This window comes from Caulobacter sp. 10L414, assembly GCF_056395525.1.
Map to the genome: position 1 here is coordinate 1 of NZ_JBFTJR010000031.1, position 55,967 is coordinate 55,967.

Annotated in this window: 53 protein-coding genes and 1 tRNA gene (1 of these 54 running past the window's edge); 21 read left to right on the top strand and 33 right to left on the bottom strand. The window is 67.4% G+C overall.

Annotated elements, in window-relative coordinates; genetic code table 11:
• The 3 genes from AC1DCG_RS13770 to AC1DCG_RS13780 form a co-directional block, all read left to right on the top strand.
• On the top strand, nucleotides 1-653 hold a 653-nt coding region (locus AC1DCG_RS13770; RefSeq protein ID WP_477041519.1), incomplete at its 5' end, for a COG4223 family protein.
• Nucleotides 650-2,218: a heme biosynthesis HemY N-terminal domain-containing protein gene (locus tag AC1DCG_RS13775; protein WP_477029393.1), complete on the top strand. Its 1,569-nt coding sequence runs from the start codon at nucleotides 650-652 to the stop codon at nucleotides 2,216-2,218. The genes AC1DCG_RS13770 and AC1DCG_RS13775, both read left to right, overlap by 4 nt.
• Before the next feature lie 40 nt (nucleotides 2,219-2,258).
• Nucleotides 2,259-2,334, top strand: a tRNA-Thr gene (locus tag AC1DCG_RS13780).
• A gap of 238 nt (nucleotides 2,335-2,572) precedes the next feature.
• Here AC1DCG_RS13780 and AC1DCG_RS13785 read toward each other — a convergent pair.
• The 3 genes from AC1DCG_RS13785 to AC1DCG_RS13795 are packed head-to-tail and all read right to left on the bottom strand — an operon-like array spanning nucleotide 2,573 to nucleotide 5,507.
• Complete coding sequence (locus tag AC1DCG_RS13785) at nucleotides 2,573-3,637, bottom strand: CBASS cGAMP-activated phospholipase (protein ID WP_477029392.1); 1,065 nt, start codon at nucleotides 3,635-3,637, stop codon at nucleotides 2,573-2,575.
• Nucleotides 3,634-4,260, bottom strand: a complete 627-nt coding sequence (locus AC1DCG_RS13790; RefSeq protein ID WP_477029391.1) for a type II CBASS E2 protein — start codon at nucleotides 4,258-4,260, stop codon at nucleotides 3,634-3,636. The genes AC1DCG_RS13785 and AC1DCG_RS13790 overlap by 4 nt, the downstream gene beginning before the upstream one ends.
• Nucleotides 4,248-5,507, bottom strand: a complete 1,260-nt coding sequence (locus tag AC1DCG_RS13795; protein WP_477029390.1) for a nucleotidyltransferase domain-containing protein — start codon at nucleotides 5,505-5,507, stop codon at nucleotides 4,248-4,250. Before AC1DCG_RS13795 ends, AC1DCG_RS13790 begins: the two co-directional genes overlap by 13 nt.
• A gap of 145 nt (nucleotides 5,508-5,652) precedes the next feature.
• On the opposite strand from AC1DCG_RS13795, the gene AC1DCG_RS13800 reads away from it, so the two are divergent.
• The 3 genes from AC1DCG_RS13800 to AC1DCG_RS13810 all read left to right on the top strand — a co-directional run bounded on the left by AC1DCG_RS13800 (nucleotide 5,653) and on the right by AC1DCG_RS13810 (nucleotide 8,784).
• Nucleotides 5,653-6,564 carry a helix-turn-helix transcriptional regulator gene (locus AC1DCG_RS13800; protein WP_477029389.1) on the top strand — a complete coding sequence of 304 codons (912 nt, stop codon included), beginning with the start codon at nucleotides 5,653-5,655 and terminating at the stop codon, nucleotides 6,562-6,564.
• A 22-nt stretch (nucleotides 6,565-6,586) separates the two neighbouring features.
• Nucleotides 6,587-7,267, top strand: a complete 681-nt coding sequence (gene halB / locus AC1DCG_RS13805) for an anti-phage Hailong system nucleotidyltransferase HalB (protein WP_477036689.1) — start codon at nucleotides 6,587-6,589, stop codon at nucleotides 7,265-7,267.
• Between the two features lie 197 nt (nucleotides 7,268-7,464).
• Nucleotides 7,465-8,784 carry a GrpB family protein gene (locus AC1DCG_RS13810; RefSeq protein WP_477041520.1) on the top strand — a complete coding sequence of 440 codons (1,320 nt, stop codon included), beginning with the start codon at nucleotides 7,465-7,467 and terminating at the stop codon, nucleotides 8,782-8,784.
• A 176-nt stretch (nucleotides 8,785-8,960) separates the two neighbouring features.
• Here the strand turns inward: AC1DCG_RS13810 and AC1DCG_RS13815 are convergent, their stop codons facing one another.
• A complete protein-coding gene (locus AC1DCG_RS13815; protein WP_476870021.1) occupies nucleotides 8,961-9,206 on the bottom strand; it encodes a helix-turn-helix domain-containing protein in 246 nt (81 codons plus the stop codon).
• 258 nt (nucleotides 9,207-9,464) lie between these two features.
• Between AC1DCG_RS13815 and AC1DCG_RS13820 the strand changes: the two genes are divergently transcribed.
• The 3 genes from AC1DCG_RS13820 (at nucleotide 9,465) to AC1DCG_RS13830 (ending at nucleotide 10,660) form a co-directional block, all read left to right on the top strand.
• The gene (locus AC1DCG_RS13820; RefSeq protein WP_476870022.1) at nucleotides 9,465-9,863 is read left to right on the top strand and encodes a hypothetical protein; all 399 of its coding nucleotides are present in this window, start codon (nucleotides 9,465-9,467) and stop codon (nucleotides 9,861-9,863) included.
• 87 nt (nucleotides 9,864-9,950) lie between these two features.
• The gene (locus AC1DCG_RS13825; protein ID WP_476870023.1) at nucleotides 9,951-10,346 is read left to right on the top strand and encodes a hypothetical protein; all 396 of its coding nucleotides are present in this window, start codon (nucleotides 9,951-9,953) and stop codon (nucleotides 10,344-10,346) included.
• Nucleotides 10,343-10,660, top strand: coding sequence for a hypothetical protein (locus AC1DCG_RS13830; RefSeq protein WP_477029386.1), 318 nt, complete (start codon nucleotides 10,343-10,345; stop codon nucleotides 10,658-10,660). Before AC1DCG_RS13825 ends, AC1DCG_RS13830 begins: the two co-directional genes overlap by 4 nt.
• A 41-nt stretch (nucleotides 10,661-10,701) precedes the next feature.
• On the opposite strand, the gene AC1DCG_RS13835 is transcribed toward AC1DCG_RS13830, so the two are convergent.
• Nucleotides 10,702-11,085 carry a LysR family transcriptional regulator gene (locus tag AC1DCG_RS13835; RefSeq protein ID WP_477029385.1) on the bottom strand — a complete coding sequence of 128 codons (384 nt, stop codon included), beginning with the start codon at nucleotides 11,083-11,085 and terminating at the stop codon, nucleotides 10,702-10,704.
• Nucleotides 11,086-11,370: 285 nt separating this feature from the next.
• Here AC1DCG_RS13835 and AC1DCG_RS13840 point away from each other — a divergent pair, with 285 nt between their 5' ends.
• The 4 genes from AC1DCG_RS13840 to AC1DCG_RS13855 all read left to right on the top strand — a co-directional run bounded on the left by AC1DCG_RS13840 (nucleotide 11,371) and on the right by AC1DCG_RS13855 (nucleotide 15,933).
• Nucleotides 11,371-12,558: an AAA family ATPase gene (locus AC1DCG_RS13840; protein ID WP_477029384.1), complete on the top strand. Its 1,188-nt coding sequence runs from the start codon at nucleotides 11,371-11,373 to the stop codon at nucleotides 12,556-12,558.
• 308 nt (nucleotides 12,559-12,866) lie between these two features.
• Complete coding sequence (locus tag AC1DCG_RS13845) at nucleotides 12,867-14,018, top strand: tyrosine-type recombinase/integrase (RefSeq protein WP_477029383.1); 1,152 nt, start codon at nucleotides 12,867-12,869, stop codon at nucleotides 14,016-14,018.
• A gap of 256 nt (nucleotides 14,019-14,274) precedes the next feature.
• Entirely contained in the window at nucleotides 14,275-14,880 is a 606-nt protein-coding gene (locus AC1DCG_RS13850) for a trypsin-like peptidase domain-containing protein (RefSeq protein WP_477029382.1), read from the top strand.
• A gap of 591 nt (nucleotides 14,881-15,471) precedes the next feature.
• A complete protein-coding gene (locus tag AC1DCG_RS13855; protein ID WP_477029381.1) occupies nucleotides 15,472-15,933 on the top strand; it encodes a surface-adhesin E family protein in 462 nt (153 codons plus the stop codon).
• A gap of 50 nt (nucleotides 15,934-15,983) precedes the next feature.
• On the opposite strand, the gene AC1DCG_RS13860 is transcribed toward AC1DCG_RS13855, so the two are convergent.
• The 8 genes from AC1DCG_RS13860 to sdhC all read right to left on the bottom strand — a co-directional run bounded on the left by AC1DCG_RS13860 (nucleotide 15,984) and on the right by sdhC (nucleotide 22,005).
• A complete protein-coding gene (locus tag AC1DCG_RS13860) occupies nucleotides 15,984-16,307 on the bottom strand; it encodes a hypothetical protein (protein WP_477029380.1) in 324 nt (107 codons plus the stop codon).
• A 101-nt stretch (nucleotides 16,308-16,408) separates the two neighbouring features.
• Nucleotides 16,409-16,729, bottom strand: a complete 321-nt coding sequence (locus AC1DCG_RS13865) for a 2Fe-2S iron-sulfur cluster-binding protein (RefSeq protein ID WP_101713977.1) — start codon at nucleotides 16,727-16,729, stop codon at nucleotides 16,409-16,411.
• Between the two features lie 26 nt (nucleotides 16,730-16,755).
• Nucleotides 16,756-17,985: an FAD-dependent oxidoreductase gene (locus AC1DCG_RS13870; protein WP_165261838.1), complete on the bottom strand. Its 1,230-nt coding sequence runs from the start codon at nucleotides 17,983-17,985 to the stop codon at nucleotides 16,756-16,758.
• 74 nt (nucleotides 17,986-18,059) lie between these two features.
• A complete protein-coding gene (locus tag AC1DCG_RS13875) occupies nucleotides 18,060-18,497 on the bottom strand; it encodes a hypothetical protein (protein WP_477029379.1) in 438 nt (145 codons plus the stop codon).
• 116 nt (nucleotides 18,498-18,613) lie between these two features.
• A complete protein-coding gene (locus tag AC1DCG_RS13880) occupies nucleotides 18,614-19,396 on the bottom strand; it encodes a succinate dehydrogenase iron-sulfur subunit (RefSeq protein ID WP_101713980.1) in 783 nt (260 codons plus the stop codon).
• A 10-nt stretch (nucleotides 19,397-19,406) separates the two neighbouring features.
• The gene (sdhA, locus tag AC1DCG_RS13885) at nucleotides 19,407-21,194 is read right to left on the bottom strand and encodes a succinate dehydrogenase flavoprotein subunit (protein ID WP_477041521.1); all 1,788 of its coding nucleotides are present in this window, start codon (nucleotides 21,192-21,194) and stop codon (nucleotides 19,407-19,409) included.
• Complete coding sequence (gene sdhD / locus AC1DCG_RS13890; protein ID WP_165261832.1) at nucleotides 21,194-21,595, bottom strand: succinate dehydrogenase, hydrophobic membrane anchor protein; 402 nt, start codon at nucleotides 21,593-21,595, stop codon at nucleotides 21,194-21,196. The genes sdhA and sdhD overlap by 1 nt, the downstream gene beginning before the upstream one ends.
• A gap of 2 nt (nucleotides 21,596-21,597) precedes the next feature.
• Nucleotides 21,598-22,005 carry a succinate dehydrogenase, cytochrome b556 subunit gene (gene sdhC / locus AC1DCG_RS13895; protein WP_477029377.1) on the bottom strand — a complete coding sequence of 136 codons (408 nt, stop codon included), beginning with the start codon at nucleotides 22,003-22,005 and terminating at the stop codon, nucleotides 21,598-21,600.
• Between the two features lie 180 nt (nucleotides 22,006-22,185).
• On the opposite strand from sdhC, the gene AC1DCG_RS13900 reads away from it, so the two are divergent.
• On the top strand, nucleotides 22,186-23,619 hold the full coding sequence (locus AC1DCG_RS13900; protein ID WP_477029376.1) for a sensor histidine kinase: 1,434 nt from the start codon (nucleotides 22,186-22,188) through the stop codon (nucleotides 23,617-23,619).
• Nucleotides 23,620-23,795: 176 nt separating this feature from the next.
• Here AC1DCG_RS13900 and zapE read toward each other — a convergent pair whose 3' ends face one another.
• From zapE to AC1DCG_RS13935, 7 genes are all read right to left on the bottom strand, one after another.
• The gene (gene zapE, locus AC1DCG_RS13905; protein ID WP_477029375.1) at nucleotides 23,796-24,914 is read right to left on the bottom strand and encodes a cell division protein ZapE; all 1,119 of its coding nucleotides are present in this window, start codon (nucleotides 24,912-24,914) and stop codon (nucleotides 23,796-23,798) included.
• A 55-nt stretch (nucleotides 24,915-24,969) separates the two neighbouring features.
• A complete protein-coding gene (locus AC1DCG_RS13910) occupies nucleotides 24,970-25,449 on the bottom strand; it encodes a hypothetical protein (protein ID WP_477029374.1) in 480 nt (159 codons plus the stop codon).
• Nucleotides 25,450-25,555: 106 nt separating this feature from the next.
• Nucleotides 25,556-26,077, bottom strand: a complete 522-nt coding sequence (gene def, locus AC1DCG_RS13915) for a peptide deformylase (RefSeq protein ID WP_165261822.1) — start codon at nucleotides 26,075-26,077, stop codon at nucleotides 25,556-25,558.
• Between the two features lie 8 nt (nucleotides 26,078-26,085).
• Nucleotides 26,086-27,384 carry a DNA recombination protein RmuC gene (locus AC1DCG_RS13920; protein WP_477029373.1) on the bottom strand — a complete coding sequence of 433 codons (1,299 nt, stop codon included), beginning with the start codon at nucleotides 27,382-27,384 and terminating at the stop codon, nucleotides 26,086-26,088.
• A 56-nt stretch (nucleotides 27,385-27,440) separates the two neighbouring features.
• On the bottom strand, nucleotides 27,441-27,857 hold the full coding sequence (locus tag AC1DCG_RS13925) for a DUF5990 family protein (protein ID WP_477029372.1): 417 nt from the start codon (nucleotides 27,855-27,857) through the stop codon (nucleotides 27,441-27,443).
• Nucleotides 27,858-28,067: 210 nt separating this feature from the next.
• Nucleotides 28,068-30,422, bottom strand: a complete 2,355-nt coding sequence (locus AC1DCG_RS13930) for a glucan 1,4-alpha-glucosidase (protein WP_477029371.1) — start codon at nucleotides 30,420-30,422, stop codon at nucleotides 28,068-28,070.
• A gap of 8 nt (nucleotides 30,423-30,430) precedes the next feature.
• Complete coding sequence (locus tag AC1DCG_RS13935) at nucleotides 30,431-31,963, bottom strand: MFS transporter (protein ID WP_477029370.1); 1,533 nt, start codon at nucleotides 31,961-31,963, stop codon at nucleotides 30,431-30,433.
• A 429-nt stretch (nucleotides 31,964-32,392) separates the two neighbouring features.
• On the opposite strand from AC1DCG_RS13935, the gene AC1DCG_RS13940 reads away from it, so the two are divergent.
• Entirely contained in the window at nucleotides 32,393-32,857 is a 465-nt protein-coding gene (locus AC1DCG_RS13940) for an RrF2 family transcriptional regulator (RefSeq protein ID WP_101718648.1), read from the top strand.
• Entirely contained in the window at nucleotides 32,847-33,740 is an 894-nt protein-coding gene (locus AC1DCG_RS13945; protein WP_477029369.1) for an NAD(P)/FAD-dependent oxidoreductase, read from the top strand. The genes AC1DCG_RS13940 and AC1DCG_RS13945 overlap by 11 nt, the downstream gene beginning before the upstream one ends.
• 140 nt (nucleotides 33,741-33,880) lie before the next feature.
• Here the strand turns inward: AC1DCG_RS13945 and AC1DCG_RS13950 are convergent, their stop codons facing one another.
• Complete coding sequence (locus tag AC1DCG_RS13950; protein WP_477029368.1) at nucleotides 33,881-35,914, bottom strand: glycoside hydrolase family 97 protein; 2,034 nt, start codon at nucleotides 35,912-35,914, stop codon at nucleotides 33,881-33,883.
• A gap of 101 nt (nucleotides 35,915-36,015) precedes the next feature.
• Between AC1DCG_RS13950 and AC1DCG_RS13955 the strand changes: the two genes are divergently transcribed.
• Nucleotides 36,016-37,053, top strand: coding sequence for a LacI family DNA-binding transcriptional regulator (locus tag AC1DCG_RS13955; protein ID WP_477029367.1), 1,038 nt, complete (start codon nucleotides 36,016-36,018; stop codon nucleotides 37,051-37,053).
• A gap of 179 nt (nucleotides 37,054-37,232) precedes the next feature.
• Here the strand turns inward: AC1DCG_RS13955 and AC1DCG_RS13960 are convergent, their stop codons facing one another.
• Together AC1DCG_RS13960 and AC1DCG_RS13965 are read right to left on the bottom strand one after the other, a co-directional pair.
• Nucleotides 37,233-38,861 carry an alpha-amylase family glycosyl hydrolase gene (locus tag AC1DCG_RS13960; RefSeq protein WP_477029366.1) on the bottom strand — a complete coding sequence of 543 codons (1,629 nt, stop codon included), beginning with the start codon at nucleotides 38,859-38,861 and terminating at the stop codon, nucleotides 37,233-37,235.
• Entirely contained in the window at nucleotides 38,858-40,687 is a 1,830-nt protein-coding gene (locus AC1DCG_RS13965; protein WP_477041522.1) for an alpha-amylase family glycosyl hydrolase, read from the bottom strand. Before AC1DCG_RS13965 ends, AC1DCG_RS13960 begins: the two co-directional genes overlap by 4 nt.
• 304 nt (nucleotides 40,688-40,991) lie before the next feature.
• On the opposite strand from AC1DCG_RS13965, the gene AC1DCG_RS13970 reads away from it, so the two are divergent.
• Nucleotides 40,992-43,760 (top strand): TonB-dependent receptor, encoded by a 2,769-nt coding sequence (locus AC1DCG_RS13970; RefSeq protein ID WP_477029364.1) that lies wholly within the window; start codon nucleotides 40,992-40,994, stop codon nucleotides 43,758-43,760.
• A gap of 84 nt (nucleotides 43,761-43,844) precedes the next feature.
• The gene (locus AC1DCG_RS13975; protein ID WP_477029363.1) at nucleotides 43,845-45,362 is read left to right on the top strand and encodes a tryptophan halogenase family protein; all 1,518 of its coding nucleotides are present in this window, start codon (nucleotides 43,845-43,847) and stop codon (nucleotides 45,360-45,362) included.
• A 64-nt stretch (nucleotides 45,363-45,426) separates the two neighbouring features.
• Here AC1DCG_RS13975 and AC1DCG_RS13980 read toward each other — a convergent pair whose 3' ends face one another.
• From AC1DCG_RS13980 to AC1DCG_RS14025, 10 genes are all read right to left on the bottom strand, one after another.
• Complete coding sequence (locus AC1DCG_RS13980; protein WP_165261798.1) at nucleotides 45,427-46,413, bottom strand: type II secretion system F family protein; 987 nt, start codon at nucleotides 46,411-46,413, stop codon at nucleotides 45,427-45,429.
• Nucleotides 46,414-46,425: 12 nt separating this feature from the next.
• Entirely contained in the window at nucleotides 46,426-47,403 is a 978-nt protein-coding gene (locus AC1DCG_RS13985) for a type II secretion system F family protein (protein ID WP_165261796.1), read from the bottom strand.
• 9 nt (nucleotides 47,404-47,412) lie between these two features.
• Nucleotides 47,413-48,909: a CpaF family protein gene (locus tag AC1DCG_RS13990; RefSeq protein ID WP_477041523.1), complete on the bottom strand. Its 1,497-nt coding sequence runs from the start codon at nucleotides 48,907-48,909 to the stop codon at nucleotides 47,413-47,415.
• 6 nt (nucleotides 48,910-48,915) lie between these two features.
• Nucleotides 48,916-50,457 (bottom strand): CpaE/TadZ family protein, encoded by a 1,542-nt coding sequence (locus tag AC1DCG_RS13995; RefSeq protein WP_477029361.1) that lies wholly within the window; start codon nucleotides 50,455-50,457, stop codon nucleotides 48,916-48,918.
• Nucleotides 50,454-51,149, bottom strand: a complete 696-nt coding sequence (locus AC1DCG_RS14000) for a CpaD family pilus assembly protein (RefSeq protein ID WP_477029360.1) — start codon at nucleotides 51,147-51,149, stop codon at nucleotides 50,454-50,456. The genes AC1DCG_RS13995 and AC1DCG_RS14000 overlap by 4 nt, the downstream gene beginning before the upstream one ends.
• Nucleotides 51,150-51,160: 11 nt before the next feature.
• The gene (locus AC1DCG_RS14005) at nucleotides 51,161-52,888 is read right to left on the bottom strand and encodes a type II and III secretion system protein family protein (protein WP_477029359.1); all 1,728 of its coding nucleotides are present in this window, start codon (nucleotides 52,886-52,888) and stop codon (nucleotides 51,161-51,163) included.
• Entirely contained in the window at nucleotides 52,885-53,775 is an 891-nt protein-coding gene (gene cpaB / locus AC1DCG_RS14010) for a Flp pilus assembly protein CpaB (RefSeq protein ID WP_477041524.1), read from the bottom strand. Before cpaB ends, AC1DCG_RS14005 begins: the two co-directional genes overlap by 4 nt.
• A 206-nt stretch (nucleotides 53,776-53,981) precedes the next feature.
• Complete coding sequence (locus tag AC1DCG_RS14015) at nucleotides 53,982-54,494, bottom strand: A24 family peptidase (protein ID WP_477029358.1); 513 nt, start codon at nucleotides 54,492-54,494, stop codon at nucleotides 53,982-53,984.
• 169 nt (nucleotides 54,495-54,663) lie between these two features.
• Nucleotides 54,664-54,840 carry a Flp family type IVb pilin gene (locus AC1DCG_RS14020; protein ID WP_165261782.1) on the bottom strand — a complete coding sequence of 59 codons (177 nt, stop codon included), beginning with the start codon at nucleotides 54,838-54,840 and terminating at the stop codon, nucleotides 54,664-54,666.
• A 28-nt stretch (nucleotides 54,841-54,868) separates the two neighbouring features.
• Complete coding sequence (locus AC1DCG_RS14025) at nucleotides 54,869-55,042, bottom strand: Flp family type IVb pilin (RefSeq protein WP_165261780.1); 174 nt, start codon at nucleotides 55,040-55,042, stop codon at nucleotides 54,869-54,871.
• 313 nt (nucleotides 55,043-55,355) lie between these two features.
• Here AC1DCG_RS14025 and AC1DCG_RS14030 point away from each other — a divergent pair, with 313 nt between their 5' ends.
• Entirely contained in the window at nucleotides 55,356-55,787 is a 432-nt protein-coding gene (locus AC1DCG_RS14030; protein WP_165261778.1) for a pilus assembly protein N-terminal domain-containing protein, read from the top strand.
• Between the two features lie 107 nt (nucleotides 55,788-55,894).
• Nucleotides 55,895-55,967: the start of a TadE/TadG family type IV pilus assembly protein gene (locus AC1DCG_RS14035; RefSeq protein ID WP_477029357.1), read on the top strand. 506 nt of this gene lie beyond the right edge of the window; 73 of the gene's 579 nt are visible here — the first part of the coding sequence; it begins with the start codon at nucleotides 55,895-55,897; its stop codon lies off the right edge, out of view.

Here is a 55,967-nt window from a genome sequence, read left to right on the forward strand (position 1 = left end):
GCGTGGTCGCCGCCCCGCCGGCGCCCTCGCCCTCCGCCGAGGTCGACCGGCTGGAGGCGCGCATCGCCCTGCTCGAATCGGGCCAGCGCCGCACGCTGGACGCCGCCGGCGCGGCCCTGGCCGCCGCCAGCCTGGCCCAGGCGGCCCAGGGCGGAGAGCCCTTCGCCGACGCCGTCGCCGCGCTCGAACGCGTTCTGCCGCCGTCGTCGGAGGTGCGCGCGCTGGAACGCCTGGCCCGCCAGGGCGCGCCCACGCTCGCGGGCCTGGCCGCCGGCTTCGACGACCTGGCCGGCCGCGCCTCGGTGGCCGCCCACGAGCCCGGCCCCGACGCCGGCGCCCTGGCCAAGCTGCAGCACGCCCTCTCGCGCGTCGTCACCATCCGCCAGGTCGGCTCGACCGCCGGAAACGGCCCCGACGCCRTGCTGGCCCGCGCCCAGGCCCGGCTCGACGCCGGCGACCTGACCGGCGCCCTGCGCGCCCTCGACGCCCTGCCGCCCGGCGCCCGTCCCGTGCTGGCCGCCTGGCGGGCCGAGGCCGAGCGCCGCGCCGAGATCGACCGCCTGGTCGCCGCCGTCCGCGACGAGGCCCTGGCCGGCCTGATGCAGGTCTCGCGCGCCCAGGACAACGCCCGGCTGGCCGGAGCGCCCGAATGATCCGCGCCCTCCTCGCCCTCGTCCTGATCGCGGTCATCGCCGTCATCGTCGTCTCGCTGACCGGCGAGCCGGGCGCGGCCAGCCTGGAATGGCTGGGCTGGCGGGTCGAGATGACGGCCGCCGCCGCCGCCCTCCTGACCCTCCTGCTGGCCCTGGCCGCCGCCGCCCTGTGGCGCGGCCTGCTGTGGATCATCGAGGCCCCCCGCCGCGCCGCCCGCGCCCGCGCCGAAGCCCGCCGCAAGCAGGCGACCGAGGCCCTGTCGCGCGGCTTTCTCGCCGTGGCCGCCGGCGACGGTTCCGAAGCCCGTCGCCTGGCCCAGAAGGCCGCCGACCTGACCGACGACGCTCCGGCCCTCGTCCGTGTGCTGGCCGCCCAGGCCGCCGAGGCCGCCGGCGACACCGTCGCCGCCCGCCAGGCCTGGAACGCGATGCTGGGCTTTCCCGAGATGCGCCTGGCCGGCCTGCGCGGCCTGATGCAGCTGGCCTTGGCCGAAGGCGACCGCCAACTGGCCCTGCGCCACGCCGAGACCGCCTATGGTCTGGCCCGCTCGGCCCTGTGGGCCTGGCGCGCCCTCTTGGAAGCCCGCCTGGAGGCCGGCGACTGGGCCGCGGCCCTGCAGCTGGTCCAAGGCGGCCAGGAACGCAAGATCGTCTCGCCGCTGGTGGCCGAACGCGCCCGCGCCGCGCTGCTGGCCGCCTCGGCGGCGAACCTGGAGGACAGCGACGATCCCAAGGCGCTCGACCAGGCCCTCGACTTCGCCCTGCAGTCGGTGAAGCTGAAGCCCGACTTCGCCCCCGGCGTGGTCATGGCCGCCCGCCTGCTGGCCGCCGACGGCAAGGCCGCCAAGGCCGGAACCCTGATCGAGGCCGCCTGGAAAGGCGCGCCGCATCCGGCCCTGTGGCTGGCCTATCGCGACCTGAAGACCAGCGAGACGCCCAAGGCCCGCGCCGCCCGCCTTTCCGCCCTCGCCCAGCTCAAGCCCGAGGCCCGCGAGAGCCGCCTTCTCAAGGTCGAAAGCGCCCTGATCGCCGGCGACACCGTCGCCGCCCGCGCCGCCGCCCGCCTGCTGCCCGAAGAGGCCGCGCCCACGGCCCGCCTGGCCGGCCTGATGGCCCGCGTCGCCTTCGCCTGCGGCGAGCCCGACGAGGCCCGCGCCTGGGTCGCCCGGGGCGTGGCCGCCCCGCAGGAGCCCGACTGGAGCGATCTGGACCCCGAGGGCCAGGCCTTCGCCTACGGCCGCGAGGACTGGGCGCGCCTGGCCGCCAGCTACGCCGAGACCGGCGAGCTGATCCACCCGCGCTTCGAGCGCCGCGAGCGCACGATGAGCGACCTGCCGCAGCTGCCCTCGGCCTACGCCCAGTCGACCCTGGCCGAATCCACCGCCTTCGTGCACGCCGCCGAGACCGGCGGAGCGCTGATCCCGTTCCTCGACCACCCGGCCCTCGACGACCCCGGCGAGCTCGATGATCCGCCCTCGCCCGACGCCCCCGGCCCCGCTCCGGCGCCCCGACGCAACACAAGCGCACGACGGCGCTTGGCAAGCGGCTCGCGCCCCGCTAAATAGGCCGCTCCTCGCGCCCGGCGATTCTGCCGAAGCGCCGTGGGCCGCCTTAGCTCAGCCGGTAGAGCGGCGCATTCGTAATGCGTAGGTCAGGTGTTCGAGTCACCTAGGCGGCACCACCACTTCCAGCAGGACAACGAGTTCGACCCTACCGGAAGGGCCTTAAACCCGGTCGCGGTTTGGGGTCCTAGTGGGTGTGGCTTTGGCGAGGATGGGCGTTTGCCAGCGGCCGTCCATGACTCCTAGGCGACCTTCGGAAATTCAGCATCTCGACGGCGGCGCGAACATCTCCGCTCCGGGTCGACAGGCCCATGCAAGTGCGGGCCAGCCCGCCGGATCAGGCCTCCCGCGCGCGGCCTACACCGTGCGCTTGGGACAGGGAACGAAGGGGTCGACGACATCCTGAAGGAATGTCGCCTGGACGTGGTGGCCTGACCCCTCGGCCAGACTGCGGGCAACAGACGGGAGTTCAGCCAGCGAACGCGCCACGTCGTCCAGGGCGATCGGTCTGTCTGACTCAGGCGGATCGATCCGCAAGACGTTGTTCTTACCCACCAGCAAATAGGCCTGACCCAAAGCATTCTTCGACTGCGCGCGCGCAGCCGCCTCGAAGGCGCGCATGAAGGCCCAATGCGAGATGCCGCCCTGACGCGCGCGCTTGTTGACTGTGAATGCCTTCTCGCCTGTCCCGATCGTCAGGATCCTGATGTTTTCGCGAGGGATGTCATAGCAGGCCAGCGCATCGACGAGGGCGTTCATGACCGGGTTATTGGCCCAGACGCCGCCGTCAATCATGACGTGGCCAGCGTTGTCGACCGCGGGGTAGAAGGCCGGCGCGGCCGTCGTGTGGAGCGCAATGTCCGCGAAGCGCTTGTAGCGGTCGAGCTGATAGTCGGGATGGTGAGGGCTTTTATAGAGGAAGGGCTCGCCAAAAAGACCCTCAAAGCTTGGAATGACGACCCGGTTCGCCGCAGCTCCGAGGAGCTTTTCTCCGAAGACCGCCTCAAGTTCGGCTTTGAGCACCGACTGGTCATGCTTTGGCCTAAACACCCAGCGCGCCGCGCGCAGCCATTTCGGCCAGCCCTTCAGCTGCGGAAAGATGCGCCCACCCCGTTCGGTGTAGATCGCCAGGGCCTCTTGCGCCGACATGCCGTGGGCGAGAGCGAGCGCGATGATACCGCCCGTCGACGTTCCGGCGATCATGTCGAAGTGGCGCGCGACCGAGCCGCCGCCCAGGAAGCGCTTCTCGATTTCGGCGAGGTAGGCGGCCGGGAACACGCCTTTGATCCCGCCCCCATCGATCGACAAGATACGGAAAAGGCGATCCTTCGGCCAAGGCAGTTTCACGCGGGCCTGCTGGATCGTTCCCTCTGACCGGCGGTCGGGCGACCGGACAAGCGTGGCCTTTGGAGAAGTACTCATGCTGCGAGCGCCATGGCGGACTGCGCTGCCGTCGAGAGACGCTCGCACCACAGCAGTTGGTTGATAAGGACGTCTTGGGACGCGCCATTGAGCAGGTTGGAACGGCGGTCGTTCGCCTTTCGCGTGATCAATGGCAGGGTCGCATCGCGCTCCACTTCGGCGGGGGGCACCAACTGGTCATGCGACGCGCCGCCTCCGTGCCAGATCCCCGTGGCGTGCCAAGCCTCGTAGAAGCGCAACCAGCTGGCGGTCCACACCATGATGGTATCGGCGATCGGTTGATCCCGCGACCAGCCGTCGGCGCGGGGATCGAACAGGCACAGGACGTCGTGTTCGCTTTCACCGGTTGTGTAAATGTGCGGGATCGGCATTTCCGGCGCATCGGCGCGCCGCTGCAGCGGCGGACTGATGACGGTCACTTCTGGAAACCACGCTATCGCAAAATCGAAGAGGTCGGTCTCCCGCTTCCGCCTCGTGTAGACGATTTGAATTTCGTAGACCTGCGACAGGCCCTGGATCGTACCGCGCCAGATACCCAACCGGTTTCCGGCCATGACGGTCCTGAACGTTGGCCAGGAATGACGGATCAGCTGATCCTGCTCGCGGATCGTTAACGGCGCCACGACGCGATGCCGCCGAAGTAGTCAGTGCGAGGCTCGGCTCGACCGAGCGACGGCGACAGGATCGCGGGGCTCGCAGGCACGATCAGGCGGCCGGTGCCGGGCGTATAACGGCTCTGGCCCAGCTCCTTGTCGCGACCCATCCGCTGGGCGAAATCCAGGACGGCCGACTTGGCCGCTTGCTCGCCGAAGAGATCGGCCAGGATCGCCTGACGCTGGGCAAGGGTGGGGGCACCGTTCACATAGAACGTCAGCTGCGCGACGTAGTGGTCTAGATCGCGGACCCAGATGCCCTGGTTGTAGAGATCGCCCGGCCAGCGGTCAGTCAGGACGTCGGTCGAGCAGACCGGGTTCACGGCGTGATAGAGCCGGCCCGCATCATGAGCCGTACGGAATTGGTCGCGGATGTAGGTCACGTGCGAAAGCAACGCCGCAGCGAAGCCGCTCCGCTGGACCTTGTGCTCGGCGATCATTTTGGCGAGCACGACGCTGGGCGGACAGCGACCCTCGCGTTCGTTATAGCGCAGGTTCCGGAAGCGCTTGGTGAGCTGGAGGCTGAGCAAGGCGCGCGACGTTTCATGCGGCTTCATCTGAACGGGCAGCGGCTCCGTCTCTGCCCGCGCCAGGGCTTTTCGCATCTCGTTGAGCTGATAGTCGGCGAACGCCACGCCGAAGAGCACTTCTGGCGGCGTCTCGTACTTGAACCACTGCGCGAAGCCGTAGGGGTTGCCGATCACGCGATAGCCGGGGACCAGCGGCGTTTCGGCGCGATGGTGGAAGATAACGCTCTCGCGGTCCGGGCGGCCGAGCAACTGCACGACCGGGGTCAGATCGACGTGCATCTTGTCGCTGTAGGTGACCTGAACGCACCGGGTACAGCGCGTCGTCACGTCATAGTAGCGCGAGCCCTTCTCTCCGCGAACCGCCTCGAAGAGAGTGTCGAGCACCCACTTCGGATCGCTGTCGGGCGAAACGTTGAGGCTGAGGATCGCGTCGACGTCATATTCGTCGTTGGACGCGCGGTTGGCGACGACCGAGCCCGTGGCAATCCCGCCCTGGGCATAGACCCGGTCGACTTTGCCGCGTAGCGGACTGCCTTCGCGTTCAACGTGCTTGGCCAGGGTGTTGTACCGCTGACCGGCAATTTCGTACGACGACGGGGGCAGCTGCACGCGTGCGGCGACGTCGGCCAAAAGAACGTCGGCCTCGGTGAGGATGTGGTTTGAGTAGTCTCGGATGGGCGCGTTCATGTTCGGTCTTTCCTGATGGGCGTGGGCCGCTACTGGCCCGATCCCGGCGGTTTGACCCGCGAGCCGAACAAGTCGATAAACTATAGCAACATGGACAAAACCCGTCAAGAAACTGCACGGGTCGAATCAAGAAACTGGATGCGTTATGCCAAACGAAGACGTGGAGCAGCTCCGATGGGGCGTGCGAAGGCGGCTGGAATTCATTGATTTCCGGCTGTTCTGGGAGGGGCGCTTCAATCGGAAGGCGCTCGCCGACGGCTTCGGAATTTCAAACCAGCAAGCCTCGGCCGACATTGCTCAGTACGAAGCCCTAGCTCCCGGTAACCTAGTCTACGACGCCGGCCTGAAGGCCTACGTCCGGAGGGAGACCTACGAGCCTCGCTTCATCGGCCATTCCACAGACCGGTTCTTGCTGCAGCTCGCGGCGATCGAATCGAACTGGATGCGCCAGGAGGACACTTGGTTCGACGCCTTGCCGCCGGCCGAGGTTATCACGCTGGCTACGCGCACCACCGATCCCCAACATCTCCTTCGGGTCCTGGACGCGATCCGCGAGAAGAAGGAGCTGACGCTCGAGTACCACTCCCTGACAGGTTCGACATCGCCGGCCCGGACGATTGCCCCGCACGCGTTGGCCCACAGCCGTGGACGTTGGTATGCGCGGTCTTGGTCGCGAGAGCACAACGACTTCCGCGACTACAGCCTTAACCGCATCAACAAGGTGACGGGCCTTAGCGCCTCGCCGGTGGATCCCAAGCTCGATTTCGAGTGGGCCCACTCGATCAATCTCGTCCTTACCCCAAACCCACTGCTCGAACCCGAGCAGCAGCAGGCGATCGCGACTGAGTACGCGATGGCTGATGGAGAACTGAAGATACCTACGCGCCTTAGCTTGAGCTTCTACTTAATGCGAGAGCACAACCTTGATGTCGAGGAAGGCGTTCTCCCCCCCGTGAAGCAGCAGCTGGTGTTGAAGAACCGCGTTGAGGTGGAGCAGGCTCGCGCAGCCGCGCGCCAGATGTCGAAGGAGGCGTTGTCGCGCGCAATGGAAGCATGACGACGTCCTTCGGCGACATGCGATGACCATCTCGGCCGTCGCGCTATTTGGCAGTCGAGCCCGCGGGGACGGCGAGGAAAGCTCCGACGTCGATCTGCTCCTAGTGACTTCCGAAGACACGCCACGTCATGTGGCGATGGGCAACCTGTCGCTCTCGCTCTATCCGCAAGCCGATCTCTTCAATCGCGCACGGAAAGGTGACCTGTTCGTCTGCCACTTGGCGCTGGAAGCCAAGGTGATCCACGACCCGGAAGGCCTGCTTCCGGCGTTAAAGGACACGCTGAAGCTTCGCTCGTCCTACAACACCGAAATCGCGGCCGCGTCCGACCTCGGGTGGCTGCTCGCTCGCTTTGCACGCGCCTTACCAGATTTCGAACTCGTCAATAGACGCATTGCCTGGTGTGTGCGGACGATCCTGATCGCGCGCTCGGCCGAGGCAGGCAAGCCGGTGTTTTCCGCGGCTCATCTCGCATCCTTCGCTGGCGCTTTCGGGATCGGCGAGCTGATCAATCAGAAGAACAGTCATTCGCCCCCCTCGCTCGCTACTACCGATCAACTGCGCAGCTTTCTGCGGGGCTGGGGTCAGGCCGATCCTGCACCCAGCGCCTCCGAGCCATCGGACTATTGGCCCGCCTTCAGACACAGCGACAACCAAGTGGCCCTTGCCACCCTGAAGGGGCGAAGCCGAAATCCGGACTACTGAAGGTGCGCCTCTGATGGTCCTTCCCGTCCGGCGACACTAGCGCAAACCGATGCGGAGGAGAGCTTGACCTTGAGTTGCGCAAAGGTGGCTGCGCACGCTAACCGTGGAGCTCGGTAGGCTGCGCCTGGCCCAGATTGCCAGATCGAGTTTTCGCCAGCGACATTGCCAACAAGCCGTTGGCGAAAGGCCAAGGGAAAATGACCATTCAACTACAAGCTTGGTCCGGAAAATGGGCGGGGGAATATAAGAACGCTTTATTTGAGCTCAGATCGACGCTTGGCCCCGGCGTTGCGGTGGAGCATGTCGGAAGCACCGCAATCGACGGCATTGACTCCAAGCCAGTTGTTGATGTGCTGATTGGGCTTGCAAGCGGCGACGCGGTTTCACCAACGTGCGAGAAATTAAGGCTTGCGGGCTGGCGTCCAGGGGTCCCTAGCGGCGACGTCTCTGCGTTTCTAGAACGAGACGCGACCGCCGACCTGCCCGCCTTAAACGCCCATATCACCGTTCAAGGCGATCAGGCTTGGAGCGACTTGTTGGCATTTCGCTATTGGCTTCAAGTCCATCCATCGGAAGCTCWAGCCTATCAGGCCCTCAAGCGAAAGGCGGCGGTCGCTCATTGCGATGACCTTAACGCCTATACTGAAATGAAGGGGCCGTTCGTGCGTGAGGTCTTGGCTGCTGTCGGATTGGTGAATGACACACTGACACAGCAGAGGGATGCGCTCGGGAGATCTATAGCGCTGCGTTGTCTAAGCATCGCCCTACAACTGATCATTGCCACCGCCGCCATGGTTTCCGTACTTACTAACGATTCTGACACACTTGTTGTACTCGGCGGGCTGACATTGCTACTCATCGGCAGCTGGCTTTGGAGCGACTGGGCTTGTCGTAAGCATCGGGGGGATGGAGAGCAGGCGCGTCGCCTGATCCAGATAGAGTATGGTTTGGGTCACCGGGTCGCGGAACGCAGCTTCATAACGGCGTCCTTTTCACCTCGCTCAGCATCAATCAAGCCCGTCACTATCGATCAGAATTTCGCCACGCGTGCAGCCCCTGGAATGCGCCGCCTAGCCGAAATGATCGACGAATCGGCGTTTTTCTCCGCAGCGACGCAAAAGAAAAGCGCTGTCATTACTGTATTTTTTCTCGTCATTGCTGCTGTAAGTGCGTTCTTAGGATTTCTTTTTCTTGGACCGCACCTGGATCAGAGCGTCCTAAGCACGACAATTCGCGCCTTCATGGCGCTCGCTGTCTTCATGATGTCAGCCGATGTGGTTGGCGCCCTCGTGGCCCACCACCAAGCCTGCTCATCAATGGAGGCAATCCGTATGCGTATTTCAGCCGCACGTGGACGTCAATTTCCGGTAGGCGACGTCCTTCAGGCAATGGCTGACTACAACGCTTCAGTAGAGGGAGCTCCACCGCCATTGCCCTTCATCTACGAAGTTATCGAGCGCGAGCTGTTGAAGAAATGGAAAATTCACAAGACTCACGTGGGAATTGGCGAAATTTGAAGAGGTGCGTTTGTTATCTGAATCATGACGGCACAACCCGACTGAGAGCTGCCGTTTCGCTCAGAAGGGGCAGGTTGCCGGAATGACGCCAAATGCCCGCATCTTGGAGTGGGGTCAGCGTCAACTCTTGGCGCAGCTACGACTGCCAAGGCTATCAAGTCGCCATAAGCAGCGCCTCAGCGCCGCTTCCCATCGACAAATTCCCTAAGTAGCCCCGGCGGGTCGCGGCCAAGCGCCTCTGCGACCTGGCAGAACTCGATCACGTCGATCCGACGCTCCCCTCGCTCGACCTTCGACACGAAGCTTTGAGGACGCCCCAGGCGGGCGGCTAGCTCGACCTGCGTGAGGTTGGCGGCCTTACGTGCCGCGACGAGGAATTGAATGAACTCCTGATGCCGCTGCGTGAAGACGGATGACGGCAATGAGCGCCCCTGAGAGGTGAGGCGCTTCCGTTAAATCCGATCTTGGGATATCCCAGAACGGGTTATTTTGAGGCGTACAAGCTTCCGCACTTGCCCGCTAAGGCCAACACGCACCCCAACTATCAAGGCAAGAGAAGCAACCGCCAGCACACCGAACGCGCAAAACCGAGCATCTTATATGATGAAGAACATAGTTCTCATCGAGATCGGTAAAAATGATTTAGCCAGAGGAAATCTATGTCTCGAAATGCTGTCAGATTGACGCTATCCGCCATCGCCGTTTTCTACGTCGTCGTAGGCGGACTTTGGGCGACAAACTACTTTCCACTCAAAGATCACTACAAGCAGCATGATATCAGGAGGAGCATCGTGCTGTCGTCCAAGGACCTCAACTGGAGCGAGGACCCAGAATACAAGAAGGCGGACGAGTCCGTGACCGCCTACGCCCTGACCCACCCAAGCCTGGACGTGATCGAAAGCCGGATTGTCCTCTACGAGACAATTTTGCTGTGGGGCACGGTCGCCCTGGCGGTTGGTGGCGCTGTCTTGCTGCTGACGCGGGGCAAGCCCAAGGCAAGAAGTCGATTGCTTCTGGGGACGCCGCCTAGCCTTTCAGCAAGAAACCATAACACGAACAATTATCTAGCTGGCGCTTAGCCCTCGCGGCGAGATCCGCCAACCACATCCCGAGCCCTCGCGACCACCGTCGCGGGGGCTTTTTCTTTGCCCAGAAAGGAGAGCGCCATGCTTTCGCTCACCGATCGCGACGCGGTGACCGCCGCCCTGACCGACCCCACCCTAGATCCAACCTTGCGCGCGCTTATTGGCCTTCGCGTCTGGCAGGTCGATACAGACCGCCAACAGCCCCTCGGCGACATTCTCCAGATCGTCGTTGTCCAACCCGGCGACACGTCCGAGGCCATACACGAAGCCGTCGGCTATCCGATAACGTGGGACCAGGCTGAACAGCCAGGGTTCGAGTGGATCAACGACCACGGCTCATGGTTTGAGATCGCCTACATCCTGACCGACGAGTTCGGCATGTTGGTGTTCGTGGCGGATGATCCAGGCACGAACTTCTGCCTGCGCTTCAATTGCCTCGCCTACTGCGACCGCCCCACCAAGGATCGGGACGCATGACCAACAAGATCCTTGCCTTGCTCGTCCTGGGCGCGGCCTTGGCGGTCCTCAAGGCAGCGGCGATCGTGCTGGTGATGGCGCTGCTGCTGTCGCTGCTTTTCGCCTTCATTGAGCGGCCTGGCGACACGTTGGCGCTCCTCGCCTGCCTGGGCCTGCTCGGGCTGGTCGGAGCACACCCCTTGGTCGTCATCATCACCATCGGCGTTGTCGGGGTCGCGTCGGCGGCGGCGAGCCTAATACCGAGGGCACACTCCCACGCCCCTCCTGAGCGACGGCCGCAAACAACACCCCAACTCACCACGACTTCGAGATGAAGGTGGGCGGCCTGACGAGCTTAGGCCGCTCACACTTTTCATCAGACCTGGTCGTCTTCCGACGTTTCAGCCTGGAGGCGTCCCTTCAGATCCTTGATGGAGAAGCTCGGCGGCGGGCTGCGGGGCGGCGCCTTGGGGGTATGGGCTTCAACCGGCACTCCCTCCGGCCCACGGGCGTCTTTCAGCAACTCAAGGACCTGCTTGGCCACCGGGAGGAACATTTCCCCGCAGGGGAAAAGCCCCGCGGGCACACCATCATCCAACAGCCATCCCCTACCAAGCCAATGCTCAAGTTTCTGGATGTGTTTGGTGACCGTCCCTTGATGGATTCCCATCTCTTCGGCGGCGGCGGTGCGCTTGCCGGTCTCGGCGACTTTCACAAACGCCTCCAGCCAAACCAGTCGCAACTCCCCGAACTCGGCCATCGCCCCCCTCCTTGGCAGCCCAGGCGGATCCCTGGAGGCATCTGGATACCTCGAACGGACGCCGCGCGACTATTCCATTTTGGCAAGGTCCTACTGAAAGCGCCTTCGCTTAATGCCACTCATATTGGCAACCTAAACCGCTTTTACTTCAGCAAAAACTGCGCTGAAACAGAGATGTCAGACAGACAAACCCGCCATCAAGCGGCCACCAACTCGATACCGTTACACCTATCGCGACTTATAGACACAACATCAACTCGCCAATGTCAGGGATTTGCTGAGATCATGCCAGAATCTGTAACCAATACACAGAAGATTGACCCAAGGACACTCAAAGTCCCCACACGTATAAATGCTCAGGAGGAATCCCGCACCACTCAGACCGAGATCGGAAAGCCATCGCTCGAACCTGAATTGGCAGCCGAGCGCACCGATGGTCCACGCAAGCCAGCAAAGAGCAGTCCCTTTCGCCGGTACAGCTTGCTGGGCAAAGCGGACGAGATCGAAGCCAGCGCGGCGGAAGCCAAGCCCCTGCTCGGCAAGTTCGTGCTGCGGGGGCAGGCGACGATGATCTACGCAGAGCCCAATACCGGCAAGACTTTGATTACGCTAAAGCTTTGCCTGGACGCGATCGAGCGAGGCAAGATTGATCCCGACCACCTCTATTACATCAACGCCGACGACAGCAGTCATGGGCTCGCCGGTAAAGCGAAGCTTTTGGAGGAAGCTGGAGCGCACATGCTGGCCCCAGGGTGGCGAGGCTTTCGGACCGGTCAACTCGTCGAGCTTCTTGTCCAGGCGGTCGAGGAGCGCTCAGCACGCGGCACCTGCATCATCATCGACACGCTGAAGAAGTTCACCGACCTGATGGATAAGAAGCGGTCGAGTGAGTTCGCCCAGATCTGTCGCCAGTATGTCATGGCGGGCGGCACGATCCTCGCCCTCGGCCACACCACAAAAAGGCCGAACGCCGACGGGACGCCACAATACCAAGGCACCACCGACATCCTGGAAGACTTCGACGCCGTCTATGTCGCCCAGCCGATGACGCCAAAGGCCGGCGGAGAAAGCCGGGTTGTGAAGTTCAGCAGAAAGAAGGCCCGCGCCGATAGCCCCGAGACGGTCGCCTACGCTTACAGCGTCGAGCCCGGCATCAGCTACGACGCGAAGCTGGCCTCGGCGCTCCCGATCCCTGCCGACGAGTTGGCCGACTACGAACCCGAGCACGAGGAGGTCAGCGATCCCCTTGTGATGGACGCGATTGTCCAACTCATCCAGGGAGGCTTTACGAACGGGAAAATGGCGTTGGCGAAGGCGGCCGGCGAAAAATGCGGCATCTCTAAGCGGGCGGCAGTCGAGGTTCTAGAACGCTACACGGGAGACACCCCCAACGAGCACCTATGGAACTACGTCAAGGCTGGCCACAACAAGAGCATCTACCGGCTTATCGACCAGACGAAGCTCGAACCTTAGGGCCGTCAGCGTCGCAGTTTTTCAGCTTTTCAGTTTCGCAGCGGGCGCCCCTCGACGGCGCTTCTGGGGATCTCGTGCGAAACTGATTTTCTGAAAATCTGCCCCGGCCGCCCCTCGGTCCAGGGCCTCCGAGCGCGCCCCTCTGGGACCTTTTTACCGCCTCCAGGCCCAAGCCATCCCCGCCCCCGCTGCGCCACCCCTGCGGCCACCTCGTGGGCCGCTAGCACCCCTCTCAGCCCCGCCGCGCCTAGTCGTGGCTCCCCGGCGCTCGCCCGCCGGCTCCCATACCCTTGGAAGGACACCCACCCATGCCTAAAGCCAAACTCGACGCCGCCTTCGTCGCTGCCGCCCAATGCCAGCCCGGCAAGAGCAAGACGGACTGGTACGACCAGATCGTCACCGGCTTCGTGCTGGAATGCCGCAGCAGCGGCGGCAAGACCTACTACCTTCGCTACCAGAACCAGAGCGGTACGCAGCGGCAATACAAGATCGGCGGCGCTCAGGACGTCGCCTTTGCGGCCGCCAAGAAGAAGGCCATACAACTGCGGTCGGAAGTCGTCATGGGCGGCGACCCCTGCGCGGGCAAGGCGCAGGCCAAGGCTGTCCCGCTATACAGCGAGCTGGCGGCTATGCACCTCGACTACGCCAAGGACCTGAAGTCCCATTCGACGATGGAGATGTATATCAAGCGTCACATCCTGCCGAAGTGGGGGAAGACACGCCTGACTGACATCAACAGCCGGTCCGTCGCCCAATGGCTCAGCGAAAAGGGGGCTGGAGGGCTAGCCCCGGCGTCCGTCGAGAAGATCCGGGTCATCTTCGGGCGATCCTTCGAGCTTGGCCTGCGCTGGGACATTCCCGGTTGCGAAAGGAACCCGACGCGCGGTCTGCCCCGAAAGCCGCTCAACAACGCCCGTGAACGCTTCCTGTCGGCCGAGGAGGCGGCAAGGCTGCGTGCGGCGGTAGCCGAGTCCCACAACCCCCAGCTCCAGCATATCGTGGGCCTGCTGCTGTTGACGGGAGCGCGTGTGCGCGAACTGCTCGACGCCAAATGGGAGCATATCGATACCGAGCGGAAGGCCTGGTTCATCCCCACCAGCAAGACGGGTAAGTCGCGTCACGTTCCGCTTTCGGGCGCGGCCCTGGCGGTCATCGCGACCATACCTCGCTTCAAGGGCTGCCCATGGCTCGTACCCAACCCGGACACCCTCAAGCCCTTCGTGTCCATCAAGCACGGGTGGCAACGGGCCATCCGGGTGGCGAGGCTGCCGGGCCTGCGGATTCACGATCTCAGGCATTCGGCGGCGTCGTTCATGGTCAACAACGGCGTTGACCTCTTTGCCGTCGGCAAGGTGCTGGGCCACGCCAGCTACCAATCGACCCAGCGCTACTCACACCTAGCCAACGACACCCTGCTCAAGGCTGTCGAGGCGGGGGCGGCCAAACAAGCCGTCGCCTGATATGGACCAAGCCCCCACCTTACGCTGGTAGCCATCTAGTATGAAGATGGGGGCTTTGTTCCTATTTTTTGACCCAACCGCACGTAAAGAGCATCAAGCGGCGAGGTGCATGCAGGCCAGCTATCGCATAGGACGCTAAGACAAGCGTCGGCTCGTGAATCTAAGCTGGCGCAGATTTTCTAACACACACTCGCCTCTACAAAATCCAAGACAGGCGGTTAAATCCGAAACGAACGCTTACAGAAATTATGTGGAGATGATTGTGCCGACTCCAATTCCGCTCCAATGCAAGGACAACGGAGGGACCGGCTTCCTCGTCACCGACGGCGAGAAAGTCTGGCTCGTCACCTGCGTACACATCATCACGGGTATGGCCAAGGCTCCTGCCATCCCTGCTTTCTTTGAGGCTACGTCAGTGAGCGTAGTTACAACTGGCCTGACAATCCCGCTTATGCCTCGCGGAATACAGCGCTTTAAAGTCGTAACTGGGCCAGACGGTATGCTCGTAGATGTGATCTCGATCGAGCTTGATGCGTCCGAAGCGGCAGCTCTTGCCATCTTCGGCACCTACAACGTCGCTTCCATTGTAGCTCCCCAAGGCGGCGAGCTTGTAAACGCCGTCGGATTCAAGGGGATCGGGAGCGGGGTGCTCGACACTTCGACTCTGACTGCTGAAGTGGAACAGATCGTTGGCCAAAGCATACAACTCTCTGCGCCGAGCGCCCCTGGTTACTCTGGAGCAGCTGCCGTGACTGAGAACGGCTTAATTGGCATCCTGCATGGGGATTTAGGTGCTGCCCCGCACCTTACCAATGGGCTCGTCATTGCCTTCTCGGTAGTCGGACCGCATCTGTTTTACTAACCCGCGCAATGGCAGTCATGGCACATGACGGCTAGCCAACGACACCCTGCTCACGGACGTCGAGGCGGGAGCGGCTAAACAAGCGGTCGCCTGACCAAACCGGACCCCACCGTGCGCCAATCACCCCGGCGCGCTGGTGGGGTCTGCCCCCCTATTTTTTTGGCAGCTCATGCAGGTATGGCGCAGGTCGAATTTTTTCCGCTTCCCACGCGAAAGCGCTTAAACTAGGAAACGTCCAAATCGCGCACGCGGGCCAATTTGGGAATAATATGGGTGGTTCAGAACATCAAACCCAGAACAAGCATCAACCCCATATGCTTGTTGATGTTCTACAAAATCCAGACTATATTTCGTAATGCGTAGGTCAGGTGTTCGAGTCACCTAGGCGGCACCACCACTTCCCTCGACAGATCAGTTTCGAAGCCAACCGCGCGGCTTAGCGAGATGAGCCGCGCGCTTTGCGCTGTACGCTCAAGTTGATTCGACGCGCTCGATCGCGTCGACGCTCGGCCGCGCGCGAGCACGGTAGAGGGGAGGGGGACGTCGATTGGGAGCGCCCCGGTTGGACGGCCATTGAACTGGAGTGACAGTATGCGCTGGATATTCGGGGCGGCGTTCGCGGCCGCAATAATCGCCGCCACGCCCGTATGCGCGGGGGAATGGCGCATGGTGACCGCCGCCAGCACGTTTGGCGTCTACATGGACCAGTCCACCCTGAGGGGTGAGAACCTGAAGACGGTCTGGATCACGATGGCCTTCACCGAGACCGCCTTCAACGCCGACCTATCCCTTCAGCTGGTTGAGCTGAATTGCGAGGAGCGGACGATGTCGGATCTCGCCATGATGGCGCATCTAGCTGATGGGACGCGCACCTATACGCGAAGCAGCCGCAAGCCGCCCGAGCACATCGTCCCGGACACGATGTACGAGTATGTTCTGAAGGCGGCCTGCTTCAACGACTATCTGGTCGACGTTCCGCTTCATTTTGAAAGCGCCTACGACGCCCTGAACAACTGGCGAAAGTCTCGCAAGCGCGCCGCAGAGCAGGACTGAGGCCATTCCGCGGGGCTCGCGCCACGCGTTCCTGGAGCTGGGCGCGAGCCTCAGTAACCGAGAAGAACCTGCTCGCGCATGCGGCGCAGGGCCTTGTCGCGGCCGTCCTGCACCTGTTCGACGGCGTAGGCCGCGTCGGCTTCCGCCTGCCTGTCGACGCAAGCGCTCCAGTCGTCGACTTCGCGCATGTAGACGCGTAGGGCCCGCGGATCCTTGCCGTAGGGACGCACGGGCTCGATGCACTTGGGCTTCCACTCCAGCAGCGAACCAAAGCCACGGAAATCGCCCTTGGCGAGGCCGAAGCCCCGCGCGTCGACGACGCCCGCGACCAGCAGCGCGGCCGCCGCGCCGAGAAAGATTGGCTTGAACTTCAAGAGACCCTCGACAGCATGCCGCCCGCCGCATGGGCGGGCGGTCGGGGAAGAAGCGGCCGGGCGGCGTGCGCGCCGTCTCCGGCGCCCCGCCCCAGGACGCCTCAGTGCTGGCTTTCCGGCAGGCGCACGACCAGGCCGTCCAGGGCGTCGCTGACCTTGATCTGGCAGGACAGGCGGCTGTTGGGTTCGACGTTCTCGGCGAAGTCGAGCATCGACTCCTCCATGGCCGACTTGTCGCCGGTCTTGTCGGTCCAGGCGTCGTCCACATAGACGTGGCAGGTCGCGCAGGCGCAGGCGCCGCCGCAGTCGGCGTCGATGCCGGGGACGTTGTTCTTCACGGCGCCTTCCATGACCGTCAGGCCCGGCTTGACGTCGAGGACGTGCTCGGTCCCGTCGAATTCGATGTAGGTGATCTTGGCCATGGTTCCCCTGCACTCTCTGGGCGGCTTCAGGCCGCCACTTCCTTCATGGATATCGCCGGATCCGCGAGCTTTGTCTTAGACACGGGCGTCCGCTTGGCGATCAATTGTTTGCCGGCCATGAACTCGGGCGGCGCGTTGACGGCTTCCACGGCCTGGACGAGGTCGCCCTTGAGGTGGAAGACGGCGAACTTGGCAGCGGCCACGTCGCCGCGCACGATGGTGCTGTCGGCGTCGAACGGCAGGCCGGCGATCTGGAGCTTGAGGTCGTACTGGTCGGACCAGAACCACGGCACCTCCGGCGAGGGCCCGGCGCGGCCGACGATGGCGGCGGCGGCCTGCTTGGCCTGCTCCAGGGCGTTGGGCACGCTTTCGAGGCGGAACTGGCGCTCGTACAGCGGCAGCGGCCGGTGGGTCACGTCGCCGATGGCGAAGACGCGCGGGTCGCTGGTGCGCGCTTCCAGATCCACGACGATGCCGCCCGTGCATTCCAGGCCCGCGTCCTGGGCCAGCTCGACATTGGGATGGGCGCCCACGCCCACCAGGGCCGCGTCGCAGGCCACGACCTGCCCGCCCTTCAGGCGCACGCCGGTCACGTGGCCGCCTTCGCCTTCGAAGGCCTCGACATTGGCGTTGAGCTCGAACGCCACGCCGCGGGCGCCGTGATAGTCCTGGAAGAAGGTCGACAGCGTGTCGCAGGCCACGCGGGCCAGGACCCGGCTCTCGCGCTCGATGATCGTGGCCTCCGCGCCCAGGGCGCGGGCCGAGGCCGCCGCCTCCAGGCCGACATAGCCGCCGCCGACCACGGCCAGGCGCTTGCCCTGCCCCAGCGCGGCCTTCAGCGCCTCGGCGTCGGCCGCCGTGCGCAGGGCCAGCACGCCGGCCAGATCCGCGCCGGGGATCGGCAGTTCGCGGGCGCGCGCGCCGGTGGCCAGGATCAGAAAGTCGTAGGTGATCACCTCGCCCGAGGCGAGGGTCACGGTGCGGTCGCCGCGGTTGAGGCTAGTCGCCACGCCCTGCAGGCGCAGCGCGACATTGGCCTCGGCGTACCAGTCCTGCGGCTTGAGGGCCAGGCTGTCGGCGTCGGCCTCGCCCTTCAGCCAGGCCTTGGAGAGCGGCGGACGCTGGTAGGGCAGCAGCGGCTCCTCGCCGATCAGCACGATCGGGCCCTCGTGGCCGTACTGGCGCAGGAAGGCGGCGGCCGAACCGCCGGCATGGCCGGCGCCGACGATCACCACCTTGGCCTTCGGATCGCTCACGACCGCTTCACTCAACGCGTTTGTCTCCCGCACGGAACAAAATTGACGACCCCGTCATCTTTTGCAAGCCGGCGCTAGCCGGGACGGGTCGCCCAGAACCAGCCATAGAACAGCACCCAGCCCGCCGTGAAGACGCCGAGGGTGATCTTCGGACCGGCCCGCCCGCGCATGATGGCGCCGATCAGCGAAAACGCCGCCGCCACGAGCAGAAAGCGCGGCAGGCGAACAGGCAGGGCGGCGGCGGCGAAGGCCGGCAGGCCGGCGCCCGCCCGCGGGGCCAGCGCCGCATAGACCTTGTAGGGCGTCGAGGTCAGCGGCCCCTTCAGGCTGGCCAGGATCCAGCCCTCGCGGGCCATGTCGGCGCGGGCCTTGTCGATCATGGCGTCGGAGACCGACGGCACGGCCGCCACCGCCTTCAGCGCCGCATCCGGCGCATTGGCGCTCCACAGCCACATCAAGGCCCCGCCGACCATCGCCCCCAGGGCCGCGGCCAGGCTGGCCATGGCCCCCATGCGAAAGCCTCGCCGCAGAGCGACGAGGCTTATGAGCACGTCCGGAACGACGAAGAACAGGAAGCCCTCGGCCGCGCCCCACAGGAATGCGGCGAGACCGAAGGCGCGAGGGGTCGTCAGACCACCCGCTCCACCAGCATCTTCTTGATCGAGGCGATGGCCTTGGCCGGGTTCAGCCCCTTCGGGCAGACCTGGGCGCAGTTCATGATCGTGTGGCAGCGATAGAGCTTGAACGGGTCCTCGAGGTCGTCGAGGCGCTCGCCGGTGGCTTCATCACGGCTGTCGATCAGCCAGCGGTAGGCGTGCAGCAGGGCCGCGGGGCCCAGGTACTTCTCGCCGTTCCACCAGTAACTGGGGCACGAGGTCGAGCAGCAGGCGCACAGGATGCACTCGTAGAGACCGTCGAGCTTCTCGCGGTCTTCCGGGGCCTGGCGCCATTCCTTCTGCGGCTCGGGGGTCGTGGTGTGCAGCCACGGCTCGATCGAGGCGTATTGGGCGTAGAACAGCGTCAGGTCCGGGATCAGGTCCTTGACCACCGGCGCGTGCGGCAGCGGGCTGATCTGCACGGCCTTGCCGGGCACCTCGCCGTGGCCGTGCGTGCAGGCCAGGGTGTTGCGGCCGCCGATGTTCATCGCGCAGGAGCCGCAGACACCCTCGCGGCACGACCGGCGGAAGGCCAGGGTCGGGTCGATGGTGTTCTTGATGTAGAGCAGCGCGTCCAGGACCATGGGACCGCAGGCGTCGACGTCGACGTCGTAGGTGTCCCACCGCGGGTTCATCCCGGTTTCGGGATCGTAGCGGTAGATCTTGAACGAGCGCACGTTCTTGGCGCCGGCCGGGGCGGGCCAGTGCTTGCCGCTCTGAACGCGGGAGTTCTTGGGAAGAGAGAGCTGGACCATCTGCGTTCCCTTAGTAAACCCGTTGCTTCGGCGGGATGTAATCGATGTCGGTCGACATCGTGTAGTTGTGCACCGGACGGAAATCGATGCTCACCTTGCCGGTCTCGTTGTCGAGCCAGGCCAGGGTGTGCTTCATCCACTCGGTGTCGTTACGCTCGGAGAAGTCCTCGCGGGYGTGGGCGCCGCGGCTCTCGGTGCGGTTGGCCGCGCCGTTCACCGTCACGACCGCCTGGCCGATGAGGTTGTCGAACTCCAGGGTCTCCATCAGGTCGGTGTTCCACACCAGACCACGGTCGGAGACCTTCACGTCGCCCTTCTTGTCCCAGACGGCCTGCAGGCGGGCCACGCCGCTGTCCAGGCTCTCGCCGGTGCGGAACACGGCGGCGTCTTCCTGCATCGCCTTCTGCATTTCGAGGCGCAGTTCGGCGGTCGGGGTCGAGCCGTTGGCGTTGCGCATGCGGTCGAAGCGCTCGATGTGCGCTTCGGTCTGGCTGGCCTTCAGTTCCGGCTGCTTGGCGCCGGGGGTCAGGACCTCGGCGCAGCGCAGGCCGGCCGCGCGGCCGAACACCACGAGATCGATCAGCGAGTTGGAGCCCAGGCGGTTGGCGCCGTGCACCGACACGCAGGCGGCTTCGCCGACGGCCATCAGGCCCGGGATCACCTGGTCGGGGTTGTCGCCCGACTTGGTGACGACTTCGCCGTGATAGTTCGTCGGGATGCCGCCCATGTTGTAGTGGACGGTCGGCAGCACCGGGATCGGCGCCTTGGTCACGTCGACGCCGGCGAACACCTTGGCGGTTTCCGAGATGCCCGGCAGGCGCTCGGCCAGGATCTTGGGATCCAGGTGGTCGAGGTGCAGGAAGATGTGGTCCTTGTTGGGACCAACGCCGCGGCCTTCGCGGATCTCGATGGTCATCGCGCGGCTGACCATGTCGCGGGGCGCCAGGTCCTTAACCGACGGGGCGTAGCGCTCCATGAAGCGCTCGCCTTCCGAGTTGGTCAGGTAGCCGCCTTCGCCGCGGGCGCCTTCGGTGATCAGGCAGCCGGCGCCGTAGATGCCGGTGGGGTGGAACTGCACGAATTCCATGTCCTGCAGCGGCAGGCCGGCGCGCAGCGCCATGGCGTTGCCGTCGCCCGTGCAGGTGTGGGCCGAGGTGGCCGAGAAATAGGCCCGACCGTAGCCGCCGGTGGCCAGGATCACGGTCTGGGCCTGGAAGCGGTGCAGGGTGCCGTCGTCGAGCTTCCACGCGGTCACGCCGCGGCAGGCGCCGTCTTCCATGATCAGGTCGAGGGCGAAGTACTCGATGAAGAACTCGGTGTCGTGGGCCAGCGACTGGCCGTACATCGTGTGCAGCATGGCGTGACCGGTGCGGTCGGCCGCCGCGCAGGTGCGCTGGATCGGGCCTTCGCCGAAGTTCTTGGTCATGCCGCCGAAGGCGCGCTGGTAGATCTTGCCCTCGGCCGTGCGCGAGAACGGCACGCCCCAGTGCTCGAGTTCATAGACCGCCGCCGGCGCGTTGCGGGTCAGGTACTCGATGGCGTCCTGGTCGCCCAGCCAGTCCGAACCCTTGACGGTGTCGAACATGTGCCAGCGCCAGTCGTCCTGGCCCATGTTGCCGAGGCTGGCCGAGATGCCGCCCTGGGCCGCCACGGTGTGGCTGCGGGTCGGGAACACCTTGGTGATGCAGGCGGTCTTGAGGCCGGCCTGGGCGGCGCCGAGCGCGGCGCGGAGGCCCGAGCCGCCGGCGCCCACGACGACGACGTCGAACTTGTGGTCGATGAACGTGTAGGCCGACATCAAAGGGCTCCGGTGAAGGCGATCTTCAGGATCGAGACGATCCCGGCGGCGCCCGCGAGCATGCAGACGAAGAGGTTGCCGATGACGAGGGCGGCCTTCGGGGCGAACGCCTCGACATAGTCCTCGATGACCACCTGGATGGCGTTCTTCAGGTGCACCAGCAGGGCGATGAAGAGCAGCGACAGCAGGACGGCGTTGATCGGGATCGCCACCCAGGCGGCGACCGTGTCGAAGTCGGCGCCGGCCAGGCGGATGCCGGCGAAGGCGCCCCACAGGAACAGCGGGATCAGGGCCAGGCCCGAAACGCGCTCGGCGATGAAGTGGCCCACGCCGTGGTGCGACGCGCCCAGGCCGCGCGCGCGCGACAGCGGGGTGCGGAATTGGCTCTTGGAGGTGCTCATGGTCAGATCGCTCCGGTCGCGAAGGCGATGATCCAGGTGACGACGGCGGCGACGACCGCGAACGCGATCACGACCACGCCGGTCAGGTTGGCCGTCTTCGGATCGAAGCCCTTGCCCAGGTCCCAGAAGCTCTGACGGACGATGTAGGCGACGTTGTAGAAGACCGCGACGGTGATGCCGAACAGCACCAGCTTGCCCAGCACCGAGCCCAGCACGCCGGTGTAGCAGGCGTAGTGCTCGGGGCCCGAGGCCAGGGCCAGGGCCCAACCGGCCAGGAGCAGGACGCCGACATAGAGGGCGAACAGGCTGGCGCGGTGCAGGATCGAGCACGCCATGGTGATGTGCCAGCGCCAGACCTGGAGGTGCGGCGACAGCGGACGCTCAGGGAGCCCCCGGCTCGTCTCGGTCATATTTACGTCCAACCTGTGGATTTGTGCGTTGCGGGACGCTTTTAAGCGCGAGCGCCGGGGTGTCAACGAAACGGCCGTTACTTGAGATACGTTCGCATTTCGCCCTTCAGGAGAAAGAAGGAACCTCTCAAGCCAAGCTTGCGTTATCGCTGGCTGCTTGTTGGGGATGATGTTCAGGCGATGACCGGACCGATCGATTTCGCGACGGTGTTCGATCGTCTGCCGACCCCGTACATGATGCTCGATCGCGAGCTGCGCTACGTCGCCGCCAACCAGGCCTATCTCGACACGCTCGGCCGCAGCTGGGCCGAACTCGACGGCGTCGCCCTGTTCGACGCCTTCCCCAGCCAGGGGGAGTCGCGCGAGCGGCTGGAGAGCTCGCTGCTGCGCGCCCGCGACCTGGGCAAGGTCGATCACCTGCCGCTGATCCCCTACGCCATCGAGCGCCCGGCCCACCTGGGCGGCGGGTTCGAGGACCGCATCTGGAGCGCCACCCACACGCCGATTCCCGGCCCCGACGGCAGGACCGCCTACATCGTCCAGCACACCCAGGACGTCACCGCCATCCAGCGCCTGAAGGAGGTGGCGTTCGGCCGAGGCGAGATGACCATGCTGCAGGACGACGTGCTGCTGCGGGCCGGGGCGGCCGGGGCCCAGAACGACGACCTGCGGCGCCTGTTCATGCAGGCCCCCAGCTTCATGGCCGTGCTGCGCGGACCCGAGCACCGCTTCGACCTGGTCAACAACGCCTACGGCCAGCTGATCGGCTGGCGCGACGTGGTCGGCCTGCCGCTGCGTGAGGCCCTGCCCGAGGTGGTGGAACAGGGCTTCGTGGCCCTGCTCGACAGGGTGACCGCCACCGCCGAGGCCTTCATCGGCCGCGAGATCAAGGTCGCGTTGCAGCGCACGCCGGACGGTCCGCTGGAGGACCGCTTTCTCGACTTCATCTACCAGCCGATCGTCGAGCCGGACGGCTCGGTCTCCGGCGTGCTGGTCGAGGGCTCGGACGTCACGGAAAAGGTGCTGGCCGGCGAGCAGCAGCGCCTGCTGCTCGACGAGCTGAACCATCGCGTCAAGAACACCCTGGCCACCGTCCAGGCCATCGCCCGCCAGACCCTGCGCGGCGTCGACAGGCCCGAAACCTTCGTGCGCGCCTTCGAGGCGCGGCTGCTGGCCCTGTCGCAGACCCACAACGCCCTGACCGACAGCCAGTGGGCGGGCGCCGGCCTGCGTCCGATCCTGGCCCAGGAACTGGCGCCGTACGATCCCTCGCGCATTGTCATGCACGGCCCGGACGTCAATCTGCCCGCGCGCGTCGCCCTGTCGCTGGGCATGGTGTTCCACGAACTGGCCACGAACGCCGCCAAGTACGGCGCGCTGAGCACCGAGACCGGCCGGCTGCTGCTGGACTGGCGGGTAGAGCCGGCCGACGCGCTGGTGTTCGAATGGCGCGAGGAAGGCGGCCCAGCGGTCGTCGCCCCCGCCCGCCGGGGCTTCGGCTCACGCCTGATCGAACGCAGCATCGGCGCTGAACTTCGCGGGCAGGTGGCGATCGACTACGCGCTGGAGGGGCTGGCCTGCCGGTTCACGGTCTCGCTGGACCGGGCGTTCTAGAGGGGCCCTACCCTGATCTCCCGTCATTCCCGCCCTTGTGGCGGGAACCCCTCTGTCAGCCGCAAGGGCGGATGCGGCGGCGTGCTAAGCACGCCGCTTGCGCTTCCCGTGTCAGCGGAACCAGGGGTTCCCGCCACAAGGGCGGGAATGACGGGCGTTTGGGGATTGAGGGGGATTTAGTCCCGCACCCGCCCCACATAGTCCGCCGAGCGCATCTCCTGCAGGCGCGAGACGGTGCGCTCGAACTCGAACGAGCCGTCGCCGGCCGGGTACAGCGCCTCGGGCTCGCCGGCGGCCAGGGCCACCAGCTTGGCGTCGGCCTCGTAGAGGGCGTCGATCAGGGTGTTGAAGCGCTTGGCCGCGTCGCGCTTTTCGGGAACGAGAAGCGGAATGTCTTCCAGGAAGATGGTGTGGAAGCGCTCGGCCAGGGCCAGGTAGTCCTGCGGCCCCAGCGCCTGCTGGCACAGGCTGGCGAACGAGCTGCGCACCAGGCCGCCGGCGGCGCGCGGCAGGCGTAGCTTGCGGCCCATGACCTCCAGGGTCGCGCCGGTCTCCTCGGCGCCGTCCAGCATGTCGGCCCACAGCGTGTCGAACTCGGCCTCGGTGGTCTTGTCGACGGGCGACAGCCAGGTGCGGCCGGCCCGCAGGCGATCCAGGCGGAAGTCGACCGGCCCGCGCACGGCCACCACCTCCATCTTCTCCTTCAGCATGGCGATGAAGGGGGTGAAGAGCTGGCGGTTGAGGCCGTCTTTGTAGAGGTCGTCGGGCGGGCGGTTGGAGGTGGCCACCAGGGTCACGCCCTCGGCGAACAGCGCCTCGAACAGCCGGCCCAGGATCATGGCGTCGGCGATGTCGGTGACCTGCAGCTCGTCGAAGCACAGAAGCCTCGCCTCGCCGGCGATCAGTTCGGCCGTCGGCGCGATCGGGTCGTCGCCCTTGTGGCGGCCAAAACGCGCCTTGCGCTCGGCGCCGTCGCCCTTGCGCCAGGCGTCGATGTGGGCGTGCACCTCGGCCATGAAGACGTGGAAGTGCACGCGGCGCTTGCGGTGCACCGGGGCGCTGTCGAAGAACAGGTCCATGACCATCGACTTGCCGCGACCGACCGGCCCCCAGATGTAGAGGCCGCGCTGGCTCTTGGGCTTGCGGCCGAAGAACGAGAAGCTGGGCTCGCCGGCGTTGTCGAGATCGGATTCCAGGCGGGACAAGGCGTCGATGGCGGCGGCCTGGGCGACATCGGGGCGGATCTCGCCGGCGGCGAGACGCTCACGATAGGCGGTGCGTACGGACTGGGGCATCGGGGATGCGGGTTAGCGCGTGGAGCCGCGCGGGGGAAGCGGAAGCTGACGCAACCTAGTCGCCGCCACGCTCCTCCCGCAGGGTAATTCGGTAGTGGGGCAAACCGGCTTCGTGTTCGACCAGGGTGAAATCGGACCGGCGCCCGCACCCCTTGTTGGCGACATCGACCATCCCCTGGTTCGGAGCGTCGAGCGTGTAGGAGCGAGCGACGCGGCAGCCGTCCATCACGAAGGTGATGTTGGTGTCGCCCCTGACGTAATGGAGCGGCAGGCTGCGGAGCCAGACGTTGCACTTGGCCAGGTCGCCGACGCGCGCGTGGGCGACGACCAGCTGGAACTGATGGGCGGCGGTCGAGAACCAGATCTCGCCGGCATCGTCGGGACTGATGATGCACATGATCTGATCGGCCGGCGTCGCCGCCAGGAACTCGCGGGCGTCGCGCCGGGGCTCGTCCACGAAGGTGCAGCCGGCCAGCGCTCCCGCGCCAACGACCAGCGCCAGGGCGTTCGACGCCCGCCACGAACTCTTCGCCATCGCACGCCCCCACGTCCCCGCCCCACGACCATAGGCGACGGGGCGGGCAAAGAAAAAGCCCCGGCCGTTCGGACCGGGGCTGTTCTTGCGGCTGGACGCTGGCGGATCAGGCCGCGCGGCGGGCCTTCTTGGCCTTGGCCATGGCGCGATCGCGGCGCAGGCGCGACAGGTAGTCGATGAACAGCACGCCTTCCAGGTGGTCCATCTCGTGCTGGATGCAGACGGCGAACAGGCCCTCGGCCTCTTCTTCCACCTTCTCGCCCTGATAGTTCAGGTAGCGCACCTTGATCCGGGCCGGGCGTTCGACGGCGTCGTAGTAGTCGGGCACCGACAGGCAGCCCTCCTCGTAGACGAACAGCTCTTCGGACGGGTCGAACAGCTCCGGATTGACGAAGAAGCGCGGCTCCGGCTCCTCGCCCTCGCGGGCCAGATCCATGACGATGATGCGCACGGGCTCGCCGACCTGCACGGCGGCCAGGCCGATGCCGGGCGCCTCGTACATGGTCTCCAGCATGTCGTCCATGAGGACGCGCAGCTCGTCGGTGACGGCCTCGACGGGCTTGGAAATCTGCTTCAGCGTCGCCAGGTCGGCGGCGTTGTCGATGGTGAGGATGCGACGGATGGCCATAACGGGACTCAGGTAGGCGTCCCGTTTCCGAGGGTCAAGGCGGGGTTTTGTCCCACCCCTTCATCGGCTTGCGAGATTTCCAGCTTGGTGACCGGCCGCACGGCGGTGTCGACCCCCGCCAGTTCCTCGATGCCCTTGCCGCCGTGCTCGACCTTCAGCTTCTCGAACTCGCGGGCCTTGGGCAGCACCCGGCTCTCCAGCGAGCCGACGAAGGCGTTGTACTTGTCGACGGCGGCCGACAGCGAACGGCCCATGCCGGCCACGTGGCCGCCCATGTCGGCGACCCGCTTGTAGAGCTCGCGGCCCAGGGCGGCGACCTCGACGGCGTTCTTGGCCTGCTCCTCGACGCGCCAGCCGTAGGACACGGCCTTGCAGAGGGCGAACAGGGTCGAGGGCGTGGCGATGATCACCCGCTTCTCCATCGCCTCGGTCATCAGTTCGGGCGCGCGCTCCAGGGCGGCGGCCAGGATGCCGTCGCCGGGCACGAACATCGCCACGAAGTCGGGCGAGACCTCCAGCGCGTCCCAGTAGGCCTTGGCCGACAGCTGCTGGATGTGGGTGCGCAGGGAGGCGGCGTGACGCAGATAGGCGGCCTCGCGGGTGACGTCGTCGGCCGCGTCCTGGGCTTCCAGATAGGCGGTCAGCGAGCACTTGGCGTCGATGACGAAGGCGGCGTTGCGCGGCATGCGCACCACCACGTCGGGACGGATGCGKCCGCCGTCCAGCTGGACCTGCTCGGTGAAGTCGACGCCGTGCTTGAGGCCCGCCATCTCCAGCACGTTGCGCAGCATCTGCTCGCCCCAGCGGCCCTGCACGCCGGCGCCGCGGCGCAGGGCGGCCGACAGCTTGCGGGCCTCGGTCTGGGTGGCGGTCGAGGCCTCCATCAGGGCGGCGATCTGGGCCTTGAGGCCGCCGGTCTCCTCGGCGCGCACCTTCTCGACGGCGGTGACCTGGGCCTCGAACTTGGCCAGGGTCTCGGCCACCGGCTTCAACTGGGCCTCGAGGCGCGCGTGGGTCAGCTGGTCGCGGCTCTTGGCGTTCTCGTCGGCCCGCTTGATCAGTTGCTCGGCCACGGCGTGGGCGCTCTTCTCGGCCTGGGCGCGGATCAGCTCGATCTGGGTCGCCGACTGGTCTTCCAGGTGGCGATGGCGCTCCAGCGCCTGCTCCAGCTGCGCGGAGAGCCGCCAGGTCTCCTGCTGGGCGGCGGCGGCCTTGCGCTGGGCCACGATCGCCCAGACCACCGCGCCGGCGGCGGCGAGCAGGAACACCAGGGCGAGGATCAGGTAGGGGTCGACGGCGTCGTTCATGCTCCGTTCTTAGCCGGAGTCGACGACCGAAGAAAGGCGGGCGGCGCGCCGGACCTTCAGTCCGCGACGCGCCAGGCCTGGAGCGGAACCACCGTCGCGCAGGCCGGGCCGCCGTCCTTGGCGCGGCCGGGCAGCAGGACCTCGAGCACCGCGCCTTCCAGGGCCCGCGCCAGCAGGTCGGCCGGGATCGTGTGGATGTCGATCTTGGCGCGCCTGGTCCAGGTCGAGCCGTGATCGCCGGCCGAGGTTCCGATGGCGATGTAGACGAAGCGCCGGCTGGGGCCTTCGCTGCGCACGAACTCGCCCAGGAACCGCGGCCCCGGCGCGACGCGCAAGGATACGTCGAAGGCCAGGGAGGCGTCGCCCGCGACCACCGGCCCCACGGGGTGGTTCTTCTTGTCCTGCAGGCTGTAGGCCACGCCAGGAACCGGATCCTGGATGCGCAGCCTCAGCGTGATCGGCTGACCGGTCATGGCGTTCCTCCCGGGGCGCGAGCCTAGCCGACGCCGTGGCCGGGGCAAATGGTCCAAAGCCTGAGCCAGCTTCTCACCGAGCTTCCCCGCGCAGGCGGGGATCCAAGCCGAGTCGGCAGGCCACCCACAGCCGCGCCCCCTCCTGACCGTCAGCTTGGGTCCCCGCCTTCGCGGGGAAAGACGGATTGAGGGGACGGCGGCAGATGTCCCCTACTTGGCGTACCTCGCCGCCACGGGCTCATAGCGGTCCCAGACCTGGCCGTCGGCCAGCGAGCGCAGCAGTTTCAGGTACTCGGCGTGCGACCAGGCCAGCGGCGTGGCCGAGTCCGTGCCCTCGCCGGTGACGTAGGGGTGGCGGGTCTTGGCGCCGACGCCGTCCCACACCTGTTCGGGGATCAAGAGGCCGTCATTGGCGAACAGTTCGATGCCCTTGACGTAGCGGGCGCGGATGGCGGCGATCTGGGCCTTGGAGGGCTTGCCCTTCTCGGCCGCGAGGGCCAGCTCGTAATGGCCGCGCTCGCCGGTGAAGATCGGCCACACCCGGCCGCGCTGGCCGGGGCTCATCTGCCCGCTCTCGCCGTAGTTGCCGCCGGTCTTGGCGTCCTCGCCATAGCCGTCGACGTCGTAGCGTCGCCAGCCGGGGAACTCGCCCTTCACACCGGGGAAGCTGAAGTCGTAGCGCACGCGGTACATGTCCTCGCGGGCCGTGTCGTCAAGCTCGGGCAGGCTGCCGACGATGTGGCTGTCGTCGGCCCGGCGCACGCCGTAGCGCACCAGTTCAAGGAACCCGCCGTCGACCACCTCGTCCTCGGGCGGGGCGATCTGGCCGTTGGCCGCGCCGATCGGGGCCTTGTCGTTGGGGTCCTCGTTCTTGTTCAGGCGCATGAAGTAGCTGCCGTCGCCGAACTTGCCGCTGGTGGTGAACATCCGCGCCTCGACCTTGGCCGAATAGGCGTCGGCGGTCTCGCGGTAACGCTCCGCGGACTTGGCGTCGCCGGCCAGGTCGGCGATCTCGCCGGCGGTGACCAGACCCGCGATCACCGCCGCCGTGGTCGAGGGCGAGTGGCCGTCCTGCTCCTCCCAGCGTTCCTGCTGGGTGTAGGGCGGAACGATCGTGGCCTTGTTCCAGCCGATGCCGACCTTGCCGCCGTCGACCAGGAAGTCGGCGGCCGGCTTGATCATGCGGGCGTAGTAGGCCTTGAGGTCCGGCTCCGACAGCCAGCCCAGCTTCCACAGCTTCCAGCCCAGCATGATCGGCATGGCCGTCTGGTCCAGCTGGACGCCGACCCACTCGGGCGTGCCGTCCACCTCGGTCTTCTGCAGGAACCAGCCGCCGGCGCCCTTGTTGCCGGGCGTCTTCTCGCCGACCTGCACGGTGGGCAGGTAGTGGAAGGCCGCCAGCGGCGTCTGCTTGTCGCCCAGGGCCGCAAGCGCCATGGCGCACTGGTAGAAGTCGCGCGGCCAGACGGCCTTGTAGCCGGTCGAGGGCTTGGCCGCGTCCACCGTATCGCCCCAGGGGTTGGACAGCGAGGCGATCAGGGCCCCGGCATAGGTGCGGTCTTCCTGCACCTTCAGCATCAGGGCGCTGGCATAGGCCAGCTTGCCGCCGTCGGCGCTTTCCTTGGCCACGCGCGGCAGTTCGGTCAGCGAGGCGATGTAGTCGGTCCAGCCCACATAGGCGCCCTCGCCGTTGTAGCGGGCCAGCATCTCGTCATAGCCGGTCTTCAGGCTGGCCATGGCCGTCTGGGCCGAGGCGCCGGGATCGGCGCCGAAGCCGATGGCGAAGTCGTAGGTGGCCACGCCCGACGCTTGGGTCGGCAGCTGGGCGGCCAGCACGATCGCGCCCTTGGCCTCCGCGCCGCCGGCCAGCACGCCGTCCTCGCCGAGGATCTTCAGCGCGTCATCGCCTTCCAGCCTGGCGGCCGCGGCCTTGGCGAAGGGGCGGTCGCCGCGCAGGGTCAGATAGACCTTGCCCTCGCCGGCCGTCAGGGCCTGGGCGCCGGCCGAGCCGACGTCGTTTCCACCGGTGTTGGCCATGTGCGGCTCCAGCACCAGGAACGGCGTGACCGAGCCCTTCAGCGCCTTGATCGTCACCCGCAGGAACAGGGCGTGGCGGTCGGGATCGGTGAAGATCCGCTTCTCGATGACGAAGCGGCCGGCCTTGTCGGTGGTGGTGATCTTGTAGGCCGGCGACAGCGGTCGGCCCTTTTTATCCGTATACAGATATTCAGTCTTGGCGGTCGTGTCGCGGCCCTCGACGGCGAGCCCGTCGGCGGTCTTCACGGCGATCCGCATCTGCTTGATCTGGGCCTCGTGGATCAGGCCGTACATGGTTTCGGTCAGCACGCCGTCGGCGACCGAGAACCACACCTTCGACACCGCGCCGGTCGGGCCGCCGTCCTTGTAGGCGCCGTCGACATAGGCCTCGTACGAGGCGCCGACGGCGGTCTTGGCCGAATAGGCCCAGGTGGTCGTCGGCTTGGCGGCGGGCTCGGCGGCCTGGGCCAGCGACGTGGTTGCGGTCAGGGCCGAGGCGGCCAGGATCAGGGTCTTGAGGGTACGCATGAGGGGCCTCACGAAGCAGACTTGGCCAGCCGCTTGGGCTCGCCCGGGTCGTTGACGGCGAAGACGGAAACCGCGGCGATCAGGAACGAGGCCGCGCCCAGCACGAGCGCATAGATCGCCTGGCCGTCGAAGAAGGTCTTGAGCAGCAGGCCCAGCACCGTGGCGGCCAGCAGCTGCGGGATGACGATGAAGAAATTGAAGATGCCCATGTAGACGCCCATCTTCCGCCCCGGCACCGAGCCCGACAGGATCGAATAGGGCGACGACAGGATCGAACTCCAGGCGAAGCCGACGCCGACCATGCCGATGATCAGGAGCTTCGGATCGCGGACTGCGAGGAACGACAGCAGGCCAAGCCCGCCCAGCACCAGGCACAGGGCGTGGGCGACGCGGCGGCTGAAAAGGCGCGCGATCACCGGGATCAGCAGGGCCGCCAGGGCCGCCACGCCGTTGTAGACGCCGAACAGCACGCCCACCCAGTCGGCCCCGGCGTTGTAGGCGGCCGAGGTCGCGTCCGACGCGCCGTAGTGGAAGGCCGCCACGGCGGGGGTGGTGTAGATCCACATGGCGAACAGGCCAAACCACGAGAAGAACTGCACCACCGCCAGCTGCTTCATCGTGGCGGGCATGGCGAAGAGGTCCTCGACCACCTCGGAAAAGCCGTTGCCGGTGCGCCCCGCCCGCTTCAGCTGGCCGGCGGCCAGCTGCGCCAGGCCGAAGCCGCCGATCAGGGCGGCCAGGACGTAGAGCTCTTTCTCCAGCTTGACGGCATAGACGCCCGCCGCGACGGCGAGGCCGGCGATCGTCCAGGCCGCGCCGCCGGTCAGGTAGGCGGAAACCGCACGGCCCGGGCCCGCGTCGGCCGAGACGGCCTCGCCCGTGGCGGCGGCTTGCGCGGCCTCGAAGGCGGCCATCTGCTCGGGCGAGTATTCGCGGGTGGAGAAGACCGTCCACAGCACCGAGACCAGCAGCGCCGCCCCGCCGACGTAGAAGGCGATGCGCACCGACGGCGGGATCTGGCCGGCCGGGGCGGTGTTGGCCACGTCCAGCCAGTTGGTCAGGATCCACGGCAGGCACGAGGCCAGCACCGCGCCGATCCCGATGAAGAAGCTCTGCATGGCGTAGCCGGTCGCGCGCTGCTCGTCGGGCAGGTTGTCGCCGACGAAGGCCCGGAACGGCTCCATGGTGATGTTGATCGAGGCGTCCATGATCCACAGCGCCGAGGCCGCGATCCACAGCGTGGGCGAGTTGGGCATCAGGATCAGGGCGGCCGTGGTCAGGATCGCGCCCCAGAAGAAGTAGGGCCGCCGGCGGCCCAGCCGGCCCCAGGTCTTGTCGGACAGGTGGCCGATGATCGGCTGCACCAGGAGGCCCGTGGCCGGCGCGGCGATCCACAGGATGGCCAGGTGGTCGATCTCGACGCCGAGGGTCTGGAAGATGCGGCTGGTGTTGGCGTTCTGCAGGCCAAAGCCGATCTGGATTCCGAAGAACCCGAAGCACATGTTCCAGATCTGGAAGAGGCTCAGCCTGGCCTTGGTCATCGCTTCCCCGCCTTGACGCCGCCGGTTGGCCCGGCCGTTTGCGCAAATATTTGCAATGCGCTTTTCGGCGCACATTTGCGCATGGGGCGGGGAGCGATGCAATGAGGAAGTGGGGTTTTGGCCATTATACGAGCGGAAATGGTGCCCAGGCGGACCTAATCCCAGGTATTTGCGAGGCCTCCATTAAATGGAAATCGCCCCCACTCGGCAATAATTCTCATAAATTTGCACACCCCCCGTCATTCCCGCCCTTGTGGCGGGAACCCCTCTGTCAACCGTAAGGGCGGATGGGGCGGACTGCCGAGCAGTCCGCTTGCGCCTCGCCTGCGGGCGGAACCAGGGCTTCCCGCCACAAGGGCGGGAATGACGGGATAAAGGGTAGGGTGAAGGGTCTTGCGCCTCGCCCCATCACGTAACATATATAATTACATGAAACGGAACAGCCGCCTCTCCGTCGCCCTGCACGTGCTGCTGCACATGGCCGAACAGGCCGACAAGGCCCTGACCTCGGAAGTCCTGGCCTCGTGGGCCGCGACCAATCCGGTGGTCATCCGCCGCACCTTCGCAGGGCTTCGCGACGCCGGCATCGTCGGTTCGACCAAGGGCCACGGCGGCGGCTGGACCCTGCTGAAGCCGCTCGACGCCGTCAGCCTGGCCGACATCCAGGCCGCCCTGGACGAGCCGCTGCTGGCGCTGGGCAAGGCCGAGGAAAGCCCCGGCTGCCTGGTCGAGCAAGCCGTCAACGCCGCCCTCGACGATGCGGTCGCGCAGGCCCGCCGCCTGCTGGACGAGCGCCTCTCCAAGATCACCCTGGCGGACCTGGCCGCCCAGATCGGCCCGCGCCGCGTCGTGCTGGCGGCGGCGGGCTGCAAGGATCCTCATCATGAATCATGACGTCATCGTCGTCGGCGGCAGCTTCGCCGGCCTGTCCGCCGCCATGCAGCTGGCCCGCGCCCGCCGCGACGTGCTGGTGGTCGACGCCGGCCTGCCGCGCAACCGCTTCGCCGACGCCTCGCACGGCTTCCTCGGCCAGGACGGCAAGGCGCCGTTCGACATCCTGCGCGAGGCCCGCCGCCAGCTGTCGGCCTACCCCACCGTGTCGTTCGTCGAGGGCGAGGCCCGCGCTGCAAGCCAAGAGGGCGAAGGTTTCGCCATGGCCCTTAGCGACGGCCGCACCCTGCGGAGCAAGCGCCTGGTGCTGGCCACCGGCGTCGCCGACCAGTTGCCCGACATCCCGGGCCTGAAGCCCCGCTGGGGCGCCAGCGTGCTGCACTGCCCCTACTGCCACGGCTACGAGGCCCGCGACCGACGGCTAGGCGTGCTGGCCAGCGGCGCGATGGACCTGCACAAGGCCCAGATGATCCCCGACTGGGGCCCCACCACCCTGTTCAGCCAAGGCCTGGCGATCGACGCTGAGACCCGCGAGAAACTGGCCGCGCGCGGCGTGGCGATCGAGGAGGTTCCGGTGGTCGAGCTGCTGGGCGACGAGCCGAAGCTTTGCGGCGCTCGCCTGGCCGACGGCCGCATCGTCGCCATCGAGGCGATCTTCGCCTCGCCGACCGTGCGCATGGCCAGCCCCCTTGCCGAGCAACTCGGCTGCGCGCTGGAGGACGGCCCGCTGGGGCCGCTGATCAGCGTCGACGACTGGAAGGCCACCAGCGTGCCGGGCGTGTTCGCCGCCGGCGACGCGGCGCGGGCCAACCACAACGCCACCCTGGCCTCGGCCGACGGGGTCTTGGCGGGGGTGGGCGCGCACCGGTCGCTGGTGTTCGGGTAGAGCGCCCTCCCCTTATCCTGTCATCCCGGCCGGAGGGCCGCGCGCGGCCCGCAGAGCCGGGATCTCCCACGCCAGACGGATCATCCGTGGGAGATCCCGGCGCTCCGCTTCGCTACGGCCGGGATGACAATTGAAGAGCCCTACCGCTTCCCGAGCGCCACGAAGCGGATCGCCTGGCCGCCGCCGGGGGCCAGCTTCAGGGTCAGCGTATCGGCCGCCGTCACCTCGCGGGACTCGATGACGATGTCCTGCGGGGCGGTTTTCCAGTCGGCCGCCTCGCCGTCGCGATAGATCTCGGCGCGGTACTTGCGGCCCGGATCCAGGAACGACAGCGGCGCGGAAAGCACCCGGCCCTGCTCGTCGCTGATCGCGCCCAGGTACCAGTCGTCGCTCTTGCGGTCCTTGCGGGCGATGGTGACGAAGTCGCCGATCTCGCCATTGACCACCTTGGTGTCCGCCCAGTCGACCGGCACGTCCTCGATGAACTTGAAGGGTTTCGGGTTGGCCTCGTAGTTCTCGAGCAGGTCGGCGGCCATCTGGATCGGGCTGTAGATCACCACGTACAGCGCCAGCTGCTTAGCCCAGGTGGTGGCCACGCCGTCGGGGGCCTTGGTCTTCATGCCGAAGATGCCCGGCGTGTAGTCCATCGGCCCGGCCAGCAGGCGGGTGAAGACGAGGTTGGCTTCGTGCTCGGGCGGATTGCCCGGCTGGCCCCAGGCGCTGAACTCCATGCCCCGCGCGCCCTCGCGGCTGATCCAGTTGGGATAGGTGCGGCGCAGGCCCGTGTCCTTGATCGGCTCGTGGGCGTTGATGGCGATCTGGCGCTTGGCGGCGGCCTCCAGCACCCGCAGGTGGTGCTCGGCCATGGCTTGGCTTTCGTGCCAGGCGAAGTGGGTCTTGCCGTCCGCACCCAGCACCTGCGCCCCGCCGGCGTCGGCGACATAGCCCGTCTTCACCGCCGACACGCCGACCGACTTGTAGAGGTCGAAGGCCGCATCCATCTGGCGCTCGTAGACGACGGTGTTGCCGGCGGTCTCGTGGTGGCCGATCAGCACCACGCCCTTCTTGCGGGCGTAGTCGGTGAGCTTCGCAAGGTCGAAGTCCGGATAGGATTCAGTGAAGCTGAACTCCGAGCCGTCGGCGAACCAGGCGCCGTCCCAGCCCTTGTTCCAGCCCTCGACCAGCACCCCGCCCAGACCGTGCTTGGCGGCGAAGTCGATGTGGCGCATGACGTTGTCGTTGGTCGCGCCGTGCTTGGGGCCAGAACCCCAGGTCTTGTGGTCGAGATGCATCTCCCACCAGACGCCGACATACTTCATCGGCTTGATCCACGAGACGTCGCCCAGCTTGTTCGGATCATTGAGATTGAGGATCAGGCTGGAGGTCACGAGGCCCCCGGCGCTGTCGGCGATCTGCAGGGTGCGCCAGGGCGTGGGGAACGGCAGGGCGCGCTCGACCTTGGCCTCGCCGATCCCCGGCGTCAGGCTGGCCTTGAAGCGACGATCCTGGGCGCGGGCCAGGTTCATGCCGGCGTAGTCGACCAGCGAGGCCTCGTGCAGCGACACGTGCAGACCGTCCTTGGTGCGGACGGTCATCGGCGTCTGAGCGACGCTGACCTCTTCGACCGGCGTGGTGTTGTAGAGATACTCCTCGCGGTTCCACTCATAGGCCGGGATCCACCAGGCCGTGGCCTCGTCGACCAGGGAGAACTCGGTCAGTTCCTCGCCGATGCGGGCGGTCTTCAGATTGGCCTGCTCGGGGAACTCGTAGCGGAAGCCCAGGCCGTCGTCATAGAGCCGGAACACCACATCCAGGCGACGGTGCAGCGGGGTCTTCTCGACCAGGGTCACGCGCAGCTCGTTGAAGCGGTTGCGCACGCTCTTGCGCTCGCCCCACGGCAGGTCCCAGGTCTCGTCGACGCTGCGGACCTTCTGGTCGGTCACCTCGAAATTGCGCTGCAGCTTGGGGGCGTCGACCAGGATGAAGCCCAGCTTGGACGGGGCGATCACCGGGCGGCCAAGACGGCTGACCGCATAGGTCGGCTGGCCGTCGTTGTCGGTGGTCACCGTCACGCTCAGCACCTTGTCGGGCGAGGTCGCGATGGCCGTGACCGCCGCCAGCGCGGGCGAGGCCGCCAGGGCCAGGGCGGCCGCGGCGAGAAGGCGCAGGATCATGCTTCTACTCCGGAAAACCTCGCCTCGCCGCACTTGCCAAGCACGGCGGGCGATGCGTTAAACAGGTCAGTGAAAAAGTTTGCGGCAAATTTTGCGGCCGCGTGAGACGACGGGGACGGGACACGGTGAGCAAGGGGGCGACGCGTCTGGAAGACCTGGCCAGGATGGCCGGCGTCTCGATCTCCACCGCCTCGCGGGCGCTGAACGACAGCCCCGCCGTCAACCAGCGCACCAAGCAGCTGATCTGGAAGCTGGCGCGCGAGATGGACTATCCGTTCCGCCGCTACATGCCCGCCGGCCCGATCGGCGCCGAGGGCACGATCGCCATCGTCGTGCCGCGTCCGCAGCACCGCGAGGGACGCCTGTCGGATCCGTTCTTCCTCGAACTGTTCGCCGGCGTCGGCGAGGCCGCCCGCGAGCGCGGCTGCGACATCCTGGTCAGCCACGTGGCCCCGGGCAGCTTCGAAGACCTGTCGGCGGCCATGACCACCAGCCGCGCCGACGGGGTGATCTTCCTGGGCCAATCCTGGCTGCACACCGCCTTCAACCGCCTGGCCGAGACCGAAGCCCGCTTCGTGGTCTGGGGCGCGCAGCTGCCCGACCAGGCCTATTGCTCGGTGGGCTCCGACAACCCGCTGGGCGCCAAACGCGCGACGCTGCACCTGGCGCGCCTGGGCCGCAAACGCATCGTCTTCCTTGGCGACACCGAGGCGCCAGAGGCCATGCAGCGCCACCGCGGCTATCTCGACGCCGTCGAGCAGTTCGGCTTGGGCGTGGATCCCGACCTGATCGTGCCGGCCCACTTCGAGGTCGAGTCGGCCGAGGCCAGCATCGACAGCCTGATCCAGCGCGGCGTGAAGTTCGACGGCGTCGTCGCCGCCTCCGACCTGATCGCACTGGGCGCCATCCGCGCGCTGCAGCATGCGGGCCTGTCGGTGCCCGGCGACGTCTCGGTGATCGGCTACGACGACGTGCCCTTCGCCCGCTATTCGCGCCCAGCCCTGTCGACCATCTCGCAGGACACCGCCAAGGCGGGACGGCTGATGGTGTCGAAACTGCTCGACGCCAGCGGCCAGGGCGCCAGCCGGTCCGAGCGGGTGCCGACGGATCTGATCATCCGCGAAAGCTGCGGGGGATAGAAATCCCTCCGCCCCTTCCCTTTTCTTCCCGTCATTCCCGCCCTTGTGGCGGGAAACCCTGGTTCCGCTCGCACGGGCGGTGCAAGCGGATCGCTTGCGATCCGCCCCACTCGCACCTGCGGCTGACAAAGGGATTCCCGCCACAAGGGCGGGAATGACGGGAGGTTGGGGGTGGGAAATCACCCCCGCTTCGCCAGCAGACCGCCCATCGGCGGCACGACGCCCGGCGCGCCGAGATTGACGCTGTCGACCACGGTCAAGCCCTGCGGCAGGTCCCAGGCCACGGCCTCGAAGCCGAGGTTGAAGACGCACAGCATCGCCGCCTCGCCCTCGCCGCGCTCGAAAACCAGCAGCGGGGTGTTGGTGTCGACAAGGTGCATGCCGCCGGTCTTCAGCGCCGGCCATTGCGCGCGCAGGCCGATCAGGCGGCGGGCGACGTGCAGGGTCGAGGCCGCGTCGGCCTCCTGCGCATCGACCGACAGCGGCAGGTGGGCCGGATCGACCGGCAGCCAAGGCTCCACCGTCGAGAAGCCGGCGTTGGCCGCCGCGGCCGTCCACGGCATCGGCGTGCGGGCGCCGTCGCGGCCCAGGGTCTGGGGCCAGTTGGCGATGGCTTCGGGATCCACGAGCCGCTCGAACGGCACGTGGGCCTGGGGCAGGCCCAGTTCCTCGCCCTGGTAGACGAAGACGTTGCCGCGCAGCGTCATCAGCAAAAGCAGGCCCATCTCGGCGAAGGCCTTGCGGTCGCGGCCGCGCGCCCAGCGCGACACCGCCCGCGGCGCGTCGTGGTTGGAGAAGGTCCAGGACGGCCAGCCCTCGCCCGGCGCGCCCGGCCAGTCGGCCGCGCCGCCGCGCACCAACTCCTCACGCAAGTCGTCGGCGTAGAGGTAGAGGAAGCTGTAGGCGCTGTTGAGGTGATCCTCGCCGGCCGTGAACCGCTTCATCTCCTCGTCGGCCCTGTCACCGCCGATCTCGGCCACCGAGAAGCGGTCTTCGTACTGGTCGGTCAGGGCCCGCAGGCGGGCCAGGAACTTCGGGATGTCCGGGTGGCCCTGGTTGTGGACCTTGTCCTGGAAGTCGAACGGCCGCGTGCGCTTGCCGCCCGGCGGCAGGGGCGGATTGTCCTTCAGCGACGGGTCGTGCATCGAGAAGTTGATGGCGTCGAAGCGGAAGCCGTCGACCCCGCGCTCCAGCCAGAAGCGGGTGACGTCGAGCAGCGCTTCCTGGACCTTGGGATTGTGCAGGTTCAGCTGCGGCTGCGAGGCCAGGAAGTTGTGCATGTAGTACTGGCCGCGCCGGGCGTCCCAGGTCCAGGCCGGACCGCCGAACACCGACTGCCAGTTGCTGGGCGGCGAGCCGTCGGGCTTGGCGTCGGCCCAGACGTACCAATCCGCATACGGATTATCTCGACTTTCGCGGCTCTGGGCGAACCAGGCGTGCTCGTCGCTGGTGTGCGAGAACACCAGGTCGATGATGATCTTGACGCCCAGGCGATGGGCCTTGTCGATCAGGGCGTCGAAGTCGGCCAGGGTTCCGAAGATCGGGTCGACGTCGCGATAGTCCGAAACGTCGTAGCCGAAGTCCTTCATCGGCGAGGCGAAGAACGGCGACAGCCAGATCGCCTGCACGCCCAGCGAAGCGATGTGCTCAAGGCGCGCGGTGATCCCCGGCAGGTCGCCCACGCCGTCGTCGTTGGAGTCGGCGTAGCTGCGCGGATAGACCTGATAGATCACCGCGCCGCGCCACCATTCGGCGCCGGCTGCGGAAACGGGATGCGCGGCGGGCTTGGTCAAGCTTTCGGTCGTCACTGGTGCGCGCCCTCCGAGACGCAGATCTTGTAGTCGAGCGGCGCGAGCGTCACGCGATAGCTGCCGGGCGCGGCGGCGGCCGGGGCGCAGGCCCCGACTGCCGAGCGCCAGGCGGCGGAGGTCGTCTCGACCTCGACGTGGGCGTCCACCGGCGCCGCGCCGGTGTTGAACAGGACCAGGGCTTCGCGGCCCTGGAAGAGGCGGGAGACGGCCAGCAGGCCGGGCTTGTCGCCGGCGGCGCGGACCACCTGACGGCCGGACCGCAGGGCGGGCTCGGCGGCGCGGGCCTTGGCCATGCCGGAAAGGGCGCGATAGAGCGGCGCGGAAGGGTCATAGCGGTCGGCCGAGCCGCCCTTGCCGCCGATCAGCCGGTTGTCGTTGTAGACGGCGACCTGGCTGGCGAACATGTCCTCGCGGGCGTCCTTGTCGTCGCCGTCGCCGGTGAAGCCCTGCTCGTCGCCGTAATAGAGGGTCGGGGCGCCGCGCAGGAACATCAGCATGGCGTGGGCCAGCGTCGCGCGCTGAACGAGCTCGGCGTCGGAGGCGTCGGGATTGTCCTTCAGCAGCCAGCGGCCGAAGCGGCCCATGTCGTGGTTGCCCAGGAAGGTGGGGATCTGCGGACTGGCCGCCTCGCCGCCGCGATAGAGCGCGTCGGCGGCGTAGACCTTGGCCAGCACGTTCGTGCCGGCCTTGCCGGAGACGACCTCGGCGGCGGCCTTCTGGAAGGCGAAGTCCAGCGGGGCCGGAAAGCCGTCGACCACGGTCGAGCGGGCCAGGGCCACCGGATCGGGATCGGCGACCTCGGCGAAGATGTGGAAGTTGGGAATGCCGCGCCTGGCCGCCCGCTMGCGCATGGCCGGCACGAAGGCCTGCCAGAACTGCGGATTGACGTGGCGGGCGGTGTCGACGCGGAAGCCGTCGATCCCGAACTCGTCGATCCAGGCGCCGTAGATATCGATGAAGCCGGCCACCACGCGCGGGTGCTCGGTATAGAGATCGTCGAGCCCGGCGAAGTCGCCATAGAGCGAGCTCTCGCCGACGAAATCGCTCTCGCCGCGGTTATGATAATAGATCGGGTCGTTCAGCCAGTCGGGCTTCTTGACCCTGGCCTCGGCCGCGGGGACGTACGGGGTGTAGGCGAAGTCCGGCCGCGTCAGCTTGGCGAAGTTTTCGGCCGAGCCGTCGGCGTCGCCCGCGAAACCGGCGTTGATCGCCGCCCCCGAGACCCCGCCGCGACGGCTGACCGGATAGTCGGCCTTGCCGCGGTACTCGCAGCGACGGCCCTCGCACTCCTTCAGCTTGATGACGTCGGCGGTGTGGTTGATGACGATGTCGAGATAGACCTTCATCCCCCGCGCGTGGGCGGCGTCGACCAGGGCCTTGAAGTCGGCCTTGGTTCCCAGGTGCGGGTCGACGTCGGTGAAGTCGGTGATCCAGTAGCCGTGATAGGCGGCGCTTTCCTGGCCCTTGGGGCCCTGCACCGGCTTGTTGACGAAGATCGGCGCCAGCCAGATCGCGGTCGCGCCCAGGCCCTGCACATAGTCGAGCTTGCCGGCCAGGCCCTTGAAGTCGCCGCCGTGGAAGAAGCCCTTGTCGGCCGGGTCGTAGCCGGTGGCCAGGCGGTCGCCTTTCAGGCCGCCGCGATCATTGCCCGGATCGCCGTTGGCGAAGCGGTCGGCCAGCACGAAATAGATCACCTCGTCCTGCGCAGGCCGGTCGCGGAAGGCTTCAGAAGCCGGCGCAGCGAGGGCCGGGGCGGAGGCCAGGGTCATGCCGGCGCAGCCGAGCGCGGCCGCCAGCCGCCCCCACCGATTGCGGGTGTCCATCCCCTGCCCCTCCATCCCTAGCGTCGCGATCCTGAACGATGCGTCGCCCAGGTCAATTTTGCATAGATTTGCAAAGCCGTTTGCAGGCTGTCAATCCATTCGCCTCGCGATCAGCCCGCCACACCCTGTCGCACTGTGGCGAAATAGCCGCAAAAACCCTTTGAAACATGGGGATCTCGCACCCTGACGTCGCGGAACATGACAATCCGTCCATTTTTCAGTTGCAAAAGTCTCGATGCGTTTGCAGTAATTTGCGCAACACGGCGCGGGAGAACCGCGCGGACCAACTTGCGGGAGGGAACACATGGACATCCGATTCAAGCCGCGCCGCGCGGCGCTGATGAGCGGGGCCGCCACCGGCCTGGCGCTGCTGCTGGCCGCCGGAGCGGCCTACGCCCAGGCCCCGGCCGCCGGCCAGACCACCGAAGACAACGCCGTCGAGGAAATCACCGTCACCGGCATCCGGGCCTCGATCGAGAACTCGATCGCCCTGAAGAAGGCCTCCAGCTCGATCGTCGAGACGGTCTCGGCCGAAGACATCGGCAAGCTGCCCGACACCTCGATCGCCGAGTCGCTGGCCCGCCTGCCGGGCCTGACCGCCCAGCGCCTGGACGGCCGCGCCCAGTCGATCTCGGTCCGGGGCCTGGGTCCCGACTTCAACACCGTGCTGCTGAACGGCCGCGAGCAGGTCTCGACCAGCGACAACCGCGGCGTCGAGTTCGACCAGTATCCGTCTGAAATCCTCAGCGGCGTGGTGGTCTACAAGACCCCCGACGCCGGCGTGGTCGGCCAGGGCCTGGCCGCCACGGTCGACCTGCGCACCATCCGCCCGCTCGACTACGGCAAGACGGTCATCTCGGCCAACGCCCGCTACGAGATGAACGGCGAGAAGAAGCTGAACCCCGACGCCAAGGACAAGGGCGGCCGCTTCAGCGCCACCTTCGTCGACCAGTTCGCCGACGACACCGTCGGCGTGGCCCTGTCGGTCTCGCACATCTCCTCGCCCACCCAGAGCCGTCGCTTCAACGCCTGGGGCTACCCGACCACGGGTACGGCCAACGACCTGGTGATCGGCGGCGCCAAGCCCTACAACCAGTCCAACAACCTCAAGCGCACCGGCGTCATCGGCGTGTTCGAGTACAAGCCGAACGACAAGTTCCACACCTCCCTCGACGCCTACTATTCCGACTTCAAGGAAAAGCAGATCCTGCGCGGCATCGAACTGCCGCTGTACTGGAGCTCGGCCACGCTGCAGCCCGGCTACACCGTCACCGACGGCTTCGTGACCGCCGGGACCTACACCGGGGTCAAGGGCGTGATGCGCAACGACCTCAACACCCGCAACGCCAAGCTGGCCTCGCTGGGCTGGAACACCGCCTACACGTTCGACAACGGCTGGACCGCCGTGGCCGACCTCTCGTGGTCGCACGCCGAGCGCAAGGACGTCATCTTCGAGTCCTACTCGGGCACCGGCCCCAGCGGCAGCGGCGCGACCGACACCCTGAGCTTCCGCACCACGCCGGGCGCGGGCACCATGTTCAGCTCGACTCTGGACTACACCAACCCCGCCCAGATCGTGCTGACCGACCCGCAAGGCTGGGGCGCGGGCGCGGCCGGCGGGGCCCTGACCCAGGCCGGCTTCTATAACACCCCGGAAATCGAGGACGAGCTGAAGGCGATCAAGCTGGCCGCCAAGCGCGACCTGTCCTGGGGCCCGATCAACACCGTCGAGTTCGCCTACAACGGCAGCCTGCGCGAGAAATCCAAGGAAGTGCACGAAAGCTTCCTGACCTTCGGCGGCCGCATCGCCGACGGCGCCCCGACCAGCCGCGCCATCCCGACCGCGGCGATCCTGGGCACGGTCAGCCTCGACATGATCGGCATCAAGGGCATGCTGGCCTATGATCCGATGTACCTGCTGAAGAACGGCGTCTACACGCTGATCGCCGACCAGAACCCCGCCGTGCAGACCCGCAACTGGTCGGTGCGCGAAGAGGTTCACCTGGCCTATGCCAAGTTCGGCATCGACAGCACGGTGGGCTCCATCCCGGTGACCGGCAACGCCGGCGTCCAGGTGGTCTACACCGACCAGTTCTCGACCGGCGTGGCCGTGGACCCCAACAACGTCGCCAACCCGATGTCGACCGACGACGGCGACAAGTTCACCTACGTGCTGCCGAGCCTGAACCTGACCTTCGACCTCAGCAACGAGACCCTGCTGCGCGTCGGCCTGGCCCGCACCCTGGCCCGCGCCCGGATGGACGAACTGCGCGCCAGCCAGTCGTTCAACCAGAACCCGGCCTACCTGACCTCGACCAATCCCAACCAGTCGTACTTCAGCGCCAACGGCGGCAACCCGCGCCTGCGTCCGTACATCGCCGACGGCGTCGACCTGTCGCTGGAGAAGTACTTCGGCCGCTCGGCCTATGTCTCGGTGGCCGCCTACTACAAAAAGCTGTCGAACTACGTGAACTCGAACTCGTCGAGCTACAAGGACTTCGCGGCCTTCACCTACCTGCTGACCCCGGCCCAGCAGGCCGCCCTCGGCACCACCGTCGGCCTGGTCACCGGTCCCGACAACGGCAAGGGCGGCTTCATCCGCGGCGTCGAGTTCTCGACCTCGCTGCAGGGCGACCTGCTGTGGGAGCCCCTGCGCCACTTCGGCCTGCAGTTCAGCGCCTCGCTGACCGACAGCGAAGTGAAGCTGGAAGACAACATGGACCCGATCGACATGCCCGGCCTGTCGAAGAAGGTCGTCAACACCACGTTCTACTACGAGAACAACGGCTTCAACGCCCGGATCAGCAACCGCTATCGCGGCAAGTTCCTGGGCGAGGTGGCCGGCCTGTCGGCCTCGCGCATCTACCGCACGGTGGACGCTGAATCGGTGCTCGACGCCCAGATCGGCTACGAGTTCCGCGAGGGCCGCCTCGAGGGCCTGTCGCTGATGCTGCAAGCCAACAACATCACCGACGAGCCGTTCAAGACCTACGAGAACGGCGATAAGCGCCGGACCATCGACTACCAGAAGTACGGCACCACCTACATGTTCGGCGTCGCCTACAAGTTCTAAGGCCCCGAACACGTCTTTCGAAGAGCCCCGCCGGTCCGCCGGCGGGGCTTTTTGCTTTTAGTAGGGAGACAAGGACGCAAGGCCATGGCGGAAAACCGCATCGGCAGGATCGTCATCGTCGGCGGCGGCACGGCCGGCTGGATGAGCGCGGCGATGCTGTCGCGCGCCCTGGGGCCCACGGTCGCCATCAGCCTGGTGGAGTCCGAGGCCATCGGCACGGTGGGGGTCGGCGAGGCCTCGATCCCGCAGCTGCGCAACTTCAACGCCTTCATCGGCCTCGACGAGGACGCCTTCCTTCGCGCCACCGAAGGCACGATCAAGCTGGGCATCGAGTTCGTCGACTGGCTGACGCCCGGCCATCGCTACATGCACGCCTTCGGCCCCGTCGGCCGGCCGCTGGGCGTCACGCCCTTCCACCACTACTGGCTCGACGCCCGCCGGCGCGGAACCGCCAGCGACGACTTCTGGGCCTGGTCGGCCAACGCCCTGGCCGCCCGCGCCGAACGCTTCGGACGCACAGCCGGCGCGGCCGGCGGCGAACCGCTGACCTGGGCCTTCCATTTCGACGCCGCCCTCTACGCCCGCCACCTGCGCGCCCATGCCGAGACCCGGGGCGTCCGCTGCGTCGAGGGCCGCATCGTCGGCGTCGACCAGGACGGCGAAACGGGCTTCCTGCGCGCCGTGACCCTGGAGGGCGAGCGGCGGGTCGAGGGCGAGCTCTTCATCGACTGCTCGGGCTTTCGCGGTCTCCTGATCGAGGAGGCGCTGAAGTCCGGCTACGAGGACTGGCGCAAGTGGCTGCCGATGGACAGCGCCTGGGCCGTTCCCAGCCGCGATCCCGCCCCGCCGGTTCCCTACACCCGCGCCTGGGCCCGCGACGCCGGCTGGCAGTGGCGCATCCCCCTGCAGCACCGCACCGGCAACGGTCACGTGTTCTCCAGCGCCTGGACCGACAAGGACGCCGCGGCCCGCACGCTGATGGACAACCTGGAGGGCGAGGCCCTGGCGCAGCCGCGCCTGCTGACCTTCGTCACCGGCCGCCGCAAGAAGAGCTGGAACCGCAACGTCGTGGCCCTGGGCCTGGCCTCAGGCTTCATGGAGCCGCTGGAGTCGACCAGCATCCACCTTGTGCAATCGGGCCTGGCGCGGCTCCTGGCGCTGTTTCCCGATCAGGGCTTCGACCCGCTGCTGGCCGCCGAGTTCAACCGCCAGACCGAGCAGGAGTACGCCTGCATCCGCGACTTTCTGGTCCTGCACTACAAAGCCACGCAGCGCGAGGACACGCCGTTCTGGGCCAGCCGCAAGGCGATGGAGGTCCCGCAAAGCCTGGCCGAGCGCATGGCCCTGTTCGCCAGCTCCGGCCGGGTGTTCAGCCGCGACGAGGACCTCTTCAAGGAAAGCAGCTGGGTGCAGGTGCTGCTGGGCCAGGGCCTGACGCCGACGGCCTCCCACCCGATGACCGCCGTGGTCGCCGACGCCCAGGTCGACGGCTGGCTGGGCGACCTGGCGCGCATCGCCGAGCGCACGGCCGCGTCCCTGCCCGGCCACGCCGCCTTCCTGGCCGGCGTGAAAGCCGAACCCGAGCCGCGCCTGACGGGCTGATCCCCTTCCCCTGACTGACCCTCGCCGGAACCTGCGCCGGCGAGGGTCGCCTTTTCGGGGAGGCTCAGCCGACCGGCTTCTTGGCCATGGTGTCGGAGATCTTCAGGATCGCCGGGCCGAGGATGACGATGAACAGCACCGGCAGGAAGAACACGATCATCGGCACGGTCAGCTTCGGCGGCAGGCTGGCGGCCTTCTTCTCGGCGGCCGACAGGCGCAGCTCGCGGTTTTCCTTGGCCATCACCCGCAGGGCCGCGCCCAGCGGCGTGCCGTAGCGCTCGGCCTGGATCATGGCCGTGGCCACCGACTTGATGCCCGGATGGTTGGTGCGCCGGGCCAGGCCCTCGTAGGCCAGGCGCCGGTCGGGCAGGTAGGACAGTTCGGCGGTGAGCAGGGAGAGCTCCTCGGCCAGCTCCATCGAGCTGGCGCCGACCTCGTTGCTGACCTTCTGGATGGCCGCCTCGATCGACATGCCGCTCTCGACGCAGATCAGCAGCAGGTCCAGCGCGTCGGGAAAGGCCGCGACGATCGACTCGCGTCGCTTCTGGGCGGCGTTCTGGATGTAGAGGTTGGGCGCGTAGTAGCCGACGGTCAGCGCGCCGACGCAGATCGCCACCTTCTGGATCGTCTGCAGGCCCAGCCCGTTCATGCCGAACAGGTAGACCGCCGCGAACAGCGCGAAGACGAACGGCATCACGAAGCGGAAGAAATAGAAGGTCGACACCGGCTTGGGACCGCGGAAGCCGGCCTGGGCCAGCTTGTCGACGACCTTCGGGTCCTCCAGCAGCTTCGACAGCTGCAGGCGGTCGACGATGGTCTTGTAGAGGCCCTCGTCGGTGTGGCGCAGGCTGGAGCCGGAGGCGCCCTTCTGGGCCATGGCCGCGCGCGAGCGGCGGCGCAGCTCCTCGCGACGGTTGGCCACCGACTTCAGGCGGCTTTCCAGGCCGTTGCTGTTCATCACCGGCGCGGCCAGGGTGATGATGGTGGCGAACACCACCACCGCCACGAAGGCGGTCAGCAGGTTGGAGGGATCCGTCAGCATCTGGACCATGCGCGCGCCTCCCTAGAACTTGAAGTTGATCATGCGGCGCATGATGAAGATGCCCATGCTCATCCAGATCGCCGCGGCCAGCAGCATCAGGCGGCCGCGCAGGTCGGTGAACAGGGTGCTCATGTATTCGGGGGCGATGACCGTGATCAGGATCATCACGCCGGGCGGCAGACAGCCGATGATGAAGGCCGAGGCCACGGCTTCGGCCGACAGCGCCTTGATCTTCTCGGCCATCAGCTTGCGCGATCGCAGCACGGTCGACAGGTTGCCCAGGGCCTCGGCCAAGTTGCCGCCGGTCTTCTGCTGGATGTTGAGCACGATCGCGAAGAACCGCACCTCGGCGGTGGGCATGCGCTCGTAGAGCCGCTCCAGCGCCGTATCCAGGGGCATGCCCATGGCGATGTTCTCGGTCAGGGTGCGGAACTCGCCGGCCAGGGGCTCGGGGCTCTCCTTGCCGATGATCTTCAGGCAGTCGTGCACCGGCAGGCCCGACTTGATGCCGCGCACGATGATGTCGATGGCGTCGGCGAAGGCGTCGATGAACTTCTTGGTGCGCTGCTTGCCCATGAAGCCGATCACCCAGCGCGGCAGGCCAAAGCCCGCGGCGAAGCCGGCGCCCAGGGCGACCAGGGGCATCTGGCGCAGCATCAGCAGGAACAGGGTGACGAACAGCCCCAGCCCGCCGCTGATGATCCAGAACATCTTGGCGTTCTCGCCCAGGCCGGCGGCCCGCAGGCGGGCGGCGATCGTCAGCGTCGCCTTCTTCTGCTTGCGATCCTGCTCCTTGAGCGTCTTGAGGATCTGCTTGCGGCGGGCGTCGGGGGTGTTGGCCGCGACCTTGGCCCGCGCCGCGGCCTGGCGCTCGCCGCCGCCGACGATCACCTGGGCGCGCTTGGCCGCCTTGGCGCCCGCGCTCTCGCCCCCGCCGGTCAGCACGAAGCCGAGCCCGGCGATGGTGATGAAGCCGAGGACGGCGATCAGGATGAACATCGCCGCGCCCTACTCCGCCGCGTCCAGCGCTTCGGCCAGCTCGCGCTCGAGGCCGTAATAGCGGGCGCGGTCCCAGAAGCGCGGCCGGGCGATGCCGGTCGAGCGGTGCTTGCCCAGCACCTTGCCGTTCTCATCCTCGCCGGTGATCTCGTAGACGAACAGGTCCTGGGTGACGATGACGTCGCCTTCCAGGCCGACGACCTCGGTGACGTGGGTGATGCGGCGGCTGCCGTCGCGCAGGCGGGCGGCCTGGATGATCACGTCGACCGAGCCGACGATCATCTCCTTGATGGTCTTCGAGGGCAGGCCGTAGCCGCCCATGGTGATCATGCTCTCGACGCGGCTGATGGCCTCGCGCGGGCTGTTGGCGTGCAGCGTGCCCATCGAGCCGTCGTGGCCGGTGTTCATGGCCTGCAGCAGGTCGAACGCCTCGGGGCCGCGGACTTCGCCGACGATGATCCGCTCGGGACGCATCCGCAGGCAGTTCTTGACCAGATCGCGCATCGTCACCGCGCCCTGGCCTTCCAGGTTGGGCGGGCGGGTTTCCAGGCGCACCACGTGCGGCTGCTGCAACTGCAGTTCGGCCGCGTCCTCGCAGGTCACGACCCGCTCGGTGGGGTCGATGAAGGCGGTCATGGTGTTGAGCAAGGTGGTCTTGCCCGAGCCGGTGCCGCCCGAGATGATGACGTTGCAGCGGCAGGCGCCGATGACGCCGAGGACGCGCGCGCCCTCGGGGCTGATGGAGAGGAACTCCACCAGGTTCTTCATCGTCAGCTTGTCCTTCTTGAACTTCCGGATGGTCAGGGTGGGACCATCCAGCGCCAAGGGGGGCGCGATGACGTTGACGCGGCTGCCGTCGGGAAGGCGCGCGTCGCAGATCGGCGAGCTTTCGTCGACCCGGCGGCCGACCTGGCTGACGATCCGCTGGCAGATGTTCATCAGCTGCAGGTTGTCGCGGAAGCGGACGTTGGTCAGCTGCACCTTGCCGGCCACTTCGATGAACACCCGGTGGGCGCCGTTGACCATGATGTCGGCGATGTCGTCGCGGGCCAGCAGCGGCTCCAGCGGGCCGTAGCCGAGGACGTCGTTGATGATGTCCTGGACCAGGTGCTCCTGCTCGGACACCGACATCGAGACGTTCTTGATCGCCACCAGCTCGGCGACGATGTCGCGGATTTCCTCGGCCGCCGCCTTCTGGTCCAGCTGGGCCAGTTGCGACAGGTCGATGGTGTTGAGCAGGGCGTTGAAGATCGTCGTCTTGGTGGCGTGATAGTAGTCGCTCTGCTCACGGACGATCGTGGTGGTCTGCTGCTGCCCCTGGGCGGCGCGCAGCTGCTCCAGGCCCTGGGTGGCCTTGGGCGCGGCGGRCGGCTTGACGGGCGCGGCGGCCGGCGCCGCGGCGGGATCGACGCGCTGCGGGCGCGTGGCGATGGCCGTCCCGCCGGTGGGGGCGGGAGGCGGCGCCTGGCGCTCGGTGACGGTGGCCTGATCGCGCTTGCCGAACATTCGCCCCTACTTCTTCTTGAACAGACCCGACAGGATCGACGCCGACTTGGCGGCCGCCGGCGCCTCGCGACGGCTGATCAGCCGCGCCAGGTGATCGACGCCCTCGGCCGCCTTCGACTTGGGGGCCACCTCGGCGACCATCTGGCCGTTGTTGGCGGCCTGGCCGAACAGCTTGGGATCGAACGGCAGCACCAGCGACGGCGTCACGCCCAGCGCCTCGCCGAAGTCCTTGACCGGGATCTCCGGACGCCCCGGCACGCCGACCTGGTTCAGCACCAGCCGCGGCGGGATGTCGTTGGGGCGCGCCTGGCGCACCAGGTCGACGATGTTCTTGGCGTTGCGCAGACTGGCCAGGTCCGGCGTGGCGACGATGACCAGATCGTCGCTGCCGACCAGCACCTTGCGGGTCCAGGGCGCCCAGCTGTGCGGCAGGTCCAGCACCACGAACGGGGCGGCGCCGCGCATCTTCTGCGTCACCTCCTCGTAGGCGTCGGCGCCGATGTCGTAGTCCTGCTCCAGCGTGGCCGGGGCGGCCAGCAGCGACAGGCGGTCGCCGCAGCGGACCATCATCCGGTCCATCAGCACCGGGTCCAGGCGCTCGGGCTGGCTGAGCGCGTCGAGCACGCCCTGCAGCGGGTCCTGGTTGAAGTCGAGGCCGGCGGTGCCGAACGGCAGGTCCAGGTCGACGATGACCGTGGCCGCCTCCATCCGCTCGGCCATCGACCAGGCGAAGTTGTGGGCCAGGGTCGAGGAGCCCACGCCCCCCTTGGCCCCGACGAAGGCCACCTGGCGGCCGACGAACGGCGCCGACGGGTCTGAATACAGCGCGGTGACGGCGCGGATCACCTGCAGCGGGCTCTTGGGCTGGGTCAGGTACTCGCTGACCCCGCGACGCATCAGCTCGCGATAGAGGGCGATGTCGTTGGTCTGGCCGATCACCACGACCTTGGTGCCGGGGTCGCAGACCTGGGCCAGGCCGTCCAGCAGCGCCAGCATGCGCTGGGCCGAGTCCATGGTCTCGACCAGCACCAGCGAGGGCGTCGGCTGGTTCTGATAGAAGTCGACGGCCGCCTCCAGGCCGCCCGAGCGCGTGACGACCGAGGCGCGGTTCATCCGGCGATCGGCGGCCGCGGCCTCGATCACCGCCAGGGTCTCGGCGCGGACGCCGAAGGCGTGGATGGCGATGCGCGGCACGCTGGCCTCGCCGACGCCTGCCTCGACGCCGGGCAGGATTTCGTCATGCGCCGAGACGCCCCAGTCCATCGCGGCCGGCTCGGGCGCGGCCACGGGCGCGGGGCGCGGCGCCTCCTGGACCGGCGGGGCCAGGTCGGCGAACGGGTTGGACGCCAGGCTGGCGAGGCCAGGCGCAGGCTCGGGCCGGCTCTCCGGCCGAGGCCGGGCGGGCGGGAAGTCGGCGAACGGGTCGCTGGCCGCCGCCGCCGGGGCGGGCGCCGTGCGCCACGGATCGCCGCCGACCGGCGCGAACTCGTCGTCGGCCTCGAAGCCCAGGTCGAAGGGATCGGGATCGGTGGTCCGGAAGGTCGTCATTTCACCACCCGAGAAACGGCGCCGTCGGACTGGGTGTCCTTCTGCGACGCGGTCGGTTCGCCGGCGCGATACTTGCCCATGACCACGCCGCGGCGCATGGCGTCGGCCGAGTCCTCGCGGCGCGGGCCCTGAAGATCGGCGGGATTGGCCACCTGCGAGGCGATGTTGGCGGTCACGGCGCAGCCGAAGTTGGCGTAGGCCTGGTTGCTCTGCGTGGCCGTCAGGTTGCCCCAGGAGCCGCAGCGCGGGACCTCGACCTCATGGCGCAGGTAGCCCACGCGCAGCGGCGGCGCCTTGTCGCCGTCGGCCGGGTAGGAGTCGATGCGGATGGCGAAGCGCGGCGCGCCGGCGTCGATCAGGTAGGCGCGGGCGGCGGCGGCCATGCGGCCGGCGGCCGGGGCCTCGGGTCCGCCCACCGGCGCCAGCACGACCAGCTCCTTGGCCTCGGCCTCGGTGAACCGGGCCAGCAGCGAGTCCAGCGCCCGCACCTGGGTCGGCGACAGGCCCTCGGGGTGCACGGCCAGCAGCACCTCGTCGGGCGCGGCGCTGACCTTGACCTTGTCGGTCCATTGCTCGGTCGGGGTGATCGCCACCGCGGCCGGCGGCGGCGCGCGTTCGGTCGACGCGCAGGCGGCCAGGGCCGCAAGGCCGGCGCCGGCGAGGATGGCGCGGAAGGTTTTGGCTCGCGTCATGGTCCGCGTCCTTATTCGATCACGTAGCCGACCGGACCCTGATAGGTCCGCTCGACGTTGGCGCCCGCGGGGGCCTTGACCACCTTGTTCAGGCGGCCCAGCAGCACGGTGCTCATGTCGCCGGCGATCTGCAGGCCGTCGGCCGGCGTCTGCTGATCCTGCGGCCGGGTGGGGTCGACGATGTAGGGAGTGATGATCACCACCAGCTCGGTCTCGCCGTTCAGGTAGTCGCGCGAGCGGAACAGCGAGCCCAGGATCGGCAGCGAGGTCATGCCCGGCAGGGAGTCGATGTTCTCCTTGGTCTGCTGGTGCAGCAGGCCCGCGATCATCAGGGCGCCGCCCGAAGGCAGCTCCACGGTGGTCTCGGCGCGGCGCACCGACAGGCCCGGCACCACCAGGGTCGAGCTGGTGCCGGTGGAGACGGTGAAGGCCCCCAGGCTCGACAGCTCCGAGACCTCGGTCGACAGCTTCAGCGAGATGCGGCCGCCCGACATCACCACCGGGGTGTAGCCCAGGCCCACGCCGTAGGGCTTGAATTCGATGGTCACGCGGCCGTTCTCGTCGCTGCCCGTGGGCACCGGGAACTCGCCGCCGGCCAGGAACTTGCCGGCCTCGCCGGAGACGACTGTCAGGTTCGGCTCGGCCAGGGTGCGGATCAGGCCCACCCGCTCGAACGCCTGAAGACAGGCGTTGAGGTTGTTGCCGGTGGCCATGCTGTAGGCGGTGCTGGCGGCGCTGGAGACCAGGCCGGTCAGCGAATTGCTGCTGCCCGAGCTTCCGCTGTTGCCCGACGAGGTGGTCGTGGTGGTGACCGCGCCGGTCACCGGATCGGTGACGCTGACGCTGGTCGAGGTCGTGGCGGTCGTCGACCCGGTCGAGCCGCTCGTCACGCTGCCGTTGTTCGTCAGCGAGGCGTTGTTGGTGTAGTTCGTCGTGCGGACGTTGTTGCGGCCGTAGCAGAGGTCGGCGCCGCCGACCATGCCGCCATTGACTGCGAAGGTGTTCTCGCGGCCAAGGCTGTAGGTCTTGAAGCCGTCGTTGAGCAGGTTGCTGGTCGACACGCCCAGCTGCTTGATGATGTTGCGCTGGACCTCGACGACCCGCACCTTGAGCATCACCTGGTCCTTGCCGGCGATGCTGAGCATGTTGACCACCTGCTCGGGCTTGGAGACGAACTGCTGGGCGACCAGCACCGCCTTGCTGGAGTCAGAGGCGTTGGCAACCGTACCGGTCAGGATCACGCTGTCGCGCACCGGCTGCACCTCGATGCGGGCGTCGGGCAGCACCTTGCGCAGGGTGTCCTGCAGCAGGCCGGAATCCTCGTCGACCCGGATGGCCAGCGACAGCAGGCGGCGGCCGGCGGCGTCGAAGAACACCGCGTCGGTCGAGCCCTTGCCCACGCCCAGCACGTAGATGCGGCGCGGATTGCGCAGCACCGCGTCGGCCACCTGCGGGTTGGTGACCAGCATGTCGCGCACGTCGACCGGCAGCTCGATGATCGCCGACTTGCCGCGCGGCAGGTTCAGGACGCGAGCGTCGGGGCCGGCGGTCAGGTCGACGCGCAGCACCTGGTCGGCGACCGGCTGCGGCGCATAGGTGACGACCGGGGCCGGCGCGCGCGGCGCGGCGCGGGCCGGACGGTAGACCCGGTTGCCGGCATAGCCGTCGGCATGAACCGCGGCCGCCGGGGCCAGGGCCGCCAGGATGGCGAGGGAGACGAGGGCGGATCGGCGGATCATTGGCGCACCGCGATGCTGGAGGTCTGTCCGCCGCGATTGATGCGGATGACCGTGGAGTCCTGGGTGGGGGCGGCGACGCCGGAGGGGCCGCCCAGGTCGGTGTAGGCGCGCAGCGCCAGGGTGACGGGGCCCGACGCCTTGGCGCGGGTCAGGGCCTCGGCCTCGGCCGGGCGCACCTCGAGGGTGGCCGTGGCGGCGACGATGGTCTTGGCGTCCTTCTCGGCGGCGGTGGCCTGGTCGAGAGCGAGGACGCGGATGTTCTGCAGCACGGTCTCGGCGACCACCTGCTTGCCGCCGCCGTTGGTGTCGGCGTTGGGCGCGTCGCGGCTCATCAGCACGTCGACGCGGTCGCCGGGCAGGATGAAGCCGCCGGCCGCGGTTTCGGAGGTGACGGGAACGGCCATGGCGCGGGCGCCGGGCGACAGCACGACGGAGAGGTAGCCGCCCTCGCCGCCGCGAACGATCTTGCGGGCCACGATGGGCTCGCCGGCCAGCAGCGGGTCGCGAACGATCGCGCCCTCGACGCTGGCTTCGGGCGGTCCGCCGCCCAGCACGCCGGCGGCCTCGCCGACGGTCTTGACCGCCTTGGCCGCGCMATTGGCCGGTTCGACCGGGGCCGCGCCGTTGGTGAGATAGACGGGGCTGACGGCGTCGGCCGGCCAGGCCTTCCACTCGACGTCGTCCTTGGTCAGGCGCGTGCCGATCGCCAGGTCGCGCTTGGCGACCAGGACGAGGGTCATCGGCTTGGCGTCAAGGGTGGGCGCGGGCGCCGAAGCCACCGCTTCCGACTTGGCGGGTTTGCCGCCCAGGGCTTTCTGCATCAGCACGGCCAGGCCGATCGCCGAAACGGCGGCGACCAGCACGATGATGATTCTGACAGGGTTCATGCGCGGCGGAGCTCTGGCGTCGGCAGGACGGGTTCGGCGCGCCTGGAGAGCTTCACTCCGCCGGACGCAGGGATCGAACAGCCGTTCTGGCCGCATCGCAAACTGCGGCGCCCATGGTTAACAGCCACTAAAGGAAGCAGGCCGCCACGGCGTTTCGAGCCGCGACAGCCTGACGCGGACTCCCGAAAGCCGGGAGCCGTTCGCGGTCAGTTGAGCAAAGCTTGGCCGACGACGCTTTGCGGCAGGGCCGCCAGGGCCCCGGCCGCGATCGCCACGCCGTAGGGAACATCGCCCTTCTTGTCGCCCAGACGGCGCACCCAGGCCGGACCGCCGGCGATCACCGGCGCCAGCCAGCCCGAGCGCAGGCTCATCAGGCCCACGGTCAGCGCGCCGCCGGCCAGGGCCGTGGTCAGCAGGAACGGCGCGATGCCGGGCACGCCCATCCACAGCGCGCAGGCGGCCAGGAACTTGGCGTCGCCGCCGCCGACCCAGCGCAGGGCGAACATGATCATGCCGACCACCAGCAGGCCGAAGCCCACGGCCAGCGACAGGCCCGCCGAGGCCCAGCCGATCCCGCCCATCGCAGCGCCCAGCGGAAAGGCCGCGATCAGCGCCAGCGAGATCCAGTTGGGAATGGTGTAGCTGGTGACGTCCTTCAGGCCCGCGACGACGGCGAGGCCGGCGAAGACGATCAGCGGAAGGATCTGCAGGGTCTGCATGGCAGGGCCTCTAACCTCGACTTGCGCCAATCTATCCCGGCGCCGATGAAGCAATCGTTGCCGGGCTTGGCCACAGTGTTCTCTGTATTTGAGACCAGAAAAGAAGAAGGGCCGCGACGTCGGAACGTCGCGGCCCTTCAAGACCTTTGGGCTTCCCGCCTCTTCGCCGCTAGTTGCCTGCGGCGTCGAGGTGGCCCCGCACCCGGTCGAAAGCGCCGAGCAGGGGTTCGCGAAGCACGGGGACGGCGGCGACCACGATCAGGCTCATCAGAGCCGCGATCAGGCCGTACTCGATGGCCGTTGCGCCTCGTTCGTCATTCAGAAAACGATCGATAAAGGCGACCATCGGCCGTCTCCCTTGAGCGGTCCAAGCCTTACTGGGCGGCGTCCAGCTGACCAGCGGTACGCTCGAAGGCGCCTTCGATGGCCGGACGCAGGACGCCGAAAGCGGCGACGATGACGACGGCGATCAGGGCGATGATGAGGCCGTATTCGATGGCCGTGGCGCCCGACTCGTCCTTCAGGAAGCGCGTGACAAACTTCGACATGACTTGATCTCCTGCTGAGAAAACTTGGCTGGGCCTGCAAGCCATGGCGACTTGTTCACCCCCGAAAACACGATCAATTTCGCCCACCTCGATTAATCGGCAGTAAACACCGAGACATTCTGCCGATTTTTCTTTTGGTTTATTCAAGTTTACCATTATCAACTCTTAACCACGCCACCATTCGAGCGCATAAACCCGTTGATTCTCAAGGAATTCGCAGATGCGCAGCTTGTCGCACCCTGGCCGATCTTAGGTTTTTATTGACCATTCTTCGTCAGGGTGAAGTCATAGATTTCGCTCCGACAGGACCGCCATGCGCCGCCTCTCGCTCGCCATCGCCGCCGTTTTCAGCCTTTTCGGCGCCGCCGTGGCGGCCCAGGCGGCCGCTCCGACCGCCTCCGCGCCCACCCGCACCATGACCGTGGCCGCCGGCCAGGCGACGACGGTGCCCCTCGGCGGGCCCGCCCGCGAGATCGTGGTCGGCGACCCGCAGATCGCCGACGTCAGCGTCATCAACGACCGCACCCTGGTGATCCTGGGCAAGCGCGTGGGCGTGACCACCCTGTTCGCCTTCGACGCCCAGGGCCGACCGCTGGCCGGCGGCCAGGTGCTGGTGACCGACGTCACCGCCGACGCCGTGACCGTCCAGCGCGGCGTGAACGCCTCGGCCTACGCCTGCGACGGCCGCTGCACCGCCCTGACCGCCGCCGAGCCGGCGCCGGCGCCGGCGCCCGGCCAGCCCTGAACCCCTATCAAACGACTCCACGCACGCATGAGCGCGCGTGGAGCGGCTTAGGACGCGGTTAGGGAGCGGCCGCTATGGTCGGGCTCGTCGCAAACTCGGACCGCTCCATGGGGAAGCCTCCCGTCACGCTCAACGCCCGCCTGAGGCAGGCCGTCCGCCGCCGGCTGCACCGGTTCGCGC

Coding starts and splice junctions, on each gene's coding strand:
- AC1DCG_RS13940 (WP_101718648.1), top strand. CDS start 32,393: ATGAAACGGAACAGCCGCCTCTCCGTCGCCCTGCACGTGCTGCTGCAC.
- AC1DCG_RS13845 (WP_477029383.1), top strand. CDS start 12,867: ATGCCTAAAGCCAAACTCGACGCCGCCTTCGTCGCTGCCGCCCAATGC.
- AC1DCG_RS14000 (WP_477029360.1), bottom strand. CDS start 51,149: ATGACGCGAGCCAAAACCTTCCGCGCCATCCTCGCCGGCGCCGGCCTT.
- AC1DCG_RS13900 (WP_477029376.1), top strand. CDS start 22,186: ATGACCGGACCGATCGATTTCGCGACGGTGTTCGATCGTCTGCCGACC.
- AC1DCG_RS13985 (WP_165261796.1), bottom strand. CDS start 47,403: ATGTTCATCCTGATCGCCGTCCTCGGCTTCATCACCATCGCCGGGCTC.
- halB (WP_477036689.1), top strand. CDS start 6,587: ATGACCATCTCGGCCGTCGCGCTATTTGGCAGTCGAGCCCGCGGGGAC.
- AC1DCG_RS13950 (WP_477029368.1), bottom strand. CDS start 35,914: ATGATCCTGCGCCTTCTCGCCGCGGCCGCCCTGGCCCTGGCGGCCTCG.
- AC1DCG_RS13850 (WP_477029382.1), top strand. CDS start 14,275: ATGATTGTGCCGACTCCAATTCCGCTCCAATGCAAGGACAACGGAGGG.
- AC1DCG_RS14015 (WP_477029358.1), bottom strand. CDS start 54,494: ATGCAGACCCTGCAGATCCTTCCGCTGATCGTCTTCGCCGGCCTCGCC.
- AC1DCG_RS13935 (WP_477029370.1), bottom strand. CDS start 31,963: ATGACCAAGGCCAGGCTGAGCCTCTTCCAGATCTGGAACATGTGCTTC.
- AC1DCG_RS13855 (WP_477029381.1), top strand. CDS start 15,472: ATGCGCTGGATATTCGGGGCGGCGTTCGCGGCCGCAATAATCGCCGCC.
- AC1DCG_RS14020 (WP_165261782.1), bottom strand. CDS start 54,840: ATGGTCGCCTTTATCGATCGTTTTCTGAATGACGAACGAGGCGCAACG.
- AC1DCG_RS13880 (WP_101713980.1), bottom strand. CDS start 19,396: ATGGTCCAGCTCTCTCTTCCCAAGAACTCCCGCGTTCAGAGCGGCAAG.
- AC1DCG_RS13970 (WP_477029364.1), top strand. CDS start 40,992: ATGGACATCCGATTCAAGCCGCGCCGCGCGGCGCTGATGAGCGGGGCC.
- AC1DCG_RS13875 (WP_477029379.1), bottom strand. CDS start 18,497: ATGGGGGCCATGGCCAGCCTGGCCGCGGCCCTGGGGGCGATGGTCGGC.
- sdhC (WP_477029377.1), bottom strand. CDS start 22,005: ATGACCGAGACGAGCCGGGGGCTCCCTGAGCGTCCGCTGTCGCCGCAC.
- sdhD (WP_165261832.1), bottom strand. CDS start 21,595: ATGAGCACCTCCAAGAGCCAATTCCGCACCCCGCTGTCGCGCGCGCGC.
- AC1DCG_RS13795 (WP_477029390.1), bottom strand. CDS start 5,507: ATGAACGCGCCCATCCGAGACTACTCAAACCACATCCTCACCGAGGCC.
- AC1DCG_RS13980 (WP_165261798.1), bottom strand. CDS start 46,413: ATGGTCCAGATGCTGACGGATCCCTCCAACCTGCTGACCGCCTTCGTG.
- def (WP_165261822.1), bottom strand. CDS start 26,077: ATGGCCATCCGTCGCATCCTCACCATCGACAACGCCGCCGACCTGGCG.
- AC1DCG_RS13975 (WP_477029363.1), top strand. CDS start 43,845: ATGGCGGAAAACCGCATCGGCAGGATCGTCATCGTCGGCGGCGGCACG.
- AC1DCG_RS13910 (WP_477029374.1), bottom strand. CDS start 25,449: ATGGCGAAGAGTTCGTGGCGGGCGTCGAACGCCCTGGCGCTGGTCGTT.
- AC1DCG_RS13930 (WP_477029371.1), bottom strand. CDS start 30,422: ATGCGTACCCTCAAGACCCTGATCCTGGCCGCCTCGGCCCTGACCGCA.
- AC1DCG_RS13785 (WP_477029392.1), bottom strand. CDS start 3,637: ATGAGTACTTCTCCAAAGGCCACGCTTGTCCGGTCGCCCGACCGCCGG.
- AC1DCG_RS14030 (WP_165261778.1), top strand. CDS start 55,356: ATGCGCCGCCTCTCGCTCGCCATCGCCGCCGTTTTCAGCCTTTTCGGC.
- AC1DCG_RS13865 (WP_101713977.1), bottom strand. CDS start 16,729: ATGGCCAAGATCACCTACATCGAATTCGACGGGACCGAGCACGTCCTC.
- AC1DCG_RS13775 (WP_477029393.1), top strand. CDS start 650: ATGATCCGCGCCCTCCTCGCCCTCGTCCTGATCGCGGTCATCGCCGTC.
- AC1DCG_RS13840 (WP_477029384.1), top strand. CDS start 11,371: ATGCCAGAATCTGTAACCAATACACAGAAGATTGACCCAAGGACACTC.
- AC1DCG_RS13825 (WP_476870023.1), top strand. CDS start 9,951: ATGCTTTCGCTCACCGATCGCGACGCGGTGACCGCCGCCCTGACCGAC.
- AC1DCG_RS13945 (WP_477029369.1), top strand. CDS start 32,847: ATGAATCATGACGTCATCGTCGTCGGCGGCAGCTTCGCCGGCCTGTCC.
- AC1DCG_RS13835 (WP_477029385.1), bottom strand. CDS start 11,085: ATGGCCGAGTTCGGGGAGTTGCGACTGGTTTGGCTGGAGGCGTTTGTG.
- AC1DCG_RS13995 (WP_477029361.1), bottom strand. CDS start 50,457: ATGACGACCTTCCGGACCACCGATCCCGATCCCTTCGACCTGGGCTTC.
- AC1DCG_RS14025 (WP_165261780.1), bottom strand. CDS start 55,042: ATGTCGAAGTTTGTCACGCGCTTCCTGAAGGACGAGTCGGGCGCCACG.
- zapE (WP_477029375.1), bottom strand. CDS start 24,914: ATGCCCCAGTCCGTACGCACCGCCTATCGTGAGCGTCTCGCCGCCGGC.
- AC1DCG_RS13830 (WP_477029386.1), top strand. CDS start 10,343: ATGACCAACAAGATCCTTGCCTTGCTCGTCCTGGGCGCGGCCTTGGCG.
- AC1DCG_RS14005 (WP_477029359.1), bottom strand. CDS start 52,888: ATGATCCGCCGATCCGCCCTCGTCTCCCTCGCCATCCTGGCGGCCCTG.
- AC1DCG_RS13925 (WP_477029372.1), bottom strand. CDS start 27,857: ATGACCGGTCAGCCGATCACGCTGAGGCTGCGCATCCAGGATCCGGTT.
- AC1DCG_RS13800 (WP_477029389.1), top strand. CDS start 5,653: ATGCCAAACGAAGACGTGGAGCAGCTCCGATGGGGCGTGCGAAGGCGG.